Below are 57,671 nucleotides of genomic sequence, written 5' to 3'. Positions count from 1 at the left end.
CAATTCTGTCGTGCACACGGGCGTGAAATCTGCTGGATGCGAATACAAAACAACCCAACTATCTTGTATATAGTCATAAAAATCAATATCTCCAATGGAAGTTTGCGCTTTAAAGTTTGGCGCATCATCACCTAATCTTAAACTCATAGTATTCAATTTTAGTAAAAAAATAACCTATTAACTCTACAAATATAGTAGATTTTTATTAGATGTATACTATGCTGTTTTAAAAGATTCTTTTTCAATTCTATACAGTATTTCATTCGCCAGCGAATTCATCAAATTCAAATCGAAAAACACGAAATCAATTACGCCGGAAGAGGTACTTAACCCGACATTTCCTAATTTTCGCCTGACTTGCCAGAAGGTCTGCGAAACGGAAACTGCATTAACGGACTTGATTGGAACGATGGTTTCTTTGATGTCCCAAACTCCGGCCTTTCTTATAATAAAATCATCGTATTGCAGCAGTTTATAATTTCGGTAGAACAAAAAGTTGTATAAGCTCACTAGCAGAAATAAAAATCCACAAGCACATGCAATTTCCATAAAGTTTGCTCTGAAAGCGATAAATCCAATAGCAGCAAGAGCGATAAAGACTAAGAAAACTTTGATTGTTCTGGAAACAAAAAGGCGTATCGATGGAAGATAGGTCTGGAATTTAGTCCCTAAATTTCTGTCAAATAAGATGCCGTACAAAATAGTTTTGTCTGAATCCGTAATTCCCGGAAGGTGAATTAAAGAACTTTCCACTTTTTGTTCATCCGTCAAAACCTGTTGCAAAGTCACAATACTCAATTTGAATTTCTTCAAAACCCAGTTTTGAGTTGAAGTAATCAGTTGCACCTTATCCCGGTTGAATATCAAATCTTTTAAATTAAATAATCCGTAATGCATATTCAAAACACCTTTTTTGCTTCTATTCATCTGGAAATTATAGTAGGTGATAAAATACCTAACCAGATTGATTAAAATAGGAACGAGGAGAATAACAAACAGAATAATGGCGATCTGCGACAATAAGAGCGTGACTGAAAAGTCTTCAAAAAATGCTAACAAACCGTCTTGAAATAGGTATTCCGAAACTTGATTAAAAATCGTAATCAAGAAAGCGAAGAATAGCAACATGCCTTGTCTATAATTCGAAAACAATGAAACGACAAAAATATCTTTTGCTTTTAATTCGAACAACAATTCCTGCTGGTCTTCAATGTACGACTCATTCTGTTGAAAATCTGTATTTAAGTCACCTTTTAAGACTAGAATATAATTTTTCAAAGATTGCGCTGTTTCTTCATCCAGCGCAAATAAATCAATTTCAGTTTCCTTGCTACCTGAAGATTCTACTTCGACGCTATACAAATCCAGCGCTTGCTGAATGACGTTTTGTACGATATTGATTTGAAGTATTTTATCGAATTTAATGACTACGCGCTCCTTATTCAGAATTCCCCTCTTAATGATAAATTCTTTATTGACAGGGTCAATGTAATACCAGAAATTGAGATAATTCAGGTAGGCAAAGAGCATAATTAGCACGAAAATCCCTAATAAGCCCAACCAAAACCATCCAGAGAAAAACATAGATGAATTTTTTATCAGGATGAATAAGAAAGCGATTCCGAACGCGCGGATGAAGCGTAAGAAAAATTTTATTCCAGAAACAAAAACGCCAAAAAAGTTCAGACGCTGGGGTTGAGTGAAGTCAATTTGTTGATTCATATTAATTGGCTTCTGATTCGTCCGTTATTTTGCTGACAATAAATTGTTGCAAGCGTTCGGCTTCGTCTCGTTCCAAGCCTTGAATCAACATGTTTCGTCCAGCTCCGGCAGTATACATTTCTAAAGTCACCAATTTGAACATCCTAGAAATAAATGATTCTTTCACCTTCACGTGTTGAATGTGTTTGTAAGGGATGATGACTGTGTGAAAACCCAATAATCCTGCTTTGTAGAGCACATCTTTTTCTCGGATTGCATAGCCTCTTTTTTTGAATGCCAAGACACTCATCACGATGAAAAATAAAAAAAGCGCAGTCACAGAAACTCCGAAAATCAATCCGTTCGTTTTAGAGATGTCCTCCGTGTTGAAAATCACGATCCCTGCAGCGAGAAGAATAAAAAACCAAACAATCACATAATTGATAATAATGACGGTTAAATATCTTTTTGAAATGGGCTGAAATTGGACGGCTTCCCATTGGGGTAAATCCTTAATTTCTAATTGTAGGTTGCTAAAACTCATGGATAAATATTTTACCATGAAATTAAGGTAAAAATTCCATATTAAAAATACTATGCAAGCATAATAAAAATTTGTATATTTGACTAACCAACAACTTGTATATGATGCATTTTGAATTATCTGAAGAACATCGCATGATTCGTGAAGCAGCTCGAGAGTTTGCTCAAGAATTGAAACCTGGGGTTATCGAACGCGATGAACTGGCAAAATTTCCATTTGACTTCGTCAAAAAAATGGGTGAATTGGGTTTTATGGGAATGATGGTCCCAGAAGAATATGGTGGTGCCGGAATGGATGCATTGGCTTATGTTCTGGTATTGGAAGAAATTGCAAAAATTGACGCTTCCACGGCGGTAATAATGTCAGCGCATAACTCGTTGGTCTGTTATGGTTTGAATGCCTTCGGGACCGAGGAGCAGAAACAGAAATATTTAAAACCACTAGCTTCTGGCGAAAAGTTGGGTGCATTTGCCTTATCTGAACCTGAGGCGGGTTCTGATGCAACTTCACAGCATACGACAGCGATTGACATGGGTGATTACTACCTACTCAACGGGACAAAGAATTGGATTACAAACGGTGGCAATTCGGACATTTATCTGATCATTGCCCAAACGGATGTAGAAAAGGGACATCGTGGTATCAATGTGCTTATTGTTGAAAAAGGAATGGACGGATTTACAATTGGTCCTAAAGAAAATAAACTAGGAATTCGAAGTTCGGATACACATTCGTTGATGTTTTCGGACACGAAGGTTCCCAAAGCGAACCGGATAGGAGAAGAGGGATTCGGATTTAAGTTCGCAATGAAAACACTAGATGGCGGACGTATTGGAATCGCTGCCCAAGCTTTAGGAATTGCGGCAGGCGCATATGATTTGGCATTGGCTTATAGCAAGGAGCGCAAGACGTTTGGGAAGCCAATAAGTGAGCATCAAGCCATACAGTTCAAATTGGCAGATATGGAAGTGGAAATTGAAGCGGCTCGCTTATTGACGTACAAAGCTGCTTGGAAAAAGGATCAGGGTTTGCCTTATGGAAAAGAGGCTGCTATGGCTAAACTCCATGCTTCTGAAGTTGCAATGAAGCATACGGTTGAAGCAGTTCAGATTCATGGTGGTTATGGTTACGTGAAAGAATACCATGTTGAGCGCTTGATGCGTGATGCAAAAATTACCCAAATCTATGAAGGAACTTCAGAGATACAGCGTCTCGTGATTGCAAGAGAGATATTAAGATAAAACTAAACATCGATGAACAATGGCGGCCTTACTCTAAATGGTCGCCAATTGTTTTTAAATGCCCGAAATCTTCAAAAGAAAAATTTCCAGTTTCTTTGGCAACATATTCCAGTAGGAATTTTGCCTTTAGCAATAGATTCTGTTGCTCGCTCTTATCAGAACTTAACAATCCATCATACATAAATAATAATGCCAAAGGCCGAATTTGTTCAATCTGGAAATGCTGCACAATGTAATCCGTTAATTCATCGCTATCAAATGTTAAGAAAGTCTGTCTTTCCGTATTGAAAAAATCTTTATACCCTTGATGAACTTCAACCGACTCTGTCGATTCATCAAAAGATTCCCATTTATCGACAAGCAAGCGAAGGAATTTTCCCATTTCGTTGATCCAATTTAAGATCGTATCTTTTTCAAATCTGATTCCCATTGTTAAGTTTTTATTTTCGTTTAATTATCATTGCGCAGCATCCTAAATAGGTTAGCGTATTTGTCCATCGCCTGTCACAAACCATTTTTCGGTCACCAACTTTTCCAAAGCAAATGGTCCTCTTGCGTGCAATTTTTGAGTGGATATGCCGATTTCTGCTCCTAAGCCAAATTCTCCTCCATCGGTGAATCGCGTTGAAGCATTTGCATAGACAGCAGCTGCGTCCACTTCGTTCATAAACTGAACAATTTTTGTTTCGTCAGTTGAGACAATGCATTCAGAATGTTTTGAAGAGTAGTTCGCAATATGTGCCAAAGCATCGTCGGTCGAATCCACAATCGCAATAGAACATTTAAAATCTAAAAACTCTCTTCCGAAATCTTCCTCTTGCGCATGCTGTAAGTAAGGATAGTTCGCCTGATTTAAATAAGCATAGGACGATTCATCCGCAAATATTTCTACTTGATGTTCTTCAAAATAAGGTTTGAGTTTTGAAAGGAAATCCTGCGCTATAGACTTATCCAATAAAACGGTATCTAGTGCATTGCAGACCGAAGGCCTAGAAATCTTAGCATTCGCAACAATCTTTGCAGCTTTGTCCAAATCTGCCGTTTCTTCTACGTAAGTATGGCAAACGCCAGCTCCGGTTTCTATCACAGGAACTTTCGCATGTTCCCTCACAAAATTGATTAAACTTTGAGACCCTCTCGGAATTATAATGTCGACATATTTAGTTGCCGTCAGCAATTCTTCTACCAATTCTCGGTCCGTAGGAAGCAACTGCACACAGTTCGGGTCTAATCCTTGATCTTCAAGAACTTTTTGAATCAGATTGACTAAAATCGTGTTGCTATGCCAGGCATCTGTTCCGCCACGGAGCACACAAACGTTTCCTGACTGTAGACATATTGCCGCGACATCAACGGTTACATTTGGCCTTGATTCGTAAATAACGGCAACCACTCCCAAAGCAACCGTCTTTTTCTCAATCAGTAGTCCATTGTTCAGTTTTTTTGAGGAAAGAATTTTGTTGGTCGGATCTTCTAAATTTGCTAGGTGCTGTACGCTTTTCGCCAAATCGCGAATGCGCTGTCCATTTAAGATTAAGCGATCGTATTTTGGATCATTTTTATCCATCGCTTCCAAATCCAGTTGATTAGCCTTTTCAATTGCTTCTGAATTATTCAGCAATGAATTGGCTATGCCATGCAAAACATCAAATTTATTTGCTTTTGCGATGGATTTCAAAGCGGATTTTGCTGCAATCAGTTGGTTTTGTATGGTTTTCATTTTTTTTTGATTATAAAAGCACAATGTCATTCGCATGTGCCAACGCTATATTTTTTTTAAGATCCGAGGAATTTAGGCTATTCGAGTCGATTTTTGCTTTTGCGACAGCATACACTAAACCGTCTTGATCAGCAATCTGGAAAACTTCTCCAGCCTCAAAATCTTGAGGAACGGATTTGATTCCCACAGCTAATAGGCTCTTTCTATTTTTCAAAGCCTCGATCGCACCCTCATCGACGATAACTAATCCTGCAATCAGGCTGCCGCTTGCCAACCATTTGTTACGTGAAGAGAGTTTTTTTCCTTGTGCATGGCAACGAGTTCCTGTTTCTCCTTTTATGGCCTTAAGGAACCCGTCTTCGGTATTCATACTAAAGATTACGACTTCAATACCCATTTGATTAGCCAATCGAGCAAAATTTAGTTTGGAAGTCATTCCTCCTAAACCAACAGCAGATTTTTCTTTTTTGGCTAAGGCCAATGCCTGTTTGTCAATTACTTTTATTTCGGAAATTACATTCCCTTTTTCATCCAGAACGCCAGGCACGGAGGTGCTAAATAACAGCAGTTCAGCCCCGAATCCAGTTGCAATTAAGGTTGCCAACTCATCATTGTCCGAAAACTTTAATTCCTTATTACTGACTACATCATTTTCATTGGCGATTGGAATGATGTTATTTTTCCACAGTTCCTCGTAGGTATTTTTTAACTGCAAAAACTGATCGCGATTTGCAAAGTGCTGACGCTCACATAAACTCTGCGCCAATGCTATCTTAAAAGGTTTAAAATAAGTAGCATACGTCCTGACCAATAGCGGATTTCCGATCGCAGCGGCGGCTTTTCTCTCCGATAAGGTTCCAGAATACGTAGTTAGGTATTTTTTACCTGCAGCTACCGCGCCCGAGGAAACGATGACAATGTTGTATTTCTTTTGAACTTGAGCGGTTTGTCTTGCTATTTCTAATACAATCTGTTCATCGATCTCTCCATCTTTTGTTGTTATTGCAGCAGATCCAATTTTTAATACGAGTATTGGCTTTTTCATTTTATTATGGCAACAGTTTTTTGCGAATTGTAATATTAGCCATTAAAATTAATAAAGCATTGTGACAACAAGAAATAATTAAAATGACCTCAACTAATTACCGCGAATCTCCATTAATGTCGAGGTTTTTGTTACAATCCGAAAGAATTTTGTTTTTATTTTAAAAACAAAAAGGCAAAAAATACAGTTTTTAAAGGCATAAAGCGAGAATAACTGTTAACAAAAAATTAATGTTTAAAATTTTTCCGCTGATTAATAGATGTTTAAAAAATATCAATACTTTTAATTTAATTAACACTTAAATATTATTTAATAACTAAAGAAATGAAAAAATTAATTTTAGGCTTAGGAGTTGTATCTTTCTTATTTGTTGCTTGTAATAGCGAGAAAAAAGCAGAAGATAACAAAGACACTACAGTAGTTGTTGTTGAAAATCAAACGGCTCCGGCACCTGCTGAAACTCATTCACATGTTGCTGTTCCGACATTCTCGAGTCCAGAGGTACAAACTTTAGCGAATGAATACAACACATTTATGCATTCATATATCGATGCATATAAAGCTAAAGATGCTACTTTACTACAAGAATTGGCAGCAAAAAATACTGAATGGGCTACTAAAGCACAAGAAGCGGCCGCAAAAATGACTCCAGAAGATGCTCAGAAATGGGCTGAGTGGCAACAACAATTAACAACAGAATTAACGGCATCAATGCAATAATTCTAGCAACAAAGATTCTAAAAGCGGTAAATTTATTTGCCGCTTTTTTTATTTAAAAACTATTTTAGATTTGTATTGTTCATTTTAGAAACATAAACAAAGTAAACATGCCTATACTTACTAACAGCAAAAACAATCAAGTTTCCATCAATTATGTTGATTATGGAAAGGGGCAACCGGTCATTTTGATACATGGCTGGCCCTTGAGCCATAAATCTTGGGAAAATCAAATTTCGGCAATTGTTGACGCAGGATACCGTTGCATCGCCTATGATCGTCGTGGATTTGGCGGTTCTTCAGCACCTTGGGATGGTTATGATTATTCTTCTTTAGCTAGTGATTTACACGAATTGATTTCACATCTTGGCTTGGATAACGTGATCTTAGTTGGATTTTCAATGGGAGGCGGTGAGGTAGTTCGTTATTTTACAGACTACGGATCTTCGAAAATTTCCAAGGCAGCTTTAATAGCATCAATAATACCTTTGGTTAAGAAAAAAGAGGACAACCCAGACGGTGTTCCTGAGGAAGCATTGGATGGAATCATTGAATCCATTAAAGCCGATCGTTTCGCTTTTTTAGGAAATTTCCATAAAGGATTTTATAATTTTAAATCCTTAAGCAAGGATGTAAGCCAAGAACAGCTGGATTTTGATTTTAGTGTCGCATCGCATGCTTCTCCCAGAGCGACTTTAGAAGCTGCAAAAGCTTGGATGCATACTGATTTTAGAGTGGAATGTAAAAATGTGACAGTTCCGACTTTAATTGTTCATGGGAAAGCAGACCAGACTGTTCCTATTGCGACTTCAGCCGATCAGGCTGCCAAATTAATTCCGAATAATACATACATTATTTACGATGATGCACCTCACGGATTGAATGTTTCGCATGCAGAAAAACTGAATGCGGATCTGCTGGAATTTTTTAGATCTTAATAAACAATCATTGAACATAGAAAAGGCTCCATTTTTGGAGCCTTACTTTTGTGTAAACATAATTTTATTTAGAAGATTCTAATGCTTGCAAAATGTCATTGATAATGTCATTTTGGTCTTCAAGTCCGACGGATAAGCGAATCGTTCCGGGGTTGATTCCTAGATTTATCCTTTCCTCTTCAGAAAGTTTCGAATGTGTAGTCGATCCAGGATGCGTTGCAATGCTGCGTTCGTCGCCTAGATTTGACGTATATAAAATCATTTGCAAAGCATCTAAAAATTCAAACGCTCGTTCTTTGCCGCCTTTCACTTCAAAAGTTACAATTCCACCACCAGCTTTCATCTGCTTTTTAGCTAATTCATATTGAGGGTGTGATGGAAGAAAAGGATATTTAACATCAGCAATTTCAGTATGCTTTTCCAAAGCTTCTGCTAGCGCCAGTGCATTCGAACAATGGCGATCCATTCGAAGGCCTAAAGTATCGATGCTTTTTGACAAAATCCAGGCATTAAATGCGGACATCGCCGGGCCAGTATGGCGTATGAAAAACATCAATTTGTCGATCAGCGTCTGTTTTCCGACAATTACGCCTCCTAAAACACGACCTTGGCCGTCCATGTATTTCGTAGCCGAATGGATGGACAAATCAAATCCATAGTTCAGTGGTTTTTGAAGATATGGTGTTGCAAAGCAATTGTCGATAACCAAAATCAAATCGGGAAACTTCTCTTTCAACTTAGCCAAGAATTCCAAGTCTACCAATTCCAAACCTGGGTTTGACGGAGATTCTAAAAACAAAATTTTGGTATTTGGCTGGATCGCTTTTTCCCATTCTTCAGGATTGATCGCATCTACATACGTATGTGTGATTCCCCAGCGAGGAAATAACTGTGTGAAAAGCTGATGTGTTGAACCAAAAATTGCGCGTGAAGAAACGATGTGGTCTCCATTGGAAAGAAGGCCAGCAAAAGATGCAAAGACCGCCGCCATTCCAGAAGAGAACGCCAAACCGTCTTCGGCATTTTCCAAAATGCAAACTTTTTCTATAAATTCACTTGTATTTGGATTTGCGTAACGAGAATAGACCATCCCTTCTTCCTCTTCCGCAAAAATTGCTCGACCCTGCTCAGCAGAATCGAAAATAAAACTGGAAGTTAGATATAAAGGAACAGAATGTTCTCTTTTCGAAGATCGTTCTGCTTGTTGTCGAATTATTTTACTTTGCTCTTCTTTCATGATGTGCAAATTTAATGAATTGTATAGTGTAATTTTCTATCAAAATGATTTTGGCACAAAAAAAGACGCTTATTTTTAAGCGTCTTTCAATTATTATTAAATAAAATTATGATTTTGGCATGTATTCAGCCATTTTGTCCATTGAAAATCCCAATCCTTTTGCAACGCCCATTCCCAAGTTCATATCTGCTCTAAACCAATGGCATAATTGTCTTAGGATGATTTCGTCCCGTTTCGGACCTTCAATCCCCGACATGGCGCCAACGATATTGCTTACAAGGTGCTGTTTTTGTTCTTCTTCCATCAGACGATACAAATCACCTGGCTGTGTGTAATGATCGTCGTCGTTCGCATTACGATCATAGTGGTCGGCAACTATTGAATCCAGTTCAAATGCAGGTTCTGCATAAGCCTTGTTTTCAAAACTTTCGTCGAAACTATTTGGGAAATAATTTGGTGCAGATCCATAATTTCCATCTGTGCGCATGTAGCCATCACGTTGGTAATTATTTACCATAAATGGACAGCGGTTGACAGGGATTTGTTCAAAATTCGCTCCCAAGCGATAACGGTGTGCGTCTGGATACGATAATATTCTTCCTTGAAGCATTTTATCCGGTGAGAATGTAATTCCGTCGACCACATGCGCTGGGGCGAAAGCCGCTTGCTCAACATGTGCAAAGAAATTATCTGGATTTTCATTCAATTCCATGACACCAACTTCTTGCAAAGGATATTCTTTCTGAGACCAAACTTTGGTCACATCGAAAGGATTCCAGCGAAATTGTTTTGTTTGCTCCTCTGTCATGGTTTGGATATACAAGGTCCATTTAGGGAAATTTCCTTTATCAATTTCTTGGTATAAGTCGCGTTGTGCATGATCTGGATCTTTTCCTTTCATTTCACCAGCTTCTGCATCTGTAAAATTCTTAATCCCTTGTTGCGTGCGGAAATGAAATTTTACAAATGTCTTTTCATTTTGTGCATTAATCAATGCAAACGTATGGCTTCCGAAACCATGCATGTGCCTGTAACTGTAAGGCGTTCCACGATCGGACATCAAAATAGTCACTTGATGAAGAGATTCTGGATTTAAAGACCAAAAATCCCACATCATGGTCGGAGATTTGCAGTTTGTGTAAGGATCTCGTTTTTGAGTATGAATGAAGTCAGGAAATTTTCGTGCATCTTTAATAAAGAATACAGGCGTGTTATTTCCAACTAAGTCGTAATTTCCATCTTCCGTATAGAATTTTAAGGCAAATCCACGAGGATCTCGTTCGGTGTCTGCTGAGCCTTTTTCGCCACCTACAGTCGAAAAGCGAGCGAACATTCTGGTCTGTTTGCCGATTTCATTTAAAAATTTCGCTTTCGTATATTTTGTGATGTCATGCGTTACCGTAAATGTTCCGTAAGCACCAGAACCTTTCGCGTGGACGATTCTTTCTGGAATTCGCTCACGGTTGAAATGTGCTAATTTTTCATGTAGAAAGAAATCCTGAAGCAATACAGGACCTCTTGGACCAGCAGTCATAGAATCTTGATAAAATGCAACCGGGGCTCCTGATGCAGTCGTAATGTTTTTTTTCTTTTCGTCCATGGCTTATATTAGTTTTAGTTATATAACGTTTAATCAAATATAATAGTTTGAGCTTATATAAATCTATTTTTAAAATCAATATCATATAGCTAAAATCGATAACTGAATTGTTTATGAATAAAGTTTTGCTATGCCATATCTTTTGGGATAACTAAAAAAAATTAATACCTTGATAAATTAATTTTGAAAATGAGAAAATTACTAAATATTTGTTTTTTGGCTTTATCGCCAATGTTTTTGCAAGCTCAAGATGAACCAAAACCTTATGGTGCGCTTCCTTCGGAAAGACAGTTGAAATGGCATGAAATGGAAACCTATGTGCTTATACATTACACGCCTACGACATTTCAAAATAAGGAATGGGGGTATGGTGATGCCGATCCAAAACTATTTAATCCATCTCATTTTGATGCTAATCAAATTGCTAAAGCGGCAGCTTCTGGAAACTTCAAAGGATTGATTTCAGTGGCAAAGCACCATGACGGTTTCTGCTTATGGCCAACAAAAACGACCTCATACAGCGTTGCGAGTTCTCCTTGGGAAAATGGAAAAGGGGATATGGTGAAAGATTTTATGGAGGCATCTCACCAGGCTGGATTGAAATTTGGAGTTTATTTATCAGCTTGGGATCGGAATGATACGCGTTATGGAACAGCTGAATATGCGGATGCTTATCGTGCGCAATTAACAGAGTTGATGACCCAGTACGGTGAATTATTTACTTCTTGGCATGATGGTGCAAACGGAGGCGATGGATATTATGGAGGATTGAATGAGAAAAGAGTTGTCGACCGTACGACTTACTACGAATGGGTAGAGCGGACTTGGCCGATTGTGAGAAAGCTTCAGCCTAATGCAATGATATTTTCTGACGTTGGCCCGGATATGCGTTGGGTAGGGAATGAAAAAGGCTTTGCAGCAGAAACGAGTTGGGCGACCATCACACCAAAGGGCTTGAACGGAAATGCAGCGTTGCCAGGTGTGGTTGATGATTCTAATCTAATGACCGGAAATCGCAATGGCGAGTTTTGGATTCCTGCAGAATGCGATGTTCCTCAGCGTCCGGGCTGGTTCTATCATCCGGATCAGGACAGTAAAGTAAAAACACCCGATGAGCTGTTTGAAATTTATTTAAAGTCCGTGGGTCGCGGGGGCGGAATGAATTTGGGATTGGCTCCAATGCCACAAGGTATTTTGCATCAAAATGATGTGAAATCTTTGAAAGCTTTTGGTGAGAAGCTAACAAACACGTTTTCAAAGAATTTAATTGATGGAGCCACACTAAAAGCATCGAATACAAGAAATCGGAACGATAAAAAGTTTGATGTCGCTCACTTATTAGATGACGATCGGTATTCTTATTGGGCAACTGATGATGATGTGAAAAATTCAGTTGTAGAAATTACTTTACCGGAAAAGCGGGAATTTGACCTGATTAGAATCCGTGAAAATATCAAGTTAGGACAACGCATTGACAGCGTTCAGATTGAAGTAAATAAAAATGGGAATTGGGAATATTTAGCCTCAGCAACAAGTATTGGTGCTAGCCGAATCATAAAACTGAACAAGCCAAGTTCTGAGCTTAGCTATCGAATTAAGATTTTCGCTCCGGTAGCTCCAGCTTTAAGCGAGATTTCATTTTTTAAAGAATACGAAAAGGAATTTGCTTTTGACGCGCAAGAAAGCAATCAAGTGGATAAAAGTAAGTTCACAATTCCTGAATTGAAAAGTGAATCAAAATCAGTTTTCGATAACAATGCAAAAACATTTGCAACAGTTGACTTAAAAAACAGTAAGTCGATTACGATCAATCTAAATTCTGAACAGAATATTTCGGCACTTTCGTTCACGCCGAGACAAGACGGTTCAAAGGCTGGAACACCTACTAAATATAAAGTTTCAGGAAGCAGAGATGGCAAAAAATGGAACGAATTAGCTTCGGGCGAATTTTCTAACATTAGGGCTAATCCTACCGCACAATACATTTCTTTTGGAAAATCTGTTGAAGTCAAATTTCTACGATTTGAAGTTGTAGAAACTTTAGAAAATGATTCGAAATTTTCGGTAGCAGAATTCGACTTATTCCACTAAAGAAAATTTATAGAGTTTTTAAAAAAAGCAAATTATGTTGGATTTTTTTTCATCATAATTTGCTTTTTTTATTGATTATTTTTATATTCAACTAATTGGTTTGCAAATTTTTATGTATTTTTTCTTTCGATTAACAAAGTATTATTAATAAGCAAAAAATTAACAAAAGTATTTTATCATGAAAAATTATTTTACACAAAGAAAGTGTATATTTTCATGTATAGTCATCTTATTATTAGCCGTAGCATGTAAAAAAGATAGTTCGTCCCCAGATGATTTAAATGAAAATCTTTACGCAGTAACTTTCAAAATATCAGATTTTGAAAGTAGTATTAATCCATTAGGAATTAATCTATCTTCCAGTGGCTCTATCCAGAAATTGGCCGCGACGACAGCCACCCAGACAGAGATTGGCTACCTTTATTATTGGTCGTTCAATCAATCAACATTAAATCCGGATATTGCTCTCCATTCTGGATATTCGATTACTTATAACAGTGGTCAGGTGCCAAATGAATATGCGACCGGATTTGCCTATGATTCCTATGAAGCTGGACAAGCCATCTCCATTAGATCAGCAGTTGATGTCATCGTTAAAGTCTCTTTAGAAGATGCGCTTAGTCTGTCCGGAATTGGGTTTGATATCAGTTCATCTGGAACCGGTCCTAAAGATTTTGAATTATCTTATTCTAATGACGGCGGTTCGAGCTTCAAAATGATTTCTGCGGTAAATCAATTTTCCAATACCAATACGTCGCAGGCAAAAAACACGTTTTCTTACAATATAGATACGCTGCAATTGGATTTCACAGAAGATTTTTATTTGAAATTCCATTTGTTGGCTGGACAGCGTGGAACAGCCTCTGCTTACAATGAGTCTACAGGTATAATGCGACTGGATAATATACATTTTCTAGGAACTGCTGATGTAGGAAGCGGCTCAACCCTATATAACACCTTTCAATATTATATTTTTGATGCAATGAACGGAGAATTAGTTGCAAATGGAGAGGAGGATTTTACAAATCAAACTGTAGAAATCAATGCTTCTTTGCCTTTAGGAACATACTACACTTCCTTTGTAAGCAATCAATCAAATTCGAATCTGATTTTTCCAAGCACTTATACACACTACGAGGATTATTATTTCTCCAACTATTTCTCCAACTTTAGTGCAGTGCTATTTGGTCAGTCAGATACGATTACCGTTAACCAAAATATCACACAAAATATAATTTTGAATCGTCTGTATAGCCAAATCAAGTTTGAATTTACAGATTCGGAAGATTTGAGCATCGTAGAGCGCATTGTTATCAGTCAAAATCATGAGCCGTTCTTCTATGCGCCTTTTAATTTAGCGATGACCAATCCGATTCTAGATCAGACCGAAATTGATATTTCACCCGATTTTTCTCTTTCAAAGGAATTTTTGTTTAATCAATTTATGGGCTTATTATCGTCTACAAAACCCATTTCATATACGGTTGATGTGTATTCCGCCACGGGAATATTACGAACATTTACAGTAAGCAGTTCAATAAAAAATAATGTGCAACTAGTTTTTAGAGGTGAATTGCTAAGTGATGTTTCGCAGGAAGCAAATTTCAGTGTTGAAATAAATGAAGATTGGGATGAAGAGATAATTGTTGATTTCTAATCTGCAGGGTAATCCTGTTAATTTCTTTATTGATAATCAATGAAAAATATTGAATCTATCATAGCAGAGATTAAAGCAATTATTGCTGAAGCGCAACAAAATGCTATTCGTAGTGTGGATCATCAACGAACGCTTATGTATTGGCATATTGGCGAACGTATTTTTGAGGAAGAGCAGAATGGGAAAGAACGCGCGGAATATGGAACATATCTTGTTAAATATCTTTCCGAGCGTTTACAGCCAGAGTTTGGAACAAGTTTCTCAATTCGTCAGATAAATTGGTATCGTCAGTTTTATCGTGTATTTCCAATTGCGTCTACACTGTGGACACAATTGAGTTGGAGCCAATATAAATTGTTGATCAGTCTGAAATCAGATGATCATCGGGAGTTTTACGGTGCAGAAGCAATTAAAAACAATTAGACCGTTAGGCAATTAGAAAGGCAAATTTATAGTCACCTGTATGAACGTCTATTGTTGAGCAATGATAAGGATAGCATTTTGGCAGTAGCGAGAAAGGAAGCCATTCCCACTAGTCCAAGAGAGATAATCAAAGATCCAATGGTCTTAGAATTTTTAGGTATTAAACGGGAATCGTCTTATTACGAGCAGGATTTGGAAAGTGCGATTATTAATCATCTGCAAGAGTTTTTGCTGGAGTTAGGAAATGGATTTTCTTTCGTCGCAAGACAGAAAAGGATACATATCGCAGGGGATGATTTTTTTGTAGATATTGTGTTCTATAATCGGCTGTTAAAGTCCTTTGTGATTATTGAAATTAAAACTGCAAAATTGACTCATCAAGATATTGGCCAATTGCAGATGTATGTCAATTATTATGATCGAATCGAAAAGCTTTCAGATGAAAATCCGACAATTGGTATTTTATTGTGCGCTGACAAAAATGATGCTGTCGTTAAATTCAGTCTTCCAGAAAATCAAAGGCAAATTATTGCAAGCGAATACAATTTATATTTACCAACCGAAAAACAGCTGTTGGATGAAATAGCCAAAGAAGTCAAAAGCTTTAATGAAAAAAAGGTTCGTTAAATTAATCTAACAAAAATGCCCGGACGAAAGCCGGGCATTTTTGTTTATACTAATTGTTTCAGTAAGTTAGTCCAACTGACCAACTCGCCAATTTTATTTGTCAGCTCATCCGCATTGACACGGTATTGTTCCATGCTATCGCGTTCGCGAATAGTTACCGTATTGTCTTCTAATGTTTGATGATCAACTGTAATGCAAAATGGCGTTCCGATCGCATCTTGACGGCGGTAACGTTTTCCGATAGCATCTTTCTCATCATATTGAATGTTGTAATCCAGCTTTAATTTTGCCGAAATTTCACGGGCTTTTTCTGGAAGACCATCTTTTTTGGTCAATGGCAAAACGGCAGCTTTTACCGGTGCAATTACCGGATGGAATCTTAACACAGTTCTTGAATCTTGTTTTTCTTCTGTCGAAAGATCCTCTTCAACTAATGAATTGGCCAATACAGTTAAGAATAGTCGATCCAAACCAATCGATGTTTCTACAACATAAGGGATGTAGTTCTGATTGATCTCGGGATCAAAATATTGAAGTTTCTTTTTAGAAAATTCTTGATGCTGCTTTAAATCAAAATCCGTTCTCGAGTGAATTCCTTCAACTTCTTTAAACCCGAAAGGAAAATCATACTCAATATCTACTGCTGCATTCGCATAATGCGCAAGCTTAACATGGTCATGATAACGGTATTTTTCAGGATTTGAACCCAATGCCAAATGCCATTTTAAACGCGTTTCTTTCCATTTATTATACCATTCCATTTCTGTTCCCGGACGCACAAAGAATTGCAATTCCATTTGTTCGAATTCACGCATGCGCATGATAAACTGGCGCGCGATTACTTCATTACGGAATGCTTTTCCAATCTGAGCGATACCAAAAGGAATTTTCATTCTTCCTGTTTTTTGTACATTCAAGAAATTTACAAAAATACCTTGTGCAGTTTCTGGGCGTAAGTAGACTTGTTCAGCACCATCAGCCATCGCGCCCATTTGCGTTGCAAACATCAAATTGAATTGGCGGACTTCAGTCCAATTGCTAGTTCCCGAAATTGGGCACACAATTGCGTGTTCTTCAATTATTGCTTTTAATCGAGCAAGATCATCTGTACTTAACGCATCGTCTAAATCTTGTTGAAGTTTAGTCGCTTTTTCTGTTTTTCCGTCTTTTTCATAACGAGTAATCTTATCTTCGATTAATTGATCAGCGCGGTAACGTTTTTTCGAATCTTTATTATCAATCATAGGATCATTAAATCCGTCAACATGCCCGGAAGCTTTCCAAGTTGTTGGGTGCATGAAAATAGCGGCATCAATGCCCACAATGTTTTCATTTAGTTGCACCATGGCTTTCCACCAATACGTTTTTAGGTTGTTTTTTAATTCTGAACCTAATTGACCATAATCATACACGGCACTTAAACCGTCGTAAATTTCACTGGAAGGAAATACAAAGCCGTATTCCTTGGCATGTGATACAATATTTTTAAAGAAATCGTCTGTCTGCTTGCTCATAACGGGCAAATATAAATTATTATTAGGACTTATTTGGCTAACAAGTCACGAATTTGTTGAGTTGCGTTTTTGTTGTCTACTTTTTTCAGAATATGCTGGATTTTTCCTTTCTCGTCAATGACGAATGTTGTGCGCGCAGTTCCCATGTATTTTTTGCCATACATGTTTTTCTCAACCCAAACACCGTAATCCTGAACGATTTTCTGATCTTCATCTGCTAAAAGATTAAAAGGTAGTTCGAATTTCGATATAAACTTCTGATGTGATTGTTCTGAATCAATGCTCACGCCTAAAACCTCAAACCCATCATTTAATAAAGATTGATAATTATCTCTGAAATTACATGCTTCTGTTGTGCAGCCAGGCGTGTTGTCTTTTGGATAGAAATACAAAATAACTTTTTTTCCTTTTAAGTCTGAAAGTTTGATTGTATCTCCAGACTGATTCTTTGCTTTTATTTCTGGAGCTTGATCTCCAATTTGCAGTTCTGCCATATTATTTATCTAATAAATTTTGCTTCAAAAACCTTTTCATTGTCTTTCCAATCCTTCACAATTAATTTGAACGTATGTTCGCCTTTGGCTAAGGACGATTCAAATCGATGCCAAACATGCCGGTTTTTAGGGTCATATTCCATTAAAACCCATTTCCCATCGATGTATCCATAAAATGATTGAATTCCAGAGAAATTATCCGAAATCGTAAAATCAATTTTGGATTGCGCAGCAACATTCTTTCCATTCGTCAGATTTCTTGATGTTATGGACGGAGCGATGCTATCAACGGCTACATAAAAACTCCCAAAATTTCTCGTATTGACAGTCACCCAGCCATTCTCAAATTTTCCTCCTTCAGCTCCATTTTCTATGGAGGCAATTAACGCTTTGCTTTGAAGATGTGAAGGCAAATGGGTTGGACGGATACTCAAGTTATACGTGCTGAATAATGCGGTCAAGTTGTTATGCACTTTGTGGATCGATGAATAGCTATTTGCCGTTTTTGGCGATTCATAATAGTGAAAATCGACATGGTCGTAGAGCACATTTTTAGGCATCTCAATCTTGATGTTATCGTTTGAAAAATTGTTTTCTTTTTGGTATTCAAATAACTTTACACCCGTCAACGGATTAGCTTTAGGCTTGTAAGATACATTGTTTTGCACTTTGAAATTTAACTCACTGCAGTTCCCATGAACGTCCTTCACCACGTATTTTACATCATGCACTTCGCTATCCTTCAATTCAATAACGCCGTTCTCTTGCAAAGCATGAAAAATATTGGTTGGATTATTTGGATCCTTAAAACTTTTCTGAATTTTTCCTTTTGTTTTTTTAAAATGCGGGTAGTCAATATAAGAATGTATAGACCGGCCAGTATTGAAATCTAGTTCCTCGAACAAAACTGTTGAAACAACATTTCCGTCAAGGAAAAGCTCGATAGAATATACACCATTTGTGAACCCCGAAATGGAATGTTTATCCACAGCATTAATGCCTAATCCAAATTTTCCGTTGACTGAGATTGGGCTTGCGCTCGATAGCGAATACATTCCTGAACGGATAAATTTTAAAGTCTGGTTTCTGCGTGGAGTACCTTCATTAAAGATGGAGTCATGTAAGTCGTATACCGTCAGACCCTGTATGGTTGGATTTACGGTATCTTCGAAGTGCAACCCAAAAAGCTGTGTATTCAGAGGCCTTTGCGTTTTGGTGTCACGAATTTCAAAATGAAGATGCGGACCTCCAGAAGCGCCTGTATTTCCTGCATTTCCAATGTATTGGCCTTTTGTCAACTTAACTTGCGGAGCTGTCAACATCAAATCTACATCAAAACGTTCTTGCTTATATTGTTCGGCTTTTACAATGTTTGTGAGCTCGTCATTAAATTTGTCCATATGCAGATAAACCGTTGTAAATCCATTCGGATGATCGATGTACACGGAATTTCCACCACCGCCAATTTGAACGCGGACTCTAGAAACAAAACCATCGGCAGCCGCATGCAATGGAAGTCCAATTTTTTGTTGAGTACGATAATCATCACCAGCATGAAAATGTGTCGAACGCAATTCGCCAAAAGTTCCCGAGGCATCAGGTTTGATATTCAGCGGATTTCGGAAGTAAGTTTGTGGGTAATTCCGATTGGTGATGATGTTATTGTTTTGAGCTTTGACTTCTACTATAGCGCTTAAAGCCAAAACGGATAAAAAAATAATTTTCTTCATTACTTAATAATGCAAGTGAAAACGTTTTTGTTTTCTAAAAAACCTTCAAATTTATCACCTATGGTTATTGACCCAACACCTGCCGGCGTTCCCGTATAGATTAGGTCCCCTTTTCTTAAGGTAATGTACGAACTGATAAAACTAATCAACGTGTCATAATCAAATATCAAAGATCCTGTATTGCCTTCTTGGACAACTTCTTGATTTTTCTTTAAAGAAAAAGGTAGGTTATTAATATCTGAAAAATTTTCTTTCGGGAATAATTCGCTGCACACTGCGGAATGGTCGAACGCTTTTGCCAATTCCCAAGGCAGGCCTTTTTCTTTATGCTGTTGTTGAATATCTCTTGCTGTAAAATCGATTCCTAAACCAATGGCATCATAATAATTTGACGCAAATTTTTTAGCAACATGTTTGCCTTCTTTACAAATGCGAATAACAACTTCTACTTCATAATGGATATCTTTTGAAAATTCTGGGTAGTAAAAATCTTTGTTTTCTTTCAACAAAGCTGTATCCGGTTTCATAAAAATAACAGGTTTTTCGGGTACAGGATTGTTTAGTTCTTTCGCGTGATCGATATAGTTTCTGCCAACGGCAATTATTTTCATAACAATAAAATTTATTAACAAATATAACCAAAATAAACAGGATGGATTTTCTCGCCAAAATAATGCTTAGTTTCGTGCTAAAATTAAACATATGTCGACAACCAAAGCTGTTCTTTTTGATCTAGATGGAACATTGATTGATTCAGAACTTTTTTATTTTTCTAGCTGGTCACCGATTCTTAAAAGAGAATTTGCTATTGAAATTGATTTCAAAGATTGGTTAAACATTTTTGCGGGACACACATTGGACCATAATATTTCGATGTTAAAAGACCGTTGGTATGTGGACGTCAATCGAGATTTTCTGTGGGCGGAGACTCGTAAAAGTTATGCAGACGCGGATATGAAGACGATTCAGCTGATGCCTTTTGCGAAAGAGATTTTACAATTTTTGAAAAATGAAGGTAAGCAAATCGGGCTTGTCACATCGAGTTATAAAAGTACCGTAGATACGGTTCTTGGCCATCATCAACTACTTGGTTATTTTGATTTTTTTGTGACCAGAGAAGATGTTGAATCTCCAAAACCTGATCCAGAGCCTTATCTAAAAGCGATCCATAAACTTAATTTGCCGAAAGATTCAATCGTGGCTGTCGAAGATACGTCGACCGGATTTGCCTCGGCTACGGCCGCTGGAATCGCTTGTTTTGTGGTCAGCGTACAAGAATCACAGCAAGATAGGTTGAGCGGAAAGACAGAGATTTTAAGCTCACTTAAAGATTTGCTAAAAACGATTTAGTTCCGCTTAATTTATAGAAAATTTGTACTTTAGATTCTAGAATAATAATAAATTATGAATAGAAGAACCGCAATACAGCAGCTTTTTATTATAGCTGGTGGAATGATGATTGCTTCCTCTTGTAGTTCGGATAGAAACAAAGCCTCTATAGAACTTGCAAATATTGATGTGTCTGCTGAGGAAGAAGATGTGTTGGGAAATGTTGTTGAGGCCATTATACCGAAAACGGATAGCCCGGGAGCAAGGGAATTGAACCTTCATTTGTTTGTGTTGAAAATGGTTGATGATTGCCATGGCCCAGAAGATCAGAAGAGATTTTTAGACGGCTTGAAAAATGCAAAATCTCAGAAGGGAAAAACGACATCGGAAATTCAGGAGTACCTGAAAAATCTTCCTGCTGATGATTCTTTCTTATCCTTAGTTAAAAAGCGTACGATTCAGGGATATTTAAATTCCGAATATGTGATGAAAAATAAATTAATTTACGAATTGGTTCCAGCGAGATACAATGGGGCTTTAAAAATTGAAGCATAAACAATGGCGAATTTAAATATTGATTCTGAAAAAAATAGAACATATGATGCCATTGTTGTTGGGTCAGGCATCAGTGGCGGCTGGGCAGCAAAGGAACTTTGCGAGAAGGGCTTAAAAACCTTAGTACTCGAACGTGGCCGTGATGTGCAGCACATCAAAGATTACCCGACGACGAATTTGTATCCTTGGCAATTTGAGCATCGCAATGAAATGCCCTATAAAATTCAGCAAGAAAACCCAATCGTCAATCGCTGTTATGCATTTCACGAAGATGCGGCGCATTTCTTTGTGAAGGATACAGAACATCCATATGTTCAGGAGAAACCATTTGATTGGATCAGAGGATATCAGGTTGGAGGAAAATCATTGCTATGGGCTCGGCAAACACAACGCTGGTCTGACTTTGATTTTGATGGTCCAGCAAGAGACAATTTTGCGGTAGATTGGCCAATTCGTTATGCGGATTTAAAGCCATGGTATGATTATGTCGAACGGTTTGCAGGTATTGCTGGAGACAAAGACGGACTTCCGGAATTGCCAGATGGCGAATTCTTGCCAGGTTATCCATTAAATATTGTTGAGAAATATTTCAAGCAAAAGATGGAAACCAAATATCCAAGCCGAAAAGTGATTTCAGCTCGTTGCGCGCATTTATCAAAACCAAACCAAATTCACTTGGATCAGGGGCGCGTACAGTGCCAAAACCGTACTTTATGCCAACGTGGCTGTCCATTTGGAGGGTATTTTAGTTCCAATGCTTCTACATTGCCATGGGCAGCGAAAACTGGAAACATGACTTTGCGGCCTGATTCTGTTGTTCATTCCGTTTTATATGACGAACAAAAAGGCAAAGCTGTAGGAGTTCGGGTTATTGACCGGAATACGAAAGAGGAGATTGATTTTTATGCAAAAATTATTTTTGTGAATGCAGCTGCGCTGAATACAAACCTGATTTTGCTAAACTCCAAATCGTCCCGTTTTCCTAATGGACTTGGAAATGACAGCGAAACGCTAGGAAAATATGTCGCATTTCATAATTACAGTGCGCGAATTTATGGAGAATATGAAGGGTATAAAGATTACAAAACGGATGGCAGAAATCCTGCCGGAGGTGGTTATATCCCTCGTTTTCGAAATCTGCATAAACAAGAAACGGATTATTTAAGAGGTTATGCCGCAGGCTTTAGCGCTTGGAGAAGTTCAAATTCTGATCAGTCAGGTTTAGGAACTGATTTAAAAGAATCTTTGTTGAACCCAAAATTACAGAACTGGGGCGTAGGTTCACACATGATGGGCGAAACAATTCCAAAGGAGAGTAATTCTGTCGCCTTGGATCAAAGCAAGAAGGATGAATGGGGAATTCCTCAATTGAAGATTTCTGTTGACTATGATGACAATGATGCCAAAATGAAAAAAGACTATTTGGACACCATGGAAGAGATGTTCACCGAAGCTGGATTTACGAACATTAGCAGAAATGAAAGTTCACAGGCTCCAGGACTAGATATTCATGAAATGGGCGGCGTGCGAATGGGATTGGATCCGAAGACTTCTGTCCTCAATAAATGGAATCAAATGCATGCTTGTAAAAATGTTTTTGTTACAGACGGAGCGGCGATGACATCGACATCTACACAAAATCCTTCACTAACTTACATGGCTTTTGCGGCCCGAACTGTTGATTATGCCGTGAGCGAATTGCAGAAGGGAAACATTTAGTTTTCAGTAATTTAACGAATAGTTAAAAGAGCTTTCAGAAATGAAAGCTCTTTTTTTGTAGTATAAAATTTACATTTTTAACGAATATTTAACAAAATATTTTGAAAATAAAATCTTAAGAATTATAAAATACCGAAATATATTTTAATAACTTCGAGATTGAGAATTCAGGAGATTGCATATTTATCGACTACTATAAACTGTTAATAAAACGATTTAGCATTAATCTTTTACAAACTTAAAACGACTAAAACTAAACTAATACGTATATGATCAAAAACTACTTTTGCATCCGGAAGAGCAAGCGCATGCTTTTTTGGGTCTTGCCAACTTTTTTACTTTCAGGTAATCAAGTTTTCGCAAAAAGCAATTTTCTCGAAGGAAAACCAACAAGCTCACAACAAGCAAAACAAGAAACAGTTACTGGTAAAGTTACCGATTCGTCAACTGGCGGATTTATTGTCGGTGCGACAATCCAAGTGAAAGATTCCGATGTCAGTACCCAGACTGATGTGTTGGGAGCATTTACAATTCAAGCAAAAACAGGTGACGTACTTGTCGTCAATTATATTGGATACACGACGAGAGAAATTCCAGTAACTGCAAGCACCGTTGATATCTCTTTAGTAAGTTCACAAGAAGCTATAGACGAAGTCGTTGTAATGGGATACGGTTCGCAAAGAAGAAGCGAAGTAACTTCAGCAGTTGCTTCTGTAAAAGAAAAAGATTTTAATCAGGGAGGAATGCGTAGCCCGATGGATTTGATCCAGGGTAAAGTTGCCGGTTTAAATGTAACAAGAACTCAAGGAAGCAATCCAAATTCTGGAACAAGCATTCAGCTTCGCGGTATGGCTTCTCTTTCTGGTGGCAACTCTCCTTTAATCGTTATCGATGGTATCCCCGGAGGGAGTCTGGATTTAATCAAGCAAGGAGACATCGAATCGTTTGATGTGCTGAAAGATGGTTCTGCGGCTGCGATCTATGGTACTCGCGGTAACGGAGGTGTTATCTTGATTACGACTAAAAAAGGTAAAGCTGGAGTATCTCAATTTGATTATCAAACTTATGGACAGCGCGAGTTTGTAGACAGAAGACCGACTATGCTTTCTGCTGATCAATTCAGAAGCTATGTTGTCGAGGGCCAGAACAAGCCGGATTTAGATTTGGGAGCTTCAACAGATTTGTATGATGAACTAATCAATAAAGATAATTTCTCTCATTTCCATAATTTCTCAGCGAGTGGTGGTGGAGAAAATTCAACATACAGAGCTTCGATAAATTATGAAGATGCACAAGGTATAGCTAAGCAAAATGGCAGAGAGCAATTTGGTGGACGGTTAAACTTTACGCAAACTGGATTGCAAGATCGCTTGACGTTTGCAACAAATATTGCGGCAAACTTTAACAAAGCCAATTTACTAGGTGGAAAAACGGAGTATTTTGAACAAGCTATTCAACGCAACCCGACTGCAGCTATTTACAATCCTGATGGAACATTTTTAGAAACTCAAGGATATAATAATTTTAATCCATTAGCTCGATTGGAAAACAGAATTGAAGAGAGAGATCAATCTACATTTTCAGGGGATGCACGTTTAAAATTGCAGATCATCGAACCGTTGAGCATTTCAGCTTTCGGATCGTACTTAAGAAATCAGTACAATGACCGCCAATACAGATCAATCAACGATTGGGACCAAAGACCAAATTCGGATTATCAAGGAATGGCTTATGCTTACAAAGGCAATCATTTAACTTGGTCTCAAACATTTGAAACGACAATTGATTATAACAAAACATTCAATGAAAAGCATAATTTAACTGGATTATTAGGCTATAGTTACCAATACAATGCATTGGAATCATTTGATATGTCCAATAATGGATTTACAAATGATGCGTTTTTGGATTGGAATATGGGAGCTGGAACAGCATTAACGAATGACCAGTTACCAAGACCAGGAATGAACTCTTTCAAAGAAGACAATAAACTAATTGCTTTCTTTGGACGTGTAAACTATAATTACGACGACCGCTATTTCATTAGTGCTATTATGAGAAGAGAAGGCTCAACTCGTTTCGGTACAAATAATAAATGGGGTAATTTCCCAGCAATTTCAGCAGGTTGGACAATAACTAACGAAGAGTTTTTTACAAACAAAAACATCGTTAACAACTTAAGGTTAAGAGCAGGTTATGGTGTAACAGGAAATCAAGGGGTAAATAATGGTGAAGATGGTTTTTCTAATTACCAATCGTTAATCTTATTAGGAACTGGTGGTGTTTATCCTCAGAATGGTGTTTATTACCAAACTTATGGACCTTCAACTAATCCTAACCCAGATTTAAAATGGGAACAAAAAGCTGAAACAAACCTTGGTGTGGATTTCGGGTTATTCAATAACAGATTGACCGGTGCGTTGGATTTTTATATTCGCAAAACAACGGATATCTTATATAATTATGTTGCTCAGCAACCAGCATACGTAGCTTCAAATATTTGGTTTAATGTTGGTGAAGTTGATAATAGAGGTGTTGAACTTCAATTATCAGGTATCCCAATTAGAAAAGAGCATTTCCAATGGAATGTAGATTTTACGGGTAATTATCAAAAAAACAAATTGGTAACCATGTCCAATGATCGCTTTAGAAGTGATTTCTTAGAATTTGGCGGATTGCCTTCTCCAGGTAATTTAGGTAACGCGATTCGTTTAGAAGAAGGCGGAGAAGTGGGCTCGTTTTACGGTAAACGCTTTGCTGGATTCGATGATGAAGGAAAATGGTTGTTTTTCAAAGCTGATGGATCTACAGCTTACGCTGGTGAAATCAATGAAAACGATTTAACCTATATCGGAAATGGGGTTCCTAAATTCCAAGCTTCTTTATCGAATAGATTCTCTTACAAAGGTTTTGATTTAACGGTATTCTTACGCGGTAAATTTAAATATGATATCTTAAATACTGCAGATATGTTTTTTGGGAATCAAAAATGGTTGCCTAATAATGTATTCGAAAGTGCTTTTACTTCTAATGCTGGCATTAATGATGATCCTCAATTCTCTGATTACTATTTAGAAAATGGATCGTTTGTGAAATTGGACAACATTACGTTAGGATACAATTTTAATTTAAAAACGAATTATGTACGCAACATGTATGTATTCTTAACGGCGAGAAATATAGCAACATTTACTAGTTATTCAGGCTTAGATCCAGAGTTACAGGATACAGGATTCGATTCAGGAATTGATGGACGTGGATTTTATCCGCGCACTCAATCATGGTCTGTAGGTTTAAATATTGGATTCTAAAAAAACTATCATGAAAAAATTAAATATATTATCATTTCTTACATCAATTTGTGTTCTATTGATTGTCTCAGCTAGTTGTACGAATCTAGATGAATCAATTTATAGTCAGATAAAAAGTGAAAATTTTTACAAAAATAAATTAGAAGTCAACCAAGCTGCTTTGCGCCCCTTTACGCATATGCAGGCATGGTTAGCTCCTACAGGAAACAACGGTCATTATTACCATTCTGAATTGAGTTCTGACCAAATTGCTTGGCCTCAAAAGGGTCGCCATGGTTATGATGGGGGAGATCATTTTAGACAACATTACCACACCTGGACAAGTAACGAATCTCGTATGAGGGGTGGATGGTCTTTAATGTGGACTGGTGTTGGATATGTCAATAATGCAATTGCTGATATTTCAGCATTGAATGTTGAAGAGATTGGAATGACTGAAGAGGAAAGAACAGAAGTAGTCAATCAGTTAAAAGTCCTGAGAGCATTTCATTACTTGAAGATAATGGATTTATGGGGGAATGTTCCTATCGCAACAGCAGTTGCGGATCCAGTTAATCCAGAGACAAAGTCTCGGGCAGAAGTTTTCGATTTTGTGAAGACTGAGTTGGAAGAGAATGTTCCAACGCTACCTTTAACAACTTCTGCTAATATTGGACAGATTTCACAAGCGGCTGGATACGCTATGCTTGCAGAACTGTATTTAAATGCAGAAAAATGGGTTGGTACGGCGATGTGGGATGAATGTATAGCTGCATCAGATAAAATTATTTCTGGAGAAGCCGGCGGAATAGGTGGTGCTCCATCCTTATCTCCTGATATTAACTCCTTGTATAGCAATACGAATTCTGCAAACCCAGAGTCATTATTTCAGTTTCAATTCAGCAGAAAAGCTGGCTTTACTTTCGATTGGGGTGGCTTTTACATGGGCTATGATAATATTAAGGATGTTTTAAAAGTTGGATACGGTGGCTGGAATGCATTTGTTGTGATCCCTACGGCATTCGATGCCTATGCAGAAAATGACCTTCGGAAAAAAGATTGGTTTTTATTCGGTCCTCAATATAAATTTGGAACGACAACACCAGTTTTAGGGACGGAAGAATATGATGGAAAACCATTTGTATATGTCAATAGCATCAGACGTGAATCGGAAGGTGATTTAACTTCTGAAGGTAGCATGGCAGAAGGAGAAGAAAATTCTGGAGCACGTTTCAACAAGTATAAATCTGGAACTCTTGATGATGCGAATTATCAAGAAAACGATTATATTATTTACCGATTGACAGAAATTTATTTCAATAAAGCGGAAGCTATTATGAGAAAAAATGGCGGTAGCGCAAATGCTGAAGCAGTGACTTTAATCAATGATTCAAGGAAGCGTTCGTTTTCTGCAGCAGATTGGCCTGCGGCACAATATAACACATCGACTTTAACTTTAGATGAATTATTAGCAGAGCGCGGACGTGAATTTATTTTTGAAGGTAAGCGTAGAACAGATTTGATCCGCTTTGGTAAATTTACTACAGCGGCATGGTGGGATCATGTACCAACCAACGATCCAAACAGAGAGTTGTATGCAATTCCTCTAAATCAATTGTCAATTAATCCTAATTTAAAACAAAATCCAGGGTATTAATTACTCAGCAATACGAAAGTTTCTTTTTATCAAATCCTCCAATGAAAATTGGGGGATTTTTATTTTTTCGAAGAACACATACCCTACTTTTTTGACCCAATGTTAGATTATCGGAACTTAAAATTATTTGTAATAAGTTGAATTTTAATTAATAAAATATAATTTTAAGACTTTTATTTTAGCCATGTTTTTAGTATATTTTTAATAATTCGTTATCATTAAATTAATATTTTTAAAATTATATTTTTTTTCTTCAAGAATTTAAATATATATTTGAACCTAATAATTCGATTTAGCTATTTTAATAGTAAAATCGGATTACCCAAAAATAAACCTTGTTTTCGTATGTTAAGAAAGAATAACTTTTTTTTACTTAGTTGCGTACTATTGTTTCCTAGTTCAGCAATTTTTGCTAAACCGGTTTCGCCTTTAGGGAAGTTCAACCTAAATTCGGATCGCTTGCAAACAGCTATCCGTGGAAAGATTACGGATGATGCTGGAAATCCCATTGTCGGAGCAACAATTAAACTCAAATCATCAACGACCGTCATTGTTTCGGGAGTCGATGGTGCATTTACAATCAATGCTAACCTTGGTGATGTCTTAGAAATCAGCTATGTCGGTTATCAGACGGCTGAATTTCCTATTACTAGCGCGTCACCCACATTTACTTTACAATCTAGTTCGGAAGAATTGGATGAAGTTATCGTCATTGGTTACGGAACAACAACACGCCGTTCTGTCGTAGGTGCTGTGGATCAAATCAGTTCCAAAGCGATCGAGAATCGCCCTGTCGGAAACGTGACACAAGCTTTGCAGGGAGCTTCACCAAGTTTGAATATCCAGCAACGCAGCATGGATCCAAATGCCAATACCATGAATATCAATATCCGCGGTATTTCTACTATGAATTACAATGGACCATTGATTGTTATTGATGGCCTTGTTTCAGAAAACGAAAGCTTGAATAAGCTAAATCCTGCTGATATAGAAAGCGTTTCTGTATTAAAAGATGCGGGTACTGCAGCGATTTATGGTTCAAGATCTGCAAATGGAGTACTTCTTGTTACGACTAAAAGAGGACAAAAAAACCAAAAACCTAGAGTTTCGGTTAATTCTCAAGTTGGTCTTCAAGATCCTACAATATTATACAGACCAGTAGCAGGATATCAGAATGCAACATTAAAGAATTTAGCTTTAACAAATATTGGGCAGAACCCACAGTTTACGCCTAGTGAAATTCAAGATTTGTACGACAACCAGTCTATTGAACGTTGGAATTACGATGAAATCTTGCAGAGTGCTCTTCAGCAAAATCACAACATAACTATAGCTGGAGGAAGTGAAAGCACAACTTATTTATTTTCGGGTGGTTTTTATGGACAAGAGAGTAATTTTGTCGGTGATAATTTTGGTGTTCAACGCTACAATTTAAGATCCAATATCAGTTCGGAGTTTGGCATATTTAAGTTGAATTCAATATTGGCTTATTCGCGCAATAATTCAAGATCAACGACAGCGGCAAATGCCATTATTAACTCGTCAAGAATTCCTTCATACTACTATTATGGCATGCAAGCTGATAACGGTAAGTATTTAGTCAATAATGCTTTAACCGATCAAAATCCTTTGGCTGAATTGCGTGAAGGCGGTTATCAAAAAGGCGATAATGACTATTTTAATGTTAATTTGGGTTTGGAAGCCAAACTAATGGATGGCTTAAAGTTGAAAGGAGTATTCGGCGCCGATATTCGTGCAGACCACCGTTTTATCCGCAGAATCCAAGTGCCTTTGTACGCAAATGCGGATGCACTAAAACCTCTGGTTTTCGTTAATTCAACTCGCGGCTCTGAAGATTTTAATGAGAAGGCTTATCTGCTAAATTATCAGCTACTATTAGATTATAACAAGACGTTTGGTAAACATACCGTTAGTGGTTTGTTTGGCGGAACAAATGAATCTTTTACTCGCACACAAAATGAACTTAAGCTTAGATTTACCGATCCAATTTTAGGGACTCCAACAACGGGGACGGAAGTGGATGTGAACGGAAGTTCAATTACACCTCAGAGGACATTAGAGAAAAGCATTACTTCGTTGTTTGGTCGAGTAGGCTATTCGTATGCAGATAAATATTTTGGAGAAGCAAGTTTTCGCTACGATGGTTCCTCTCGTTTCGCACAAGGTTATCGCTGGGGATTCTTCCCATCGGTATCATTAGGATGGAGAGTTTCGGAAGAGGATTTCCTAAGTGTTTACAAAGAGAATGTAGGTGATTTCAAGATTCGTGGATCTTATGGTATACTGGGTAATCAGGAAATTGATGACTACCAGTATTTAACAACTTATGAATCTATAACAAATATTTATGGATTTAATAATTCGGGAACTTCTGGAGCAGGCTTTAGGTATGGCGACCCATCTTTGCGCTGGGAAAGTACTTATAATTTTAACATAGGTTTTGATGCTACATTTTTAAACAATAGCCTAACAGCTAGCTTTGATTACTTCAATAAAAAAACTGTTGATATTTTGTTAGTACCAGTTACTCCATTAGTTTTCGGAACTACATTAAGTGACATGAATATTGGCGAAATGCAAAATCAAGGTTGGGAACTTGTTTTGTCGTATCGCTTAAAAACCGGAGAGTTTAATCATAATTTTTCTGGAAATATTGGTGATTCCCATAATAAGGTGCTAAATTTTAATGGCAGAGAAGAAATTTCAACTGCGGATAACATTACGAAAATCACGCGCGCTGGTTTGCCTTTCAAATCGTACTATGGCTATAGAACTGATGGATATTTCCAAAATATGCAAGAGCTGGAAACAGCAGCGCTTCCAGTAGGTTTGACTTCGACAGATTTGAGACCAGGTGACGTAAAATATGTGGATAGAAATGAAGACGGCATTATTGATTCTAGAGATCGTTACGTTTTAGGAAACGGATTCCCAAGATATACGTTTGGATTTACCTATGATGTAGCTTACAAAGGTTTTGATTTTAGCATGTTCTGGCAAGGTGTTGGAAAACGTGATATGATGGTTCGTGGAGAATTAATTGAGCCATTTCATGAAAACTATTCCTTTGCAATTTATCAGCATCAATTAGATTATTGGACACCAACCAATGTCGGAGCGCGTTATCCTCGATTAACTGCCGCAGGATCCGCTTCAACAACAAACAACTATCAAAAAGATTCTGATGTATTTCTTTTCGATGGTAAATATGCAAGACTAAAAAACATCCAATTAGGATACAGTTTGCCTACAGGAATGGTTAACAAGATTGGCTTGCAAAAAGTTCGTGCATTTGTTAATGCGCAAAACTTATTCACATTAAGCCTAAATTCTTGGATAGACCCAGAATCTTCCGAATTCGACAGCAATATGGGAGGGTCAGCAAATAGCGCTAGAAATTATCCAACATTAAAGTATTACGGTTTTGGGCTTGATATTCAATTTTAATAAAATTTAAGTATGACACAGTATAAATATTTCTACTTATTTCTAATTTTTACAGCGACTAGTATCTTAAGCTGTAATACGTTAGACCCCATCCCCACCGATCGATTTACCGATGAAACATTTTGGCAGTCGTTCGAAAATTCAGAATTGATCGTTAACATGGCTTATAACCAAATGTATTCTGCAGATAAGATGTGGAATGATGAAGCTTTAAGCGATAACATTTATGAGGGAAGATCAAACACAGACCAGCGCGCCATTCGAAATGGTATAGCTGATCCATCTTTAGGACGTTTTGCAGATGAATGGAAACAAGCCTACGAAGGATTGAAAACATGTCATGTTTACCTTGCGAATGTGGATAGAGTTCCAGAAATGGATCCAGCAGTTAAAGAAAGCAGGATTGCTGAAATCCGTTTTATACGCGCATTTATCTACTTCCGTTTGGTCAATTTTTACGGCGATGTTCCATTCTTTACAAAGGATATCACTTTAGAGGAAAGCTATACGGTTAGCCGGACTCCAAAAGCAACCATATTGGATTTTATTCATACCGAGTTGAATGAGATTTCAACACTATTGCCTAGCCGCAATGGCAGACCAGCAACAGAAAATGGACGGATTACAAAAGGAGCAGCGGAAGCATTTCAAGCGAGAGCCTATTTGTATGAGAGCAATTGGAATAAAGTTGTTGAGCATACTGAAAATCTAATAAATGAGCAAGGAACCTATGGTGCGTATAATCTATTCGGTACTTATGCAGGATTATTTGCCGCAGCGAATGAATATAATCAAGAAGTAATTTTAGATTATGGTTATGTGCCTTCGTTGAAAATGTGGGGTAAGTTATACGATGCTGCGCCTCTATCAGCCGGAGCTCGATTAAATGCATACGCGCCTCTTCAAAGTTTAGTTGATAATTACATTACGCTAAACGGATTGGCAATTGCGAATGATGCAAGTTATAACGATAACAATCCTTACGTAAACAGAGATCCTAGATTGGCGGCGACGGTTGTTTTTCACGGCGGGCAATGGCAAAATTTTGGAGGTAACACTTCAACTATTTACATTAGACCGGGAACTGGAAGTAACCAAACAGAACGCATGGATTTATATGTTGGACCAAGCGCAAATTCAACTTCCACTGGTTATTACGTTAAAAAATATTATGACGTCACGGCAACTCAAGAGTATCAAACTGGGCTCAATATTATTATGTTCCGATATGCAGATATCTTGTTAATGTATGCTGAAGCGAAGAACGAATTGGCTAAATTATCCAATGAAGATTGGGATCTCACCGTTCGCGCATTGCGTCAGCGTGCAGGATTTACGAATGCAAATGCATTAAATTATCCATCAACAGCATCGCAAGATCAACTAAGGACACTTATCAGAAATGAAAGAAGAAGTGAACTAGCACTAGAAGGTTTGCGCTATTACGATATCATACGTTGGAAAGCAGGATCTACTTACTTGAACAGTGAAGTGAACGGTGCGAAATTCGCGAATGGAAATACTGCCTATATCCGTTTGGATACAAGAAGATTTGATGAAAATAGAGATTATCTGTGGTCGGTTCCACGATCTCAGATGGATATCAACAAAAACTTATTACCTAATAATCCTGGTTACGCTAATTAATTTATAAAATATAGAAATTATGAAAAAGTTATTCAATATTGTTATTTGTTCACTTGCCTTTGTGTTGCTCTATTCTTGCAAGACAGACAACATGAACTACAGTGATGCTGAAGTTACAGCAGTTACAGCCCTTTATTCGCCAACAGAAAATGCAGCCGTTAAATTAGTGAGTGCGAGTTCAGCTTCGTTATTTTTCGAATGGGAACCAGCTAAAACGCAAGATAGTGGAGCAGCATTGTACGAATTGGTTTTTGACAAAGTAGGTGGCGATTTTTCTAAACCGATTTACAAAATCACATCAAATAACAATGGATATTTGTCCAATGCGACGATAACACACAAAACACTGAACACAATTGCTACCATTTCAGGTGTAAACCCTGGCGAATCGGGCGATGTCATTTGGACGGTTGTGGCATCTCGAGGATTAAACCAAGTTGTGAGCAAAGAAGTTCGTAAATTAAACATCACTAGTTTGGAAGGTTTTGCAGAGGTTCCGAATGAACTATACATTACTGGAGAAGGTTCTGAAACGGGAACAGATCAAGCGGCGAGTTTACCATTCAAGCAAACATCTCCAGGCGAGTTTGAAATCTATACAAAATTAGAGGCAGGCAAAGATTATTCGTTTATTGACCGTAAGTCGGGAACACCAAGATTTTTCTATACGGATGATCAAGTGAAATTGAAAGAAGGTACTGAAGAGAATGGCATTCGAGTCACTAAAACTGGGGTGTACAAAATTAACCTAGATTTTAATGTTGCTACGATTTCATCGAGCGAAATTACTAAAGTGGGATTGTGGTTTTCTCCAGAAAACAAAGTGTTGTTCGACCTTCCTTACGCAGGCAAAGGAGTGTTCAAAGGAACAGGCGTAGTCACTTTCAGACAAGAAAGCTGGGGAAGAGATCAACGGTACAAATTCCAGTTCGAAAAGATTGAAAACAATGTAACTTCTGTTGGACAATTTGGAACCAAAGTAGCTTCTGATAATCCACCCAATGCAAGTTCTGATCCATCCTATTACTACATTAAAGTGTTAGCTAACGTAACCCAATGGGATGATAAATGGAAGTTTATTGACGCAGTTGATAGAAAATCAACGACGATTTCGATCATTCTTCAAGGGGATAAAGAATACACACATACTGTACAGGTTAACTAGATTTAAAGAAAAGGAACTAGTATGAGAAAATTACTGATTTTTGCGATTTTGATCACAGGGTTTTATTCCTGTGACAAAATCGAAGACGAATACATGTACGATGATTCCATATCAGAATCATGGGAAAGCATTGCTGATAAAACGAGCGACAAACTTATCGAGGAGTTTTGGAATTCCAGCGGTTACTTTAATTACGGCAGCAATGAGTCTGATTTAGGATTTCAATATTGGCCTAATGCGCATGCAATGGATGCGGTTATTGATGCCTACATAAGAACAAATGACGCAAAATATAGCGCGTATTTCACACCTTGGTTCGAAGGAATTAAAGTCAAAAATGGCGGAAATTACTACAACGAGTTTTATGACGATATGGAATGGAATGCATTGACTTTTTTAAGAATGTATGAAATCACCAAAGAAGAAAAATACATGACTGCAGTTAATGTGCTGTGGGAAGATATTATTAAGGCATGGAACGAGGAGTTTGCTGGTGGGGGATTGGCTTGGAAAAAAGATCAACTGTATAGTAAAAATGCATGTTCAAATGGCCCAGCAAGCATTTTGGCGGCTCGTTTATACCAACTGACGAAAGATCAAAAATATTTAGATTGGACGCTAAAAATTTATAATTGGCAGAAAAATACGTTATATGATCAAGCGACGGGCGCTGTTTTCGACAATATCGACGGAAGAACAGATGTGCTGAATCGAGTTGCATTGACCTACAACCAAGGGACATTTTTAGGAACTGCTGTTGAATTGTACCGAATTACAGGCGATGTAATCTATTTAAATGATGCTCAAAAAATCGCTAACTATACCATTACAAAATGTATTGATGCCAGCAACAATGTGTTAAGAGATGAAGGAAATGGCGATGGTGCATTGTTTAAGGGAATCTTCATTCGGTACTTCGTAGATTATTTATCGCTTGAAGAAATCAATCCATTGTACAAGAATAAATTTGAGAATTTCTTGATCAATAATGGTAAAGTAGCATGGACAAGAGGCAATGATAACAACGTGTTATTATTCGGCTCATCTTGGGGAACTGTTCCTGTAGGAAATACGCAATTGACTTCGCAGACTAGTGCAGCGATGTTATTCGAAGGATTAGTTCGTTTCTCAAATTTCTAAACAAACGTAACAAAACTATTATTTTACTTTATTACCTGGGTTTTTTCAAAAAATCCAGGTATTTTAATTAAAAAAAGATGAAAAACTACCTAACCATTCTCTGTGTATTGATTGCAACCCTTTCGCAGGTGCAGGCGCAAACGAATAAGAATCTACAGCGAGCTTCTTCAACTATTGATTCGATCTACAAATATTTTTCTATTGCTGATAGCAAATTGTTGAGAGAGCAATATCCTTTTAAAGATGATTATGTAGCTGGATATCTAGGAGGTGGCGAAAATTCTAAAAAGTCTAATCCTTATTCTTATTTATGGCCATATTCAGGATCCTTTTCGGCACAGGTTGCGATTTACGGATCTTCCAAAAATAGCCAAGTGAAAAAGGAAATTGATGAAACGGTATTGACCGGTTTACAGGCTTATTACGACAAACGCATTCCGGCAGGATATGCATCTTATGTTAATTCCGCTCCTGAATCTGATCGTTTTTATGATGACAATGTATGGTTAGGAATTGATTATACCGACCTTTATTTATTGACAAAAGACAAGCAATATTTAGATAAAGCGATTGAAATCTGGAAGTTTGTAGAAAGTGGAATGGACGATAAATTAGGCGGTGGAATTTATTGGTGCGAACAGCGTAAGGAATCTAAAAATACCTGTTCAAATGCTCCAGCTATCGTGTATCTGGCAAAATTGTATGAAGCGACGAAAGATAAAGCTTATCTGAAATTAGCAACTGACTTATATACTTGGACGCAGAAAAACTTGTTGGATACTTCTGATCATTTATATTTTGATAACATCAATCTGAATGGAAAAGTCGACAAAAGAAAATATCCTTACAATTCCGGACAGATGATTCAAGCGGGTGCACTTTTGTATAAAATCACTAAGCAAAAGCAGTATTTAACCGATGCGCAAAATGTCGCAAAAGGTTCGTTCGATTATTTCTTCCATGATTACAAGCAACCATCGACAGGTAAAACAATCAAACTGTTAAAGACAAGCGACAACTGGTTTATCGCAGTTATGATGCGCGGGTTTGTAGAATTATATGAGGTCGATAAAAACAAAACTTATGTTGATGGATTCAAAGCCAATCTGGATTATGCATGGGACAATATGAGAGAAAAAAATGGCCTATTCAATAAGGATTGGACCGGAGAAAATAAGAAAGAAACAAAATGGCTGTTAGATCAATTTGCCTTAGCAGAAATGTACGGTAAGATCTCAACGATTAAATAGAAATCAATACCTATTAATTTCTTAAAATCCTCCAAGTTTTTCTTGGAGGATTTTTTTTGCTTAGGCTATTTGACCTTTTCAGGAACACAGATAATATAATCTGCTAAGCCTTTATTTTCGGACGAAAGGTTTTCTAAATCAGATTGTTCAACTGTTGTAATAACAAAAATTTTATCATCAGCAATTTTGGGCTTTAAGTAGGAGATAATTCCTTCCCATTTATTTGTATGGTATGCACCATTTAAATGCAGAAAAATGGAATTTGGTTGTGAATATGTATAGATTCGTTCGGCCATTGTCGCATCTTTTACAGCTTGCGAAGCAACCATGTTATCACCATTGTGTCCAGGGATCATGTTCTTCATTTCCTTATAAGAAGATAAGGTTGTGTCGACAGCAATCGGAAGTTTCGGAAAATATTTTTTTCCTTCGTCAGAAACATTTTCTAAAATTTGAATGCCTTGATGATACACCGCATTGGCGTATCTTCTCGGAATATTTGTTGCCACCAAAGTTAATCCGTTTGCCTTTGCGAATTCCAAAATCGGTTTGTAATCTGTTGCATAATTTGACCAAATACGCGCCTCCGATTCAAAACTCTTTTGATTGATTCTACCAGAAAAATATTCATCAATAATCAATTGTGTATCGGACTCAAACATTTCCATCCCAATCAACAAATTCTTTTGATGCTGTTTAAATAGCTGTTCTGTCAATTGCAATTGCAATGCGTGAGCAACGGCATTATCGTGCAATTCACCGAAGAAAATATGCGATTTCTGATCCGTTGATTTTACTAAATCTTTAAAGGTCTTTTTATTTCCATCTTTATCAAAAATGCTGTACGCTTCCTGAGCGAGAGCAATGTTCAACGAACAAACAACGATTAAGATATACTGAACGAATTTCATGTTAGTTTTCTAAAGTTTGAATAATGCCTCGCCAATCTTCCCTCTCCGGAATATTTGGTTTGCGTTTCCCGAAAAATTGCACTATCAGATTTCCTTCTTTGTCATAGGCTTCAACGCTGTGCACCAATCCAAGGTCGGTAGGTTTTTTAACAATCCACAAACTTTCGATGGCTTCATCACGCAAGTGCATATTAAATTCTTCATCCAGAATATTTATCCACGGTCCAGTTCTAACAATCTTTTTTGCTTTTCCCGTATGGATTTGAATCATGTTTTTGTTTCCGATAAAAATCATGATCTCAGCATCTGAATCAGAGATTGTATTTAGCAATTTTTCAACGTCGGCCACTGGAATCTGAATGGCATGATTTGCTGGCGCAAGTCGCATGGATTGGCGACGCGAAACTGCGTGTTTTTTCAAAATACCAAAGAAATTATGTGTATCCGTCAAGCCTAACCATTCTTTCTGGAAACTTTCCACATCGATTTCGTTATCTGGAGTTTCTTCTACAACTGCCTTCGGATTCGAATCGATGGAAAGTTCGATCGCTGGATCTGCTTTGAATTGATCGATGAAAAGTTGGTAAGCTTGTTCGTCGCTTTTTTCGGTTAAATAAATCTTATGGATAGCTTCGCCGCGCGTGTCAAAGAACTGAATGCTTTTGCGGTTGTTTTCGTTTACGGCAAATGCATATTTCCAATTGTACATAAATAAGCGCAAATCAATGTCCGGGTTGACCACAAGCCCAACATGTGCATTGAACGTTGCTTTCGTATAGGTTCCTTTGCGCTCATGGACAGCATCTTCATTTCTCGTCAATGCCATAACATAACCGAAATCCTTTATTTGTTTCAACATTCCTTCAATATCTGAATTCAAAAGAATGTTATCCGGGTTTGTAGCGACTAGTTCTGCTTCGCTAACGCCCAAAGTTTTCGCTGCGTCACGAATACGGACTTTAGGGTTCTCAAGTTTGAACGTATCGTAATTTTCTTTTAAAGTAGTTTCCATAGTATAAAATTATGTTGTTGAAATGGGTACAATAAATGGATAGTCAACATCGCTATCTTCTATTAGTTTAACGTTTGTGTTATAGGTGTTTCGTATATTTTCTACGGTAATTGTTTCTTTTGGCGTGCCATATCCAATTTTTTCGCCGTCTTTCAAAATAAGGATTTTATCCGCATATTTTGAAGCAAAGTTAATGTCATGCAATATACAGACTACACAAAAGCCCATTTTAGCTAATTGTTTTGCTTGTTCTAAAATAAGCTGTTGATACAGTAAATCCAAACCATTTATTGGTTCGTCTAAAAATAAAATGGATTCTTTGCCGTCATAGATTTGCGCTAGAATCCTTGCTAATTGGACGCGCTGTTGTTCTCCTCCAGATAATGTAAAATAACTTCTATTTTTCAAATGTTCAATCCCCATATCATCGATCACCTGGTTCACGATTTTTAGATCGTTTTCTGAAGGATTGTCTTTAAAATGAGGGTATCGTCCCATCATAATCAATTCTTCGATCGTGAAATTAATGCTCAACAAATTGCTCTGTGCAAGTACAGCTCTAAATTTGGCAAGCTCTTTTAATGAATAGGAATTTAAATCTTTGTTTTTGATTAGGACCTCGCCAGAAGAACTTTTAAATTCTTTGCAAAGTATCTTCAGAAGCGTACTTTTACCAGCACCATTAGGGCCGATGATGGCAAGCAATTCACCAGCATGCGCTTCGAAATCTACATTTTTCAAAATATGTCTTTTACCGACGATATAGGATAATTTGCTCACCTGTATCATCCGGATATCCTCCTTTTTCTCTCTTTAAAAATAATGTATAAAAAGACCGGGACGCCAATGATAGCGGTCAGAATTCCGATGGGTAATTCAGTCGGAGCAACTATGGTACGTGCAATTAAATCTGCGGCGACCAAAATACATGCGCCTAAAATCGCTGATGCGGGTAGCACAAAGCGATTATTTCCGGTAACTGACATCCTTAAAATATGAGGAACGACCAAACCTATAAAACTGATGATTCCTGAAACCGCAACTGCAGCGCCAACTCCGATCGCTGCAAAAAGGATAATTAATTTCTTGCTTTTATGTAAAGAGAAGCCTAAATGTTCAGCTTGTGATTCTCCTAGAGAAATGGCATTTAATGTTTTGCCAAAAAGCAACAGGCCGACAATGCTGATGATAGAAAATGGGAGCAGAGCGGAAACCGTTTTCCAATTCGCTCCGCCCAGGCTCCCCAAACTCCAAAAAGTGATGTTTCTTAGTTGCTCGTCCGAAGCGATGTAGGTCAGAAGTCCCGTAAATGCGCCAACCAATGCATTGATGGCAATGCCTATCAACAGCAATGAAGTGACATCTGTTCTTCCATTTTTTACTGAAAATCTATAGACGATAAATGTGGTTAGCACAGCGCCAACGAATGCAGCAATCGCTAAGGCGTAATAACCAAATATAGCGGTGATGGATTGAAAAAACCGTGCTTCCAGCACGATCATCAGAACTGCAAATAAAGAAGCTCCCGAAGAAATGCCGATCAAACTTGGCTCTGCCAAAGGATTTCGAAACAGTCCTTGAATAGAAGCTCCTGCGATGCTAATCGTCGCGCCTACTAAAACCCCCAACAGCATTCTCGGCAAACGCAGGCTGCTGAAAACAGCCTGCTGTTGTGCTGTGAAGAGCTTTTCACTTTCTATTCCAAAATTATTTAGTACGATTGAAAACAACGAATCAACCGGGATTTTTACCGCACCGATGCAGATGGAACAGACGCATGCTATGGCCAATAGTACGAGAAGTAAACCTATAATTCGGATGTATTTTTTCACTAATTGAAATTAATGTATTTTTTTGTGCAACTCTTCAATTGCTTGAGCTAAGCGAGGGCTAAAACCGGTCAGGAATTGCCCATCCATCTGCACGATCTTTTTATTCTTGCCAGCATTTGTTTCCTTAACCCCTTGAACCTCTAAAAGACCTTCGGCATTGCCTAAACTTGAAAGACCGCTGTCAAATAGCAACAGTACGTCAGGATTGTAAGCTACTAAAGCTTCAGCTGTCAAAGGTTTGTAGTCTTGTATATCCTTTGCGACATTTTCGCCTCCGGCTAATGAAATCATCGCGTCGACCTGAGTTCCCGTTCCACCGACCATCATCGTTCCTGTCCCTCTGGCATAGATAAACAACACCTTAGGCTTTGGAGTTTGGCTCGCATACGAAGCAACTTTCTCCAATTGGGAATTTAACGATACAAGAATGGAATCTCCTTTTGATGGCAAGCCGACGCTATCCGATACCGATTTGATTAAGTTTTTAGTTCCTTCAACCGAATAGGCCTGTTCGAATAAAAGCACTTGAATACCCGCTTGTTTAAATTGTTCCAGCGTTTCCGGTTTTAAATCGGCTTTAGTTCCGATAATTAAGGTTGGATTCAAAGCCAGTACACCTTCGGCTGAAATATTTTTATTGTGTCCGATTTTTGGTTTGGTTTGAATGGAAGCCGGATATGTGCTTGCGACATCAACTCCCACAATCTTTTCTTCTAATCCTAAATCCGCTAAAATTTCAGTTATCGTCCCATTAATCGAAACAATTCTCGCAGAATCTAGCGTTGCATCTTCTGTCTTTTTAGCAGATTGATTGCAAGAGTTGGTCAATGCAATCATGCCTAGGCAGACCATAATACCTATGATATTTTTGATGGTTTTCATATTTTATCCTCGTTTAACTAGTTTATATTCTAATTGTGGATAGCCACGAGTTCCGCCATCTGAGCCAGCACCCATAGCTAAAAATTTAAGTTTGTATACATTGCCAGAAGCATCTTTGATGACATAAAAACGGTCAGTAAAAGCTCCTGAAGGAGTTCCTGTTGTTGCTCTCCAGTTTGAACCGATTACATTTCGTGCAGCAGATAACGATAGCGCCGCTAAATTACTTTCTTCAAATTCGTCGTAGGTCGGATTTCCGTTGCTAGTGCCATCTGTGTTCTTAAAGATGACTTGAACAGATGATACATTTGCTAAATGATTGGTAAAAACTAAATCGCTGAAAATGTAAGGAATCGTCGTGGTTCCCATCAAAGTCGTGTACATCGCTTTAGACCAAACGAAATCCCAATCAGTTTTTGCAGGTTCAACAGTTACATTTCCCGTTTCAAACGAGAAGTACTGGAAATTGTTATTTCCGTCCTTGTTGATAGTTGCAGTTTTAAAAGTTGTTTCGTTGATTTTAGCATATTGAAGCGTGTATCCAGTAGTGCCACTTTTTAAAACTCTTACCTTCCAGATATTCGCTTCAGTCGCTGCGCCAGCAAACACTGTATTGATTACATAGACTTTGTTATTAGCTTCTGTAGCGTTGATTTCACTGATTACCGTTTTGGTTACATCACCATCGGGATTGTCGTACAGGGCTAGTTTCTCAGGAACAGTACCTGACGAAAGAACAGAAATGTCAAAGTTTGTCGTATTGACAGCATTGATGTCCGAAGACGTGGTGACTGCTGCGGCAGCTCCAGTCATTGAGTTTTGGATCACTCTAAAGTTAGAACCGTTGTAAAATCCCAAATTCCAAGATACGCGTTTCACACTGCTTTGCTTATCTGTACTTAAATCAACAAAAACTGCATTTTCGGCGTCTGAAGCTCCGGCTCCGCCATCTAAAGTTAATTTTGTGCCATCGGATGGAATGATTTCTGGAATAGGAGTTTCATCCCTTCCGCAAGAGGCTAGACAGATTGTCGTGGCAATAAAAAAAGTTGATAATAAATTGTTTGTTTTCATGTTTTTACTAATTATTTCGTGTAAGTATTGAGTTGATAATTTAATCCTAAAAAGAATGATCTGCCATAGCTCATCGGGATGGAAGATATGGAAGTTGCATGAGCATCCGTAGAGGTGGTAGCAGTGCTATTTATGTTGATCGTATTGAATATATTTCTGACACCAGCACTAATCGTAATGTTGGATTTAATTTTCTTATTGATTGTAATATCAGCGTTGCTGAATGACTCGATTGCTGTAGCTCTGATCTCATCTTCAACAAGTTCAAATCCTGGTCTTTTTCCATAAAATTTATAGTATAGATTTATATTTGCACCATATTTTGGAAAGGAGTAAAGCAAGGTGCTATTGATTTCGGGCGTCCAAGAAAACTCATTTGCGGCATCAGAAATTTCACTTTCATCATTGTATCGACCGATGTAAGAAAAGCCTAATCCAGCTTGTAAATTTTTGTAATTCCATTTGTTTTCAAGCGTTACCCCGGTAGTTTTGAAGTTATTGATATTGACGTAAGTCGTAATCGCTGGGTTGTTCGGGTCTATGGCATAGTCGATAAAGTTATCATATCGATTATAAAATCCCCCAAGACTTATCGAAAGGTTATTATTGGATTCGAATGTATTTAAATATGATAAATATCCATTGAAACTATCTGAATGTTCTGCTTTCAGATTTTCATTTCCGTAAATGGTATGATTGGCGTCGACAAATTCAAAGTACAGCTCGCGCAAGGCTGGAGAGCGAAATCCTCTTGCATAGGAAAGACGCAGGTCAAATTGCTCGTTCAATTTGAACTTAGTATTTAACGATGGAATGACTGGGGGCGCGTCGTAAACAGAATTATGCAGGAAGCGCAATCCGGGACGAATGATTGCCCATGAAAGTGGTTTTATTTCCGAACTTAAAAACGCGGCGAAATTAGTTATTGTGGGCGATCCGTTTATACGGTCGCCAGAAGTGTTTTCGTTTTGAAGTTCAAGTCCAACTTGCGTATTCACATAGTTGTTTAACTTGTATTGCGCGGTTGATCTAAAAAATAAGGCGTTGAATTTAGCTAGATCTTGCAATCCATCTCCCACGGTCAAACTTACTTCTCCAGTTTCTAAATCTGTTGTTTCTGTTGTTGTCTTTCTTGAGTAATCTTGATAAGACAGCGCGCCATTAATCGATAATTTTTCATTCAAGCTCCAATCCGTGTTTAATGAATGGTTATGACGATTGGTTAAGTAATGCTTATCGATGAAATTATTGACTTCTGTATAATTTCCCGGCGTATAAATATCTTCATTGACATAGTCAAAACGGTAGGTAGTTTTCTGTTTAGCTGTTCGATATCCTGCATTTCCGCTTAGAAGCCATTGGTCTTTGGGCTGCCAAGCCAATGCTCTCCCTGTATTGCTCCCTTTCCATCCGCCAAAATTATTTCTGCTAGCAGATCCGCCCACGCTCCAATTTTGATTGCTCCAATCTACTCCGACATATTCATTGTGAACGCCTTCATTGGCGAAAGGGCTGTATTCGTTTCCGACAGTTTCTTCTAAGATTCTTGCCCTGACGGAGAATGATTCATTATAGGTTGAACTTTTGGTGATGATGTTAACGACACCTGCTAATGCGTCCGTTCCATACATAACTGAAACTGGGCCTTCGATAATTTCAATCCGTTCAATACTGTTAATATCAATTTGACTTAGGCTTTGCCGAGTTGCGTCTCGGTCAAAAACAGGAATCCCATCAATCAATATTTTGACGCTCCTTCCGCTCATACCCATTAACTCAATATTTGTCTCGCCTAGGGTCAGGTCATTCGCAAACGAAACGCCCAATTCCGTATTTAATACGGTTAATAAGTTAGATGCAGAACGGTTTTCGATAGCTTCTCTCGAGATGGTTCTGACTTTATAAACTGAATTTTGGATTGATTGGGGTTTGAATTGGCCGGTTACGACAACTTCGTCGATGAGCTTGTTATTCGCGGTGTCGCTAGCATGTTTTGTTTGTGCAGCACAAATTCCGCCCGTAAAAAACGTCATTAAAATCGCGCTATATAGAAATTTCATAGTTGTCCTGATATTAACATGACAAACATAAAGCTTAATTAGACTTAATCCAAATAAAATTAAAAAAAGATGAAATAAAAAACCGCCAATGAAAGCGGTTGAAAAATCTTATGAAAATCTATTTTATTCTGATTATAAAAATTATTTCTTCACGAAATTTTGTTCGATGGTTACGTAATATTTGTTCTTGACAGCGTCATTTTCTAAGGTTTGAAAAGAAGTGGCGTATTCATCAAAAGGAGATTTGTAAGCATATATTTCCCATAATAAAATGAAGGCAGAAATCGGGCTTTCATTATGCGCTGTTATTTTTTTCGAAATAGCTTGTTTGTTTTGATTTCTTATGGCATCTTTCCAGCCTTTTCCAGCAATCGTGCTTTGTATTTGTTTTGACTCTTCGAAATTGCCTGCATCGTTAGATGCATACAATTGTCTATTCAGCGAAGCTAAAGAGTCTGCAAGCTTGTCTTCATAAGTCGCATAGATGCCCATGTATTCTTCAAATAAATTTGCATCTTCTGAAGAAGTAGCCAATTCAATGTTTGAATAATCAGTTTTATCTTTTACAGCTTGTTCAATTTCTGCTGTGGTTTTATTTGGAAGTTTTAGTGTGTACTCTTTCGATTGGCCTGAATTGATGAAAATCATTTTATGAAGCACGAAATAATCTTCTGCCGGCCCATAAAAAGCATCATGTTTTTGCATCGGTTTTACCGCAGAGTGGGGGATATGTTCCCGATTCCAAAGGATTCGGACTTCTACTGGGTCAATAATCGAACTGTCGATTGTAAGTGTTTTGTTTTGTCCGCTTAATGATTCAGAAAATAATATCGTTCCATTTATCGGATTAATCAGTTCAACTTTAAAACTGTCAATTTTATCTGTCTCAAAGTGAATTTGAGTTTTAGAGGAGCTACAACAGGCAAACAGCAACAAGCTCGCTGCTAAAGAAACCAATAATTTAATCGGCATAAACATACTCACATAAGTTAATTATTCGGGAAATATAGAGATTTTAAGGTGAATTAAAAAGCCATCGTCAATTTTTTTAACGATGGCTTTTTAAACTTTCCTGTAAGTTATTTTTTAAATATCTACTCTTGCATCCATTTCAAAATCTTCATTCAATAGATGAACAATTTCCATGGATTTCTCGTAGTTTGTGGATTTTTTCGAAAAGAAATCGTGTTGTGTCGTTTCTGTGTTCAAGCCGTTTAAAACAATTGGATTCACTTGTTTCACTTCGAAAATTGGGTCGAAACCTAAATTCATCAAGGCTTTATTTCCGTTGTAGCGAACGTATTCTTTTACTTCTGCCGTTAAACCGACTACAGTATATAATTCTTCCGTGTATTTCAATTCGTTTTCGTACAAATCATTCAGCAAAACCAAAAACTTAGTTTTTACTTCTTCTTTGTTCGGCAATTTAGCGAAAACTTCTTGTGCGATTAACCCAACGAATACGCCGTGAATCGATTCATCCGCAACGATTTTCTTGATAATATCTGCTGAAGCTACCATTTGGCCTTGGCCACATAACCACAAAGGCAAGAAGAAACCAGAATAAAATAAGAATGATTCCAGCAATACGGAAGCGCCTAGAGCCATAAATAATTCCTCGTCGCTCACGACTTCTTTGTCGATTTTGCGGTAGTATGAATCAATTGTCGCCGCTTTGTATTGAAGAAATTTATTTTCTTTTACCCAGCCGAATACATCATTGATTTCATTCGTAGTCGAAACTGTCGTGAAAATAGTCGAATACGATTTCGCATGGATGGCCTCCATCATACACATGTACGAAAGCACAGCCTTGTTTTGCAAGCTATCGATGTGGTCGATGATTTTTGGCATTCCGGTGTGGCTTTGCAACGTATCCAACAAGGTCAAACCGCCCAATGCTTTTTTATAGCATTCTTTCATATCCCAACTCAAGCCCTTCCAGCTATCAATATCTTTTGATGGAATATATTCGGTATCAATCCAAAATTGTTTGATATTCTGTTCCCAAAATAAGATGGCATAATCATTATCGGGAGTATTCCAGTTGACGGCTGTAAATTGCTTATTCATGTTGTCGTTTTATGAGTAAAAGAAGCTGAATTGGAGCTTATCCAATTCAGCTTATGTAATTTTAGTATAATGGGGTTATTTATGCGGAGCAAGAAATACACTCATCGATTGATGATTTTCTTGTTCTTGTGTAATACAAAGATTTTAATCCTAGTTTATGTGCATAAATGTAATATTTCGCTAAATCTCTGGTGTTGTCTTTTGAGTTGGTATGCAAAATTGTGGAAACACCTTGGTCAATATGGCGCTGAATCACTGAAATCAATTTCAGAACTTTCATTTGGTCCATATCGTATGCCGATTTGAAATAGAAATAATTATCGTTTGTCAAGTATGGCATTGGATAATACGTTGTGCTATCTCCGTATTCGCGAACTTCAATGATATCAACAATCGGCATAACCGAAGCTGTTGCATTCATGATGTATGACGTTGACTGGTTTGGCGCAATCGCTAGACGGTAAGCGTGGTAGATACCATGTTCTTGAACTTGGGCTTTCAATGCTTCCCAATCTGCTTGAGTCGGAATATGAACACCTTCAAAAAGTTCGTTTACTTTATCCGTTTTTGGTAAATAATCACGTTCAGTGTACATGTTGAAATATGTACCATCTGCGTAAGCAGATTTTTCAAAGCCAGTGAATGTTCTAGAACGCTCTTTTGCAATCTCCATCGATGCTTCCAATGAATAGTAATTCATCATCATAAAGAAAGTGTTTGCAAAATCCAAAGCCTCATGAGATTCATACATGATAAAGCTTTTCGCTAAGAAACCATGTAAGTTCATCGCACCTAAACCTACAGAATGCAACTCTCTGTTTGCTTTCGCAATGGAAGGAACCATTTCGATATCGGTCACATCAGAAACCACAGTTAAGGCACGCATGGCTGTTTTCACAGTTTGTTTGATGCGTTTGTTGTCCATCACTGTCGCGATATTCAATGAACCTAAATTACAAGAGATTCCGTAACGGATAGTATCTTCTTTTCCGTAGATATTGATGTCCGAAACTTCTGAAACTTGCATGATTTCTGTACACAAGTTGGAGAATTTTACTGAACCGATTCCGTTCAAAGCGTGCACGCGGTTTGTGTTTTCTTTGAAGAAAATGTATGGGTATCCAGATTCTTTTTGCGTTTGTGCTATTTTAACTAGCATGTGGCGCGCATTGATTTTTTTCTTTTTAACGTTTGGATTCGTAATCAATTCGTCATACATCAAATCCATATCCATTTCATCCAAATACTTGCCATACTCTTGCATCACGGTATGCGGATAAATCAAATACGCCGCTTCATCTTTTTCTGCTAGCTCCATGAATTTATCTGGAACGATAATTCCGATGGACAATGATTTGATACGGACTTTTTCGTCGACATTGATTTTCTTACAATCTAAAAATTCTTCGATATCCGAGTGGAAAATGTTTAAATAAACTGCTCCAGCACCAGGACGTTGTCCTAATTGATTCGCATACGAAAATGTATCTTCCATGATTTTCATAATTGGAAGAACACCTCCTGCACGGCCTTCAACGCCTTTGATGGCTTCGCCACGTGCACGGATTTTAGAAATATTGAATGAGACACCGCCTCCGATTGAAGATAATTTCATTGCAGAATCCACTGCATAACCAATACCGTTCAAGTTGTCGCCGATTTCATCTAAGAAACAAGAAACTAATTCACCAGAACGTTTTTTACCAGCATTCAAGAATGTCGGGGTAGCGGGTTGATATTCTTGATTGATAAAGATTTCAGCATATTCGATAGCTTTTTTAACACCTTCTTCACGTGCTAAAAATAAGGCAACAGCAACAACGCGGTCTTCGTAACGCTCTAGGAATTTTTCACCTGAATCGTCACGCAACGCGTAGCTCTGGAAAAATTTGAACGCCGCCATGAATGATTCAAAACGGAATTTCTTCGAATACACAAAATTGTATACTTCTTCCATTTGCTCAAACGTAAACCATTGATAGAAATCGATGTAATAATCGTTTTCCACCAAGTAGTCAATTTTTTCTTTCAAGTTGTAAAAGAAAACAGTGTTCTTATTTACATACTCTAAGAAATAGGCGCGCACAGCTTCCTTGTCTTTATGCAAGCTGTATTCGTCATCATGCTTAATCATGATTTCGTTATTAAGCAATATCCAATTTTTTGCTACCTCGTTTGCTATCATTGTATTGGTTTTTAATAATGTCTATAAACTGATTGATGTCTTCCATTGTGCCCGAAAGTTCGAATTTCATGGCTAAAGGAACGTCGTATTCATTGGAGATTTTGTCGGCTGCAATACCGAAATTTTGTCCCCAATTTCTGTTACCGCTCGAAGTGACAGAAAATATTTTGTCGGCTTGGTTCAAAAGAAACGCTACTGTATTATCAGGAACAGAACCCATGCGAGTTGTGTAGGTGATTAAATGTCCTGGTTGCTCTATGGCCAAGTTGTCATCGATTTTATGTGCTGACCACCCAGTAATCTGAGTTACTTTGTTGATGAATCGCTGCACATTGCCCGTTCTCGAATCGTAATATAAATGTATCATAGTCGAAATGGTTTGGTCGATGGACTATTGAATATGAATACCTGCTAATTCTTCTGGTTTGAAACCGATAATGCGATGTTTGATTTCGTCGTTTTCTAAAACGATTACCGTTGGCACTGTGCGTACTTTAAAGCGTACGGCTAACTCAGGTTCGTCGAAAGGATTGACGGTTTCGTATGACAAACCTTTATTATCTAAGAAAGCTGATACCTGTGCGCATGGAGCGCAGTCATTTTTTTCGAATTTTATGATTCTTGCCATGTTGTGATGTTATTTTAAAAACAAGCCTCACTTTTTGTGAAAAGTTAAACTTGCTCATGAATTATTTGATTTTTTATAGAGGTGTGTTTCTCTACTTTAACAAATATCACTTATTTTATTTCCGAACGTTAACGATACTTTTCCACAGGTTTTTCTAAAAGTCGGTTGGGGATGCCTTCACGCTGTTGTTTTGTTTCAATCGGCTGATTTTCAATTCACATTGAATGTGGATAACTTTGAAAACATTTTAGTTTTGGTAAAAAACTGATTTTTCTGTATGGGAATTTATTGACCTTAAGAATACGAAATTTGCGAATAATTTCTGATGTTTTCTGAAAATTTGACACAAATATCTTAATGCGAAAATGGACGGTGCATTTCTGTCTGTTTTGGATAATTTATGTATATTTAGCAGAAAAACTAACTACAATGAAGTACATTTATTCCCTTTACATTTTCATTTTCTTTTGGCTCCCCATTTATGCCCAAGAGAATGTCACTTATCAAAAACCTTCTGCAGAAATCCTTCAGTTGGCCGATTATACGGCGCCTCCTAGCGTACGCATGAGCGATGACAAAAACTATTTTGTCTTTCAATATAAGCCAACGTACAAAACCTTGGATGAGCTAACGCAGGATGAAGTAAAATTAGGGGGATTGAGAATCAATCCGGTGACAAATATATCAAGCACGACCACGTATTTCAACAATTTGAAAGTGAAATCGCTTCGCACAAATACAGAACAACAGGTTAAAGGACTTCCTGAAAACCCAAAAATTGCGCAGCTGAGCTTTTCACCAAACTCAACGCAACTGGTTTTCACCAATACAACTGCCAAAGGAGTTGAGCTTTGGTTGGTAGATTTAGCTAGCGCTGAAGCAAAGAAATTGACCGAAGATGACTTGAATTCAAATTTGGGTTCGCCTTTTACTTGGTATAAAGATGGTTCGAAATTATTGATAAGCAAATTGCCTTCCAATCGTAAAGCATTAATCGACAGCAACAAAGACTTGCCTGAAGGACCAATCGTTTCTTCAAGCGATGGACAGGTTTCCCAGTTGCGTACCTACCAGGATTTGCTGAAAAATCCGCATGATGAAGCGAATTTTGAATCGTTGATTACTTCGGAATTGTATGCCCTTGATTTGTCAGGTAAGCAGACAAAATTGATGGACGCGGCGATGTATATCGACCAATCATTTTCTCCGAATGGTGAATTTATTTTGATTAGCACGCTGAAAAAGCCATTCTCTTATGTCGTTCCGTATAGCCGTTTTCCACAAGAAACCGCTGTTTATGATTTGTCAGGACAGTTAGTGAAAAAGGTAAATGAAGTTCCATTGATAGAGATTATGCCTAAAGGATTTTCTTCAACCAGAAAGGGAAAACGCAATTTGAACTGGCGTGCAGACATGCCGGCATCACTTTATTTTGTAGAGGCGCTTGATGAAGGCGACGCTTTCAAAAAAGTCGACTTCAGGGACGAATTGTTTACATGGAAAGCACCATTTAACGAAAATCCAGTTTCATTAATGAAAGTCGCTGACCGTTTCAGCGGGGTGCTTTGGGGTGACCAAAACCATGCTTTGGTTTATTCAAGATGGTATGATACACGAAATCTAAAAACATTTCTATTAAATCCCCAAACGACCGAATCGAAACTTTTGTCGGAGAGGAACTATCAGGATGTGTTTAGCGACCCAGGTTCCGTACATACCGAACGGAATGAATATGGAAGCCACGTAATGTTTATTGACAACCATAAAACCTATTGGGTAGGAGCTGGTTATACAAAGGATGGACAATTTCCATTTATTGAAGAATTAAATCTAAAGACAAATCAAAAGAAACGATTGTACACATCCAATCTGCCAGGCAAAAAGGAAACTATTTATGACCTATTAGACATCAAAAAGGGCGATATTTTAGTTTCAATTCAATCACCCACTCTTTTTCCCAATTATTTTACTAAAAACATAAAAAAAGGTAAGCAATCGGCAATCACGGAGATAGCCAATCCATTCCAAGAATTGGAAAATATCCATAAAGAAGTAATTTCATACAAACGCAAAGATGGTGTAGATTTAAGCGGAACGCTTTATCTTCCAGCGGGATATGATAAGAATAAACAAGAAAAGCTACCCTTATTAATTTGGGCCTATCCAAGAGAATTTGTTGATAAAAATACAGCAGGGCAGAGTACATCCAACCCGAATGATTTTACATTTCCGTCATACGGCTCATTTATTTATTGGGTTTCAAAAGGCTATGCGGTTTTGGACAATGCGGCATTTCCGATTATCGGAGAAGGCGGTAAAGAACCAAACGATACGTTTATTGAGCAGTTGGTCGGTAATGCAGAAGCTGCAATTGATGCGGTGGATGGTTTAGGTTACATCGACCGCAAGCGAGTGGCTGTAGGCGGACATTCTTATGGTGCATTTATGACAGCTAATTTATTAAGCCATTCAAATTTATTTGCGTGTGGAATTGCACGCTCTGGTGCTTACAATAGAACTTTGACACCATTTGGATTCCAATCTGAGCAGCGGAATTATTGGGATGTGCCAGATGTTTACAATACCATGTCTCCTTTTATGCAAGCCGATAAAATGAAAACGCCGATGTTGCTGATACATGGCGCGGCTGACAATAATCCAGGAACTTTTACATTACAGACCGAACGCTATTTCCAAGCATTAAAGAATCTTGGTGCGCCGGTTCGCATGGTTTTATTGCCAAACGAATCACATGGTTATCAAGCGAAGGAAAATATTTTTCATGTATTGTGGGAACAAGACCAATTCTTAGAAAAATACTTAAAGAACAAGTAACACAAAAAGGCCGGAAAATTTTTCCGGCCGTTTTCATTAGGGTGTTGTAAAAACTTTATTTAGCGGCTTTTACTTTAATTGGAACGATTACGTCGCCCCAAGCTAAATTAATAACCCCAGCTTTATCCACCGAAATATTAAATTGTTCGACAACAGGACTTCCTGTTGAATTTTTTACATTCACACGAAGCTGGTCTTTGCTCTCGTCATATTTTACACCCCAGCCTTCCCACACTTTGCTGAAAATAACGGTAGTTTCTGATTCACCAGGGATAGACCATAAGCCATATTTACCTTTTGGAAGGGCTTTGCCTTCTACCAAAACATCTTTGTTAAATTCGATTGTTGTAATCTCATTTGCTCCAGTACGCCATACTTCGCCAACTTTAGCGATTTCTACACCCAATTGGCGACCTTTCAAAGAAGGTTTGCTATAATGAATGGTAATGTGCACGCCGTCAGCAGTCGTTGCGTGAACGGAATCTGGAGGACTAGGGCGTTTTGATTTATCTTGTTGCGCAAAGGCAAAACTAGTAGTCAAAAAGGCAATTAGAACTGCCACAATGCTTAATTTCGATTTCATATATTTTTACGTTTAAATTGTTATTCGGATTTCTTCTCCCTTTCAATTCTTCCCTTGCTCGCACTTAGATTTGGTAAACCTTGATGTCTTTTCAATGTTTTGGTATCTTTAAATTGCTTGTCAGAAGTCGGATTTCCCATCTCAATATTTCTTCCTTTGTCTTGTGCCGTTGTAATTTTATTTTTCATGTTTTTTGGATTTTAATTAAAATAAATTATTCGGTTGTCTAGTAATAACGTTTAAGAAGGAAAATTGTTGTCGATTTTTTTTGAGGGAATGATTACCTGAGCTTATTTTTTGCCTAAAGTCAACTATATATTCTCATTTTTTAATAGTCGGAAGGCCATTTCTATTGAAGAACCTGCTCCATAGGAGCAGAATGTTTGGAGCAATAATTGTCTGAGATAGACTTGCGCCGTAGGTGCAAAATCTTTTCAGATGAGTTGCGTACCTACGGCACGCTTATCAATTTTTTATGTAATTCTACAAATTTTGAGCCTCTACGAGGCTTAAAATATTGCTGTATTTCTAACTCGATTTTTTGCAGGTAAATAAATCAAACGTTAGAACTTTTTGACCTGTTCTTTTAAATCGCGAACAGAAATCAACTTGTTCTCCTGTTCATCTTTTATCCCCATATCAATTTCTTCATTTAATTCCGAAATTGACATGGGTTTAAGGTTTTCTTCGTAACGAGTAACCTTATTTTGCTCAATCAGGATTTCTAAAGCTTTGATTACATCTTGGTCATCAATCTTTAAAAATTCTTCAATAAGCAATATTTTGCGATCGTCAAAAGTCATATTTCAACTAGTATACTCAAAGATAACCAATCGTTTAAATATAATAAGGCACCGAAAGATGGATTTTAACGGATTCGAATTTTAAGTTATACCAAATACTCAAATAAAGTCTGGTCTTTATTGACTTCGATAAAATCAAATTTAAAATCTTTCATACGCTGAATTAAACTAATGTAATCTGTTGGCGCATTTAACTCAATACCGACCAATGCCGGCCCGCGCTCACGTTCAGTTTTCTTAATAAACTCAAATCGGGTTATATCATCTTTTGGCCCTAATACCTCATTCACGAACAATCGCAAAGCACCGGGACGCTGAGGAAAACGAACGATAAAATAATGTTTAAAACCTTCGTACAACAAAGACATTTCTTTGATTTCGCTCATGCGGTCGATGTCGTTATTGCCTCCAGAAATAATACAGACGACTTTTTTGCCTTTGATTTCCTCTTGATGAAAGTCCAATGCAGCTACGCTCAATGCGCCCGCTGGTTCAACAACAATCGCATCCTTATTGTACAATTCCAAAATCGTTGTGCAGATTTTTCCTTCGGGAACCGAACGGACAGAGTCTAATAATTGTGAACTCATTTCAAAATTCAAGGAACCTATTTTTTTCACTGCGGCGCCATCGACAAACTTGTTGATTTTGTCCAATTCGAATGGAGAACCATGTTCCATGGCGGCTTGCATCGAAGCAGCACCTTCCGGTTCTACACCATAACATTTTACATTGGGAGCATTATTCTTAAAATAATAGCTGACACCCGATGATAATCCGCCGCCACCGATTGGGATGAAAACAGCATCTAAATCAGGCAGGTCTTCCAAAATCTCTACCGCTACCGTGCCTTGGCCTTCGATGATTTTGATGTCATCGAATGGGGGAATAAACGTCATTCCATGTTGTTCGGCATAAGACAAAGCCGTTATTTGGCAATCATCAAATGTATCACCGGTTAAAATAATTTCGATATGACCGTTTCCCCACATTTCAGTTTGAGAAATTTTTTGCCGAGGCGTTGGACCAGGCATGAAAATCACACCTTTAATTCCTAACCTTTTGCAGGACAGAGCGACACCTTGCGCGTGGTTTCCGGCACTCGCACAGACCACACCTCGCTGACGCTGTTCTTCTGTAATGCTCGCAATCTTGTTAAAAGCACCTCTTAATTTGTAAGAACGAACAACCTGTAAATCCTCTCGTTTCAAATAAATTTCCGCGCCATATTTTTCGGACAGATGCGGATTGTATTGTAACGGTGTGCGTGTAATAATATCTTTTATTGTTTCTTTGGCAACAAGAGAATCAATGGTTAATGTAGATAGGTCAAGGCCCATTGTTTTAATTTGTTTTATTAAAAAGGCTGAAATAAATCAGCCTTGGATAGTTAATTTGATACCAGACTCAATAAATCTTCGTCGTTTAAATCTTTTTTAGCATCCGCTAAAACCAAGAACCGCTCGTAAGTATCCGATAAAGTTTCTTTATCCAAGTCATACCCCAAACGTTCCAAATGATGTTTCAATGCGTGACGGCCAGAACGAGCTGTTAAAATAATTCCAGCTTCATCCAAACCAACATCTTCTGGGCGAATGATTTCATAATTCTCACGGTGTTTCAAGAATCCGTCTTGATGAATTCCAGAACTGTGTGCGAATGCATTTTTGCCGACGATTGCTTTGTTAGGTTGCACAGGCATATTCATCATACTGCTTACTTTTCCAGAAATGTAGGTAAACATTTTGCTATTGATATTCGATGATATGTTCGGGAAACTTTGGCTATGCACTTTTAAAATCATAGCAACTTCCTCTAAAGAAGTATTTCCTGCACGTTCTCCAATTCCATTGATAGTACATTCCACTTGTCTGGCTCCATTCTGAATCGCAGCAATAGAGTTCGCTGTCGCCAAACCCAAATCATTATGGCAATGTGCAGAAATGATCGCTTGATCAATGTTACTGACATGCTCTTTTAAATACTGAATCTTAGCTCCATATTGATCAGGCAAACAATATCCGTTGGTATCGGGAATATTGACTACCGTAGCGCCAGCAGCGATTACCGCTTCGACCATCTGCGCCAAATAAGCCAGATCAGCACGGCCTGCATCTTCTGCATAAAATTCTACGTCTTCAACATACGATTTAGCATGTTTTACTGCATCCACCGCACGCTGAAGAATTTCTTCACGCGTGGAGTTGAATTTATATTTGATGTGCATGTCCGACGAACCAATTCCTGTATGGATTCTTGGGCGTTTGGCATACTTTAATGCTTCAGCAGCAACATCGATATCATTTTTATTCGCACGAGTCAATGCGCAGATGATTACATCATTTACCGCTTTTGACAATTCAACTACAGATTGAAAATCTCCAGGACTGGAAACCGGAAAACCTGCCTCAATCACATCAACACCTAAGCGTTCTAAATCTTTTGCGATTTCAATTTTTTCAGGAGTTGTCAATTGACAGCCCGGAACTTGTTCACCATCACGAAGTGTCGTGTCAAAAATATAAAGGTGATTTGGATCGTGTAACATAGCTTTATGATTTAATATGAACTTCCTATTTAATTAATTTTAAAACTTCAGCTCCCATTTCATTGGTTCCCAAAATTTTGTCTGATGCTGTGTTTGCATTCGCGATGTCAATGGTTCTCCAGCCTGCTTTTAACGCTTGATCTACAGCGTCGGTTACCACTTTTGCTTCTTCTTGAAGACCAAATGAAATATCCAATAACAAGGCTGCAGATAGGATAGAAGCTAAAGGATTGGCTTTGTTTTGTCCAGCAATATCATGCGCCGAACCGTGGATAGGTTCGAAAAATCCAGTTCCATCTCCGATAGAAGCCGAAGCCAACATCCCCATCGAGCCCGCAATTTGTGACGCTTCATCTGTTAAAATATCTCCAAATAGATTAGCCGTTAAAACAACATCGAATTTCTTCGGATTTTTGACCAATTGCATTGCTGCATTATCGATAAACATGTGCTCAGTTTCTACATCAGGATATTGCTTCGCAATTTCCTGAACCACATCGCGCCATAAGCGGGAAGTTTCAAGCACGTTGGCTTTATCAACTGAACATAGTTTTTTACCGCGCGTTCTTGCTGCTTCGTAAGCTTTATGCGCGATACGTTCAACTTCGTAGCGGTTGTAATTCATCAAATCTGAAGCGAATGAATTATCTTCTTTTCTATATTTTTCTCCAAAGTATACATCACCTGTTAATTCTCTGAAAAACAATATGTCTGTTCCTTTCAAGATTTCAGGTTTCAGGCTTGAAGCATCCAACAATTCATCAAACAACAATATAGGGCGCAAATTCGCATATAGGCCCAATTCTTTTCTGATTTTTAACAATCCTTGCTCCGGACGAACTTTTGCCGAAGGGTCATTGTCATATTTGGCATGGCCAATTGCCCCGAACAAAATCGCATCAGAAGCTTTCGCTTTCGCTAAAGTTTCATCTGGCAAAGGGTTTCCTGTAGCCTCGATCGCCACGTGACCCATCAATGCTTCGTCAAATTCAAATTCATGTCCAAATTTCTCGGCGATCGCTTCTAAAACTTGTTTTCCCCAAGTTGTAACTTCTTGGCCAATTCCGTCCCCAGGGATAATTAATATATTTTTCTTCATGTATTATACGGCTTCTAATAAAGTTTCTATGGCTTTTACTTCGCCTTTTTCTAATAAAATTTTCTTTTCTATGCTGTTCGGAATCTGGGATTCGTAATGCCCAACGTAGATTAATGTTTTTCCGTGGCGGCATAATTCGTCGACAACTTCGTTGAAATGTGTCGTCTGCGCCTGATCCAATCCTTGGCAAGGTTCGTCTAAAATCAATAACGTAGGATTCTTTATGATCGTTCTCGCTAGTAAGACTAAACGTTGCTTGCCTAAAGGCAAACTCGTCAATAAATCATTTTTGTAAGGCAATAAATCAAAGAAATCAAGCAACTGATTCACTTTCTGCTGTTTGTCAAATCCTAAATCGCGGAACAAACCGATGCTATCATAAAATCCCGAAGCAATGCTTTGCCAAACCTTCGCGGATTTGTCAAAATACCAATGCAATTCGGGTGAAATGATTCCTACCTTTTCTTTGATGTCCCAAATGCTTTCGCCAGAACCTCGTTTATTTCCGAATAAATAAATGTCATTGGCATAAGCTTGCGGATGATCGCCATTTAAAAGCGATAATAAGGTAGATTTTCCTGAGCCATTTGACCCTTGCAAAAGCCATTTTTCTCCAGCTTTGACCGTCCAGCTTACATTTTTTAAAA

Annotated in this window: 49 protein-coding genes (2 of these 49 running past the window's edge); 18 read left to right on the top strand and 31 right to left on the bottom strand. The window is 37.8% G+C overall.

Annotation, left to right across the window (positions count from 1 at the left end; translation table 11 throughout):
* The 3 genes from C4F49_RS00915 to C4F49_RS00905 form a co-directional block, all read right to left on the bottom strand.
* On the bottom strand, window positions 1-147 hold the start of the coding sequence (locus C4F49_RS00915; RefSeq protein WP_196933949.1) for a peroxiredoxin. The gene continues 489 nt to the left of window position 1, outside the view; only the first 147 of its 636 coding nucleotides appear in the window; it begins with the start codon at window positions 145-147; its stop codon lies off the left edge, out of view.
* A gap of 69 nt (window positions 148-216) precedes the next feature.
* Window positions 217-1,722: a PH domain-containing protein gene (locus tag C4F49_RS00910; protein WP_196933948.1), complete on the bottom strand. Its 1,506-nt coding sequence runs from the start codon at window positions 1,720-1,722 to the stop codon at window positions 217-219.
* A gap of 1 nt (window position 1,723) precedes the next feature.
* Window positions 1,724-2,245: a PH domain-containing protein gene (locus C4F49_RS00905; RefSeq protein WP_196933947.1), complete on the bottom strand. Its 522-nt coding sequence runs from the start codon at window positions 2,243-2,245 to the stop codon at window positions 1,724-1,726.
* Between the two features lie 104 nt (window positions 2,246-2,349).
* On the opposite strand from C4F49_RS00905, the gene C4F49_RS00900 reads away from it, so the two are divergent.
* Window positions 2,350-3,486, top strand: a complete 1,137-nt coding sequence (locus tag C4F49_RS00900) for an acyl-CoA dehydrogenase (RefSeq protein WP_196934389.1) — start codon at window positions 2,350-2,352, stop codon at window positions 3,484-3,486.
* A 28-nt stretch (window positions 3,487-3,514) separates the two neighbouring features.
* Here the strand turns inward: C4F49_RS00900 and C4F49_RS00895 are convergent, their stop codons facing one another.
* The 3 genes from C4F49_RS00895 to proB are packed head-to-tail and all read right to left on the bottom strand — an operon-like array spanning window position 3,515 to window position 6,251.
* Entirely contained in the window at window positions 3,515-3,916 is a 402-nt protein-coding gene (locus C4F49_RS00895; protein WP_196933946.1) for a hypothetical protein, read from the bottom strand.
* A gap of 51 nt (window positions 3,917-3,967) precedes the next feature.
* Entirely contained in the window at window positions 3,968-5,206 is a 1,239-nt protein-coding gene (locus C4F49_RS00890; protein WP_196933945.1) for a glutamate-5-semialdehyde dehydrogenase, read from the bottom strand.
* Between the two features lie 10 nt (window positions 5,207-5,216).
* A complete protein-coding gene (gene proB / locus C4F49_RS00885; protein ID WP_196933944.1) occupies window positions 5,217-6,251 on the bottom strand; it encodes a glutamate 5-kinase in 1,035 nt (344 codons plus the stop codon).
* Window positions 6,252-6,575: 324 nt separating this feature from the next.
* Here proB and C4F49_RS00880 point away from each other — a divergent pair, with 324 nt between their 5' ends.
* On the top strand, window positions 6,576-6,971 hold the full coding sequence (locus tag C4F49_RS00880) for a hypothetical protein (RefSeq protein ID WP_196933943.1): 396 nt from the start codon (window positions 6,576-6,578) through the stop codon (window positions 6,969-6,971).
* 107 nt (window positions 6,972-7,078) lie between these two features.
* Window positions 7,079-7,906: an alpha/beta fold hydrolase gene (locus C4F49_RS00875; RefSeq protein ID WP_196933942.1), complete on the top strand. Its 828-nt coding sequence runs from the start codon at window positions 7,079-7,081 to the stop codon at window positions 7,904-7,906.
* A 64-nt stretch (window positions 7,907-7,970) separates the two neighbouring features.
* Here the strand turns inward: C4F49_RS00875 and C4F49_RS00870 are convergent, their stop codons facing one another.
* Window positions 7,971-9,143, bottom strand: coding sequence for a trans-sulfuration enzyme family protein (locus C4F49_RS00870; RefSeq protein ID WP_196933941.1), 1,173 nt, complete (start codon window positions 9,141-9,143; stop codon window positions 7,971-7,973).
* Between the two features lie 106 nt (window positions 9,144-9,249).
* A complete protein-coding gene (locus C4F49_RS00865; RefSeq protein ID WP_196933940.1) occupies window positions 9,250-10,743 on the bottom strand; it encodes a catalase in 1,494 nt (497 codons plus the stop codon).
* Window positions 10,744-10,932: 189 nt separating this feature from the next.
* Here C4F49_RS00865 and C4F49_RS00860 point away from each other — a divergent pair, with 189 nt between their 5' ends.
* The 4 genes from C4F49_RS00860 (at window position 10,933) to C4F49_RS17915 (ending at window position 15,541) form a co-directional block, all read left to right on the top strand.
* On the top strand, window positions 10,933-12,834 hold the full coding sequence (locus C4F49_RS00860; protein WP_231388165.1) for an alpha-L-fucosidase: 1,902 nt from the start codon (window positions 10,933-10,935) through the stop codon (window positions 12,832-12,834).
* A gap of 178 nt (window positions 12,835-13,012) precedes the next feature.
* Window positions 13,013-14,491 (top strand): hypothetical protein, encoded by a 1,479-nt coding sequence (locus C4F49_RS00855; RefSeq protein ID WP_196933939.1) that lies wholly within the window; start codon window positions 13,013-13,015, stop codon window positions 14,489-14,491.
* Window positions 14,492-14,530: 39 nt separating this feature from the next.
* Complete coding sequence (locus C4F49_RS17920) at window positions 14,531-14,914, top strand: DUF1016 N-terminal domain-containing protein (protein ID WP_231388164.1); 384 nt, start codon at window positions 14,531-14,533, stop codon at window positions 14,912-14,914.
* 54 nt (window positions 14,915-14,968) lie between these two features.
* Window positions 14,969-15,541 (top strand): PDDEXK nuclease domain-containing protein, encoded by a 573-nt coding sequence (locus tag C4F49_RS17915; protein ID WP_231388163.1) that lies wholly within the window; start codon window positions 14,969-14,971, stop codon window positions 15,539-15,541.
* Window positions 15,542-15,585: 44 nt separating this feature from the next.
* On the opposite strand, the gene C4F49_RS00845 is transcribed toward C4F49_RS17915, so the two are convergent.
* The 4 genes from C4F49_RS00845 to C4F49_RS00830 are packed head-to-tail and all read right to left on the bottom strand — an operon-like array spanning window position 15,586 to window position 19,890.
* Window positions 15,586-17,055, bottom strand: coding sequence for a glycine--tRNA ligase (locus C4F49_RS00845; protein ID WP_196933938.1), 1,470 nt, complete (start codon window positions 17,053-17,055; stop codon window positions 15,586-15,588).
* Window positions 17,056-17,084: 29 nt separating this feature from the next.
* Window positions 17,085-17,549, bottom strand: coding sequence for a thioredoxin-dependent thiol peroxidase (gene bcp / locus C4F49_RS00840; protein ID WP_196933937.1), 465 nt, complete (start codon window positions 17,547-17,549; stop codon window positions 17,085-17,087).
* A 5-nt stretch (window positions 17,550-17,554) separates the two neighbouring features.
* Window positions 17,555-19,279: a M23 family metallopeptidase gene (locus tag C4F49_RS00835; RefSeq protein ID WP_196933936.1), complete on the bottom strand. Its 1,725-nt coding sequence runs from the start codon at window positions 19,277-19,279 to the stop codon at window positions 17,555-17,557.
* A complete protein-coding gene (locus C4F49_RS00830; RefSeq protein WP_196933935.1) occupies window positions 19,279-19,890 on the bottom strand; it encodes a fumarylacetoacetate hydrolase family protein in 612 nt (203 codons plus the stop codon). The genes C4F49_RS00835 and C4F49_RS00830 overlap by 1 nt, the downstream gene beginning before the upstream one ends.
* Window positions 19,891-19,981: 91 nt before the next feature.
* On the opposite strand from C4F49_RS00830, the gene C4F49_RS00825 reads away from it, so the two are divergent.
* The 10 genes from C4F49_RS00825 (at window position 19,982) to C4F49_RS00780 (ending at window position 36,499) form a co-directional block, all read left to right on the top strand.
* Window positions 19,982-20,629 carry an HAD family hydrolase gene (locus C4F49_RS00825; protein WP_196933934.1) on the top strand — a complete coding sequence of 216 codons (648 nt, stop codon included), beginning with the start codon at window positions 19,982-19,984 and terminating at the stop codon, window positions 20,627-20,629.
* A gap of 54 nt (window positions 20,630-20,683) precedes the next feature.
* Window positions 20,684-21,163, top strand: coding sequence for a gluconate 2-dehydrogenase subunit 3 family protein (locus tag C4F49_RS00820; RefSeq protein WP_196933933.1), 480 nt, complete (start codon window positions 20,684-20,686; stop codon window positions 21,161-21,163).
* Window positions 21,164-21,166: 3 nt separating this feature from the next.
* Complete coding sequence (locus C4F49_RS00815; RefSeq protein ID WP_196933932.1) at window positions 21,167-22,882, top strand: GMC oxidoreductase; 1,716 nt, start codon at window positions 21,167-21,169, stop codon at window positions 22,880-22,882.
* 269 nt (window positions 22,883-23,151) lie between these two features.
* A complete protein-coding gene (locus C4F49_RS00810) occupies window positions 23,152-26,193 on the top strand; it encodes a SusC/RagA family TonB-linked outer membrane protein (protein ID WP_196933931.1) in 3,042 nt (1,013 codons plus the stop codon).
* Window positions 26,194-26,203: 10 nt separating this feature from the next.
* Window positions 26,204-27,829, top strand: coding sequence for a RagB/SusD family nutrient uptake outer membrane protein (locus tag C4F49_RS00805; protein WP_196933930.1), 1,626 nt, complete (start codon window positions 26,204-26,206; stop codon window positions 27,827-27,829).
* Between the two features lie 345 nt (window positions 27,830-28,174).
* Complete coding sequence (locus tag C4F49_RS00800) at window positions 28,175-31,297, top strand: SusC/RagA family TonB-linked outer membrane protein (RefSeq protein ID WP_196933929.1); 3,123 nt, start codon at window positions 28,175-28,177, stop codon at window positions 31,295-31,297.
* 12 nt (window positions 31,298-31,309) lie between these two features.
* The gene (locus tag C4F49_RS00795) at window positions 31,310-32,944 is read left to right on the top strand and encodes a RagB/SusD family nutrient uptake outer membrane protein (protein WP_196933928.1); all 1,635 of its coding nucleotides are present in this window, start codon (window positions 31,310-31,312) and stop codon (window positions 32,942-32,944) included.
* A 19-nt stretch (window positions 32,945-32,963) separates the two neighbouring features.
* Entirely contained in the window at window positions 32,964-34,109 is a 1,146-nt protein-coding gene (locus tag C4F49_RS00790) for a SusE domain-containing protein (RefSeq protein ID WP_196933927.1), read from the top strand.
* Window positions 34,110-34,130: 21 nt separating this feature from the next.
* Complete coding sequence (locus tag C4F49_RS00785; RefSeq protein ID WP_196933926.1) at window positions 34,131-35,249, top strand: glycoside hydrolase family 76 protein; 1,119 nt, start codon at window positions 34,131-34,133, stop codon at window positions 35,247-35,249.
* Between the two features lie 77 nt (window positions 35,250-35,326).
* Window positions 35,327-36,499, top strand: coding sequence for a glycoside hydrolase family 76 protein (locus C4F49_RS00780; RefSeq protein WP_196933925.1), 1,173 nt, complete (start codon window positions 35,327-35,329; stop codon window positions 36,497-36,499).
* A gap of 65 nt (window positions 36,500-36,564) precedes the next feature.
* Here the strand turns inward: C4F49_RS00780 and C4F49_RS00775 are convergent, their stop codons facing one another.
* The 12 genes from C4F49_RS00775 to C4F49_RS00720 form a co-directional block, all read right to left on the bottom strand.
* Complete coding sequence (locus tag C4F49_RS00775) at window positions 36,565-37,410, bottom strand: ChaN family lipoprotein (RefSeq protein WP_196933924.1); 846 nt, start codon at window positions 37,408-37,410, stop codon at window positions 36,565-36,567.
* A gap of 1 nt (window position 37,411) precedes the next feature.
* The gene (locus C4F49_RS00770; RefSeq protein ID WP_196933923.1) at window positions 37,412-38,422 is read right to left on the bottom strand and encodes a hemin-degrading factor; all 1,011 of its coding nucleotides are present in this window, start codon (window positions 38,420-38,422) and stop codon (window positions 37,412-37,414) included.
* A gap of 9 nt (window positions 38,423-38,431) precedes the next feature.
* A complete protein-coding gene (locus C4F49_RS00765) occupies window positions 38,432-39,163 on the bottom strand; it encodes a heme ABC transporter ATP-binding protein (RefSeq protein WP_231388162.1) in 732 nt (243 codons plus the stop codon).
* Window positions 39,164-39,207: 44 nt separating this feature from the next.
* The gene (locus C4F49_RS00760; RefSeq protein WP_231388161.1) at window positions 39,208-40,254 is read right to left on the bottom strand and encodes a FecCD family ABC transporter permease; all 1,047 of its coding nucleotides are present in this window, start codon (window positions 40,252-40,254) and stop codon (window positions 39,208-39,210) included.
* Between the two features lie 9 nt (window positions 40,255-40,263).
* A complete protein-coding gene (locus tag C4F49_RS00755; RefSeq protein ID WP_231388160.1) occupies window positions 40,264-41,136 on the bottom strand; it encodes a heme/hemin ABC transporter substrate-binding protein in 873 nt (290 codons plus the stop codon).
* 3 nt (window positions 41,137-41,139) lie between these two features.
* On the bottom strand, window positions 41,140-42,210 hold the full coding sequence (locus tag C4F49_RS00750; RefSeq protein ID WP_196933921.1) for an HmuY family protein: 1,071 nt from the start codon (window positions 42,208-42,210) through the stop codon (window positions 41,140-41,142).
* Between the two features lie 11 nt (window positions 42,211-42,221).
* Entirely contained in the window at window positions 42,222-44,270 is a 2,049-nt protein-coding gene (locus tag C4F49_RS00745; RefSeq protein ID WP_196933920.1) for a TonB-dependent receptor plug domain-containing protein, read from the bottom strand.
* A gap of 141 nt (window positions 44,271-44,411) precedes the next feature.
* Window positions 44,412-45,242 (bottom strand): hypothetical protein, encoded by an 831-nt coding sequence (locus tag C4F49_RS00740; protein ID WP_196933919.1) that lies wholly within the window; start codon window positions 45,240-45,242, stop codon window positions 44,412-44,414.
* Window positions 45,243-45,356: 114 nt separating this feature from the next.
* Complete coding sequence (gene nrdF / locus C4F49_RS00735; protein ID WP_196933918.1) at window positions 45,357-46,343, bottom strand: class 1b ribonucleoside-diphosphate reductase subunit beta; 987 nt, start codon at window positions 46,341-46,343, stop codon at window positions 45,357-45,359.
* Window positions 46,344-46,422: 79 nt separating this feature from the next.
* On the bottom strand, window positions 46,423-48,477 hold the full coding sequence (nrdE, locus tag C4F49_RS00730) for a class 1b ribonucleoside-diphosphate reductase subunit alpha (protein WP_231388159.1): 2,055 nt from the start codon (window positions 48,475-48,477) through the stop codon (window positions 46,423-46,425).
* A gap of 10 nt (window positions 48,478-48,487) precedes the next feature.
* On the bottom strand, window positions 48,488-48,895 hold the full coding sequence (gene nrdI / locus C4F49_RS00725) for a class Ib ribonucleoside-diphosphate reductase assembly flavoprotein NrdI (protein WP_196933916.1): 408 nt from the start codon (window positions 48,893-48,895) through the stop codon (window positions 48,488-48,490).
* A gap of 24 nt (window positions 48,896-48,919) precedes the next feature.
* The gene (locus C4F49_RS00720) at window positions 48,920-49,156 is read right to left on the bottom strand and encodes a glutaredoxin domain-containing protein (RefSeq protein WP_196933915.1); all 237 of its coding nucleotides are present in this window, start codon (window positions 49,154-49,156) and stop codon (window positions 48,920-48,922) included.
* A gap of 429 nt (window positions 49,157-49,585) precedes the next feature.
* On the opposite strand from C4F49_RS00720, the gene C4F49_RS00715 reads away from it, so the two are divergent.
* Window positions 49,586-51,991, top strand: a complete 2,406-nt coding sequence (locus C4F49_RS00715) for a S9 family peptidase (RefSeq protein ID WP_196933914.1) — start codon at window positions 49,586-49,588, stop codon at window positions 51,989-51,991.
* Window positions 51,992-52,046: 55 nt separating this feature from the next.
* Here the strand turns inward: C4F49_RS00715 and C4F49_RS00710 are convergent, their stop codons facing one another.
* The 7 genes from C4F49_RS00710 to C4F49_RS00680 all read right to left on the bottom strand — a co-directional run.
* Entirely contained in the window at window positions 52,047-52,574 is a 528-nt protein-coding gene (locus C4F49_RS00710; RefSeq protein WP_196933913.1) for a DUF2911 domain-containing protein, read from the bottom strand.
* Between the two features lie 20 nt (window positions 52,575-52,594).
* The gene (locus C4F49_RS00705) at window positions 52,595-52,762 is read right to left on the bottom strand and encodes a hypothetical protein (RefSeq protein WP_196933912.1); all 168 of its coding nucleotides are present in this window, start codon (window positions 52,760-52,762) and stop codon (window positions 52,595-52,597) included.
* 375 nt (window positions 52,763-53,137) lie between these two features.
* On the bottom strand, window positions 53,138-53,377 hold the full coding sequence (locus C4F49_RS00700; protein WP_196933911.1) for a hypothetical protein: 240 nt from the start codon (window positions 53,375-53,377) through the stop codon (window positions 53,138-53,140).
* An 86-nt stretch (window positions 53,378-53,463) separates the two neighbouring features.
* A complete protein-coding gene (gene ilvA, locus C4F49_RS00695) occupies window positions 53,464-54,717 on the bottom strand; it encodes a threonine ammonia-lyase IlvA (protein ID WP_196933910.1) in 1,254 nt (417 codons plus the stop codon).
* A 50-nt stretch (window positions 54,718-54,767) separates the two neighbouring features.
* Window positions 54,768-55,925, bottom strand: coding sequence for a 2-isopropylmalate synthase (locus C4F49_RS00690; RefSeq protein WP_196933909.1), 1,158 nt, complete (start codon window positions 55,923-55,925; stop codon window positions 54,768-54,770).
* 25 nt (window positions 55,926-55,950) lie between these two features.
* Window positions 55,951-57,024 carry a 3-isopropylmalate dehydrogenase gene (gene leuB, locus C4F49_RS00685; RefSeq protein WP_196933908.1) on the bottom strand — a complete coding sequence of 358 codons (1,074 nt, stop codon included), beginning with the start codon at window positions 57,022-57,024 and terminating at the stop codon, window positions 55,951-55,953.
* Window positions 57,025-57,027: 3 nt separating this feature from the next.
* Window positions 57,028-57,671, bottom strand: the 3' end of a protein-coding gene (locus C4F49_RS00680; protein ID WP_196933907.1) for an ATP-binding cassette domain-containing protein. It continues 820 nt past the right edge of the window; 644 of the gene's 1,464 nt are visible here — the last part of the coding sequence; its start codon lies beyond the right edge, outside the window; the stop codon is at window positions 57,028-57,030.

The sequence above is a fragment of the Sphingobacterium hungaricum genome, from assembly GCF_015210005.1.
In the GTDB taxonomy this organism is placed as follows: domain Bacteria; phylum Bacteroidota; class Bacteroidia; order Sphingobacteriales; family Sphingobacteriaceae; genus Sphingobacterium; species Sphingobacterium hungaricum.
The sequence above is the reverse complement of the archived record's forward strand: the minus strand, read 5'-3'. Positions and strand labels throughout refer to the sequence as shown.

Excerpts from the sequence above, each read along its gene's own strand:
- C4F49_RS00720 (WP_196933915.1), bottom strand. The coding sequence starts at position 49,156 with ATGGCAAGAATCATAAAATTCGAAAAAAATGACTGCGCTCCATGCGCA.
- C4F49_RS00845 (WP_196933938.1), bottom strand. The coding sequence starts at position 17,055 with ATGAGCAAGCAGACAGACGATTTCTTTAAAAATATTGTATCACATGCC.
- nrdF (WP_196933918.1), bottom strand. The coding sequence starts at position 46,343 with ATGAATAAGCAATTTACAGCCGTCAACTGGAATACTCCCGATAATGAT.
- C4F49_RS00825 (WP_196933934.1), top strand. The coding sequence starts at position 19,982 with ATGTCGACAACCAAAGCTGTTCTTTTTGATCTAGATGGAACATTGATT.
- C4F49_RS00820 (WP_196933933.1), top strand. The coding sequence starts at position 20,684 with ATGAATAGAAGAACCGCAATACAGCAGCTTTTTATTATAGCTGGTGGA.
- C4F49_RS00775 (WP_196933924.1), bottom strand. The coding sequence starts at position 37,410 with ATGAAATTCGTTCAGTATATCTTAATCGTTGTTTGTTCGTTGAACATT.
- C4F49_RS00835 (WP_196933936.1), bottom strand. The coding sequence starts at position 19,279 with ATGAAGAAAATTATTTTTTTATCCGTTTTGGCTTTAAGCGCTATAGTA.
- C4F49_RS00790 (WP_196933927.1), top strand. The coding sequence starts at position 32,964 with ATGAAAAAGTTATTCAATATTGTTATTTGTTCACTTGCCTTTGTGTTG.
- C4F49_RS00815 (WP_196933932.1), top strand. The coding sequence starts at position 21,167 with ATGGCGAATTTAAATATTGATTCTGAAAAAAATAGAACATATGATGCC.
- C4F49_RS00870 (WP_196933941.1), bottom strand. The coding sequence starts at position 9,143 with ATGAAAGAAGAGCAAAGTAAAATAATTCGACAACAAGCAGAACGATCT.
- C4F49_RS00910 (WP_196933948.1), bottom strand. The coding sequence starts at position 1,722 with ATGAATCAACAAATTGACTTCACTCAACCCCAGCGTCTGAACTTTTTT.
- ilvA (WP_196933910.1), bottom strand. The coding sequence starts at position 54,717 with ATGGGCCTTGACCTATCTACATTAACCATTGATTCTCTTGTTGCCAAA.
- C4F49_RS00895 (WP_196933946.1), bottom strand. The coding sequence starts at position 3,916 with ATGGGAATCAGATTTGAAAAAGATACGATCTTAAATTGGATCAACGAA.
- nrdI (WP_196933916.1), bottom strand. The coding sequence starts at position 48,895 with ATGATACATTTATATTACGATTCGAGAACGGGCAATGTGCAGCGATTC.
- C4F49_RS00770 (WP_196933923.1), bottom strand. The coding sequence starts at position 38,422 with ATGGAAACTACTTTAAAAGAAAATTACGATACGTTCAAACTTGAGAAC.
- C4F49_RS00900 (WP_196934389.1), top strand. The coding sequence starts at position 2,350 with ATGCATTTTGAATTATCTGAAGAACATCGCATGATTCGTGAAGCAGCT.
- C4F49_RS00715 (WP_196933914.1), top strand. The coding sequence starts at position 49,586 with ATGAAGTACATTTATTCCCTTTACATTTTCATTTTCTTTTGGCTCCCC.
- C4F49_RS00795 (WP_196933928.1), top strand. The coding sequence starts at position 31,310 with ATGACACAGTATAAATATTTCTACTTATTTCTAATTTTTACAGCGACT.
- proB (WP_196933944.1), bottom strand. The coding sequence starts at position 6,251 with ATGAAAAAGCCAATACTCGTATTAAAAATTGGATCTGCTGCAATAACA.
- bcp (WP_196933937.1), bottom strand. The coding sequence starts at position 17,549 with ATGGCAGAACTGCAAATTGGAGATCAAGCTCCAGAAATAAAAGCAAAG.
- C4F49_RS00810 (WP_196933931.1), top strand. The coding sequence starts at position 23,152 with ATGATCAAAAACTACTTTTGCATCCGGAAGAGCAAGCGCATGCTTTTT.
- C4F49_RS00800 (WP_196933929.1), top strand. The coding sequence starts at position 28,175 with ATGTTAAGAAAGAATAACTTTTTTTTACTTAGTTGCGTACTATTGTTT.
- C4F49_RS00705 (WP_196933912.1), bottom strand. The coding sequence starts at position 52,762 with ATGAAAAATAAAATTACAACGGCACAAGACAAAGGAAGAAATATTGAG.
- C4F49_RS17920 (WP_231388164.1), top strand. The coding sequence starts at position 14,531 with ATGAAAAATATTGAATCTATCATAGCAGAGATTAAAGCAATTATTGCT.
- C4F49_RS00780 (WP_196933925.1), top strand. The coding sequence starts at position 35,327 with ATGAAAAACTACCTAACCATTCTCTGTGTATTGATTGCAACCCTTTCG.
- leuB (WP_196933908.1), bottom strand. The coding sequence starts at position 57,024 with ATGAAGAAAAATATATTAATTATCCCTGGGGACGGAATTGGCCAAGAA.
- C4F49_RS00755 (WP_231388160.1), bottom strand. The coding sequence starts at position 41,136 with ATGAAAACCATCAAAAATATCATAGGTATTATGGTCTGCCTAGGCATG.
- C4F49_RS00785 (WP_196933926.1), top strand. The coding sequence starts at position 34,131 with ATGAGAAAATTACTGATTTTTGCGATTTTGATCACAGGGTTTTATTCC.
- C4F49_RS00880 (WP_196933943.1), top strand. The coding sequence starts at position 6,576 with ATGAAAAAATTAATTTTAGGCTTAGGAGTTGTATCTTTCTTATTTGTT.
- C4F49_RS00690 (WP_196933909.1), bottom strand. The coding sequence starts at position 55,925 with ATGTTACACGATCCAAATCACCTTTATATTTTTGACACGACACTTCGT.
- C4F49_RS00875 (WP_196933942.1), top strand. The coding sequence starts at position 7,079 with ATGCCTATACTTACTAACAGCAAAAACAATCAAGTTTCCATCAATTAT.
- C4F49_RS00740 (WP_196933919.1), bottom strand. The coding sequence starts at position 45,242 with ATGCCGATTAAATTATTGGTTTCTTTAGCAGCGAGCTTGTTGCTGTTT.
- C4F49_RS00710 (WP_196933913.1), bottom strand. The coding sequence starts at position 52,574 with ATGAAATCGAAATTAAGCATTGTGGCAGTTCTAATTGCCTTTTTGACT.
- C4F49_RS00855 (WP_196933939.1), top strand. The coding sequence starts at position 13,013 with ATGAAAAATTATTTTACACAAAGAAAGTGTATATTTTCATGTATAGTC.
- C4F49_RS00830 (WP_196933935.1), bottom strand. The coding sequence starts at position 19,890 with ATGAAAATAATTGCCGTTGGCAGAAACTATATCGATCACGCGAAAGAA.
- C4F49_RS00905 (WP_196933947.1), bottom strand. The coding sequence starts at position 2,245 with ATGAGTTTTAGCAACCTACAATTAGAAATTAAGGATTTACCCCAATGG.
- nrdE (WP_231388159.1), bottom strand. The coding sequence starts at position 48,477 with ATGATTAAGCATGATGACGAATACAGCTTGCATAAAGACAAGGAAGCT.
- C4F49_RS00865 (WP_196933940.1), bottom strand. The coding sequence starts at position 10,743 with ATGGACGAAAAGAAAAAAAACATTACGACTGCATCAGGAGCCCCGGTT.
- C4F49_RS00890 (WP_196933945.1), bottom strand. The coding sequence starts at position 5,206 with ATGAAAACCATACAAAACCAACTGATTGCAGCAAAATCCGCTTTGAAA.
- C4F49_RS00750 (WP_196933921.1), bottom strand. The coding sequence starts at position 42,210 with ATGAAAACAAACAATTTATTATCAACTTTTTTTATTGCCACGACAATC.
- C4F49_RS00700 (WP_196933911.1), bottom strand. The coding sequence starts at position 53,377 with ATGACTTTTGACGATCGCAAAATATTGCTTATTGAAGAATTTTTAAAG.
- C4F49_RS00805 (WP_196933930.1), top strand. The coding sequence starts at position 26,204 with ATGAAAAAATTAAATATATTATCATTTCTTACATCAATTTGTGTTCTA.
- C4F49_RS00860 (WP_231388165.1), top strand. The coding sequence starts at position 10,933 with ATGAGAAAATTACTAAATATTTGTTTTTTGGCTTTATCGCCAATGTTT.
- C4F49_RS00745 (WP_196933920.1), bottom strand. The coding sequence starts at position 44,270 with ATGAAATTTCTATATAGCGCGATTTTAATGACGTTTTTTACGGGCGGA.